53 protein-coding genes and 1 riboswitch are annotated in these 56,236 nt (G+C 61.7%); of the genes, 36 read left to right on the top strand and 17 right to left on the bottom strand.

The genetic code is table 11. The features are described 5' to 3' along the window. A partial coding sequence (locus FHP89_RS12545; protein ID WP_186300821.1) for a DUF3426 domain-containing protein occupies positions 1 to 1,195 on the top strand: 1,195 nt, incomplete at its 5' end. A 1-nt stretch (position 1,196) separates the two neighbouring features. Continuing rightward, a complete protein-coding gene (locus tag FHP89_RS12540) occupies positions 1,197 to 1,589 on the top strand; it encodes a diacylglycerol kinase (protein WP_144179593.1) in 393 nt (130 codons plus the stop codon). Between the two features lie 22 nt (positions 1,590 to 1,611). On the opposite strand, the gene FHP89_RS12535 is transcribed toward FHP89_RS12540, so the two are convergent. From FHP89_RS12535 to FHP89_RS12525, 3 genes are all read right to left on the bottom strand, one after another. Continuing rightward, positions 1,612 to 2,082, bottom strand: a complete 471-nt coding sequence (locus FHP89_RS12535; RefSeq protein WP_391525662.1) for an outer membrane lipoprotein — start codon at positions 2,080 to 2,082, stop codon at positions 1,612 to 1,614. Further along, positions 2,082 to 3,017, bottom strand: coding sequence for a carbohydrate kinase family protein (locus FHP89_RS12530; protein ID WP_144179595.1), 936 nt, complete (start codon positions 3,015 to 3,017; stop codon positions 2,082 to 2,084). Before FHP89_RS12530 ends, FHP89_RS12535 begins: the two co-directional genes overlap by 1 nt. An 81-nt stretch (positions 3,018 to 3,098) precedes the next feature. After that, positions 3,099 to 4,313, bottom strand: a complete 1,215-nt coding sequence (locus FHP89_RS12525) for a glycosyltransferase family 4 protein (RefSeq protein ID WP_144179596.1) — start codon at positions 4,311 to 4,313, stop codon at positions 3,099 to 3,101. A gap of 162 nt (positions 4,314 to 4,475) precedes the next feature. Here FHP89_RS12525 and FHP89_RS12520 point away from each other — a divergent pair, with 162 nt between their 5' ends. Together FHP89_RS12520 and FHP89_RS12515 are read left to right on the top strand one after the other, a co-directional pair. Beyond that, positions 4,476 to 5,234 (top strand): GNAT family N-acetyltransferase, encoded by a 759-nt coding sequence (locus FHP89_RS12520; protein WP_144179597.1) that lies wholly within the window; start codon positions 4,476 to 4,478, stop codon positions 5,232 to 5,234. Further along, entirely contained in the window at positions 5,120 to 6,013 is an 894-nt protein-coding gene (locus FHP89_RS12515; protein ID WP_260851588.1) for a lysophospholipid acyltransferase family protein, read from the top strand. Before FHP89_RS12520 ends, FHP89_RS12515 begins: the two co-directional genes overlap by 115 nt. A 2-nt stretch (positions 6,014 to 6,015) precedes the next feature. On the opposite strand, the gene FHP89_RS12510 is transcribed toward FHP89_RS12515, so the two are convergent. The 4 genes from FHP89_RS12510 to FHP89_RS12495 all read right to left on the bottom strand — a co-directional run bounded on the left by FHP89_RS12510 (position 6,016) and on the right by FHP89_RS12495 (position 10,814). Beyond that, the gene (locus FHP89_RS12510; protein WP_144179598.1) at positions 6,016 to 6,828 is read right to left on the bottom strand and encodes a symmetrical bis(5'-nucleosyl)-tetraphosphatase; all 813 of its coding nucleotides are present in this window, start codon (positions 6,826 to 6,828) and stop codon (positions 6,016 to 6,018) included. A 5-nt stretch (positions 6,829 to 6,833) separates the two neighbouring features. Beyond that, complete coding sequence (locus FHP89_RS12505) at positions 6,834 to 8,714, bottom strand: polysaccharide biosynthesis protein (protein ID WP_144179599.1); 1,881 nt, start codon at positions 8,712 to 8,714, stop codon at positions 6,834 to 6,836. A gap of 62 nt (positions 8,715 to 8,776) precedes the next feature. Then, positions 8,777 to 9,829 (bottom strand): MraY family glycosyltransferase, encoded by a 1,053-nt coding sequence (locus FHP89_RS12500; RefSeq protein WP_144179600.1) that lies wholly within the window; start codon positions 9,827 to 9,829, stop codon positions 8,777 to 8,779. Next, on the bottom strand, positions 9,822 to 10,814 hold the full coding sequence (locus tag FHP89_RS12495; RefSeq protein ID WP_144179601.1) for a UDP-glucose 4-epimerase family protein: 993 nt from the start codon (positions 10,812 to 10,814) through the stop codon (positions 9,822 to 9,824). The genes FHP89_RS12500 and FHP89_RS12495 overlap by 8 nt, the downstream gene beginning before the upstream one ends. Positions 10,815 to 11,089: 275 nt before the next feature. Between FHP89_RS12495 and FHP89_RS12490 the strand changes: the two genes are divergently transcribed. The 28 genes from FHP89_RS12490 (at position 11,090) to FHP89_RS12355 (ending at position 38,439) form a co-directional block, all read left to right on the top strand. After that, complete coding sequence (locus FHP89_RS12490) at positions 11,090 to 12,898, top strand: ABC transporter ATP-binding protein (protein WP_222105385.1); 1,809 nt, start codon at positions 11,090 to 11,092, stop codon at positions 12,896 to 12,898. 198 nt (positions 12,899 to 13,096) lie between these two features. Beyond that, positions 13,097 to 14,095 (top strand): UDP-N-acetylglucosamine 4,6-dehydratase (inverting), encoded by a 999-nt coding sequence (gene pseB / locus FHP89_RS12485; protein WP_144179602.1) that lies wholly within the window; start codon positions 13,097 to 13,099, stop codon positions 14,093 to 14,095. Then, complete coding sequence (gene pseC / locus FHP89_RS12480) at positions 14,092 to 15,252, top strand: UDP-4-amino-4,6-dideoxy-N-acetyl-beta-L-altrosamine transaminase (protein WP_144179603.1); 1,161 nt, start codon at positions 14,092 to 14,094, stop codon at positions 15,250 to 15,252. The genes pseB and pseC overlap by 4 nt, the downstream gene beginning before the upstream one ends. Beyond that, complete coding sequence (locus FHP89_RS12475; protein WP_186300403.1) at positions 15,249 to 16,136, top strand: aldo/keto reductase; 888 nt, start codon at positions 15,249 to 15,251, stop codon at positions 16,134 to 16,136. Before pseC ends, FHP89_RS12475 begins: the two co-directional genes overlap by 4 nt. Then, positions 16,133 to 17,032 (top strand): Gfo/Idh/MocA family protein, encoded by a 900-nt coding sequence (locus FHP89_RS12470; protein WP_144179605.1) that lies wholly within the window; start codon positions 16,133 to 16,135, stop codon positions 17,030 to 17,032. The genes FHP89_RS12475 and FHP89_RS12470 overlap by 4 nt, the downstream gene beginning before the upstream one ends. Beyond that, the gene (locus tag FHP89_RS12465; RefSeq protein WP_186300404.1) at positions 17,029 to 17,784 is read left to right on the top strand and encodes an SDR family oxidoreductase; all 756 of its coding nucleotides are present in this window, start codon (positions 17,029 to 17,031) and stop codon (positions 17,782 to 17,784) included. The genes FHP89_RS12470 and FHP89_RS12465 overlap by 4 nt, the downstream gene beginning before the upstream one ends. Next, positions 17,781 to 18,491, top strand: coding sequence for an acylneuraminate cytidylyltransferase family protein (locus FHP89_RS12460; RefSeq protein ID WP_222105384.1), 711 nt, complete (start codon positions 17,781 to 17,783; stop codon positions 18,489 to 18,491). The genes FHP89_RS12465 and FHP89_RS12460 overlap by 4 nt, the downstream gene beginning before the upstream one ends. After that, positions 18,488 to 19,990 carry a UDP-2,4-diacetamido-2,4,6-trideoxy-beta-L-altropyranose hydrolase gene (gene pseG / locus FHP89_RS12455; RefSeq protein WP_144179608.1) on the top strand — a complete coding sequence of 501 codons (1,503 nt, stop codon included), beginning with the start codon at positions 18,488 to 18,490 and terminating at the stop codon, positions 19,988 to 19,990. Before FHP89_RS12460 ends, pseG begins: the two co-directional genes overlap by 4 nt. Next, positions 19,983 to 21,038 (top strand): pseudaminic acid synthase, encoded by a 1,056-nt coding sequence (gene pseI, locus FHP89_RS12450; protein WP_144179609.1) that lies wholly within the window; start codon positions 19,983 to 19,985, stop codon positions 21,036 to 21,038. The genes pseG and pseI overlap by 8 nt, the downstream gene beginning before the upstream one ends. A 27-nt stretch (positions 21,039 to 21,065) precedes the next feature. Continuing rightward, positions 21,066 to 22,019 carry a class I SAM-dependent methyltransferase gene (locus FHP89_RS12445; RefSeq protein ID WP_222105383.1) on the top strand — a complete coding sequence of 318 codons (954 nt, stop codon included), beginning with the start codon at positions 21,066 to 21,068 and terminating at the stop codon, positions 22,017 to 22,019. Then, on the top strand, positions 22,016 to 23,143 hold the full coding sequence (locus tag FHP89_RS12440; protein WP_144179610.1) for an N-acetyl sugar amidotransferase: 1,128 nt from the start codon (positions 22,016 to 22,018) through the stop codon (positions 23,141 to 23,143). The genes FHP89_RS12445 and FHP89_RS12440 overlap by 4 nt, the downstream gene beginning before the upstream one ends. Beyond that, positions 23,140 to 23,751: an imidazole glycerol phosphate synthase subunit HisH gene (gene hisH, locus FHP89_RS12435; RefSeq protein WP_144179611.1), complete on the top strand. Its 612-nt coding sequence runs from the start codon at positions 23,140 to 23,142 to the stop codon at positions 23,749 to 23,751. The genes FHP89_RS12440 and hisH overlap by 4 nt, the downstream gene beginning before the upstream one ends. Next, positions 23,744 to 24,523 (top strand): HisA/HisF-related TIM barrel protein, encoded by a 780-nt coding sequence (locus FHP89_RS12430; RefSeq protein ID WP_144179612.1) that lies wholly within the window; start codon positions 23,744 to 23,746, stop codon positions 24,521 to 24,523. The genes hisH and FHP89_RS12430 overlap by 8 nt, the downstream gene beginning before the upstream one ends. A 3-nt stretch (positions 24,524 to 24,526) precedes the next feature. Next, complete coding sequence (locus tag FHP89_RS12425) at positions 24,527 to 25,771, top strand: N-acetyl sugar amidotransferase (protein WP_144179613.1); 1,245 nt, start codon at positions 24,527 to 24,529, stop codon at positions 25,769 to 25,771. Between the two features lie 404 nt (positions 25,772 to 26,175). Next, on the top strand, positions 26,176 to 26,811 hold the full coding sequence (locus FHP89_RS12420) for a hypothetical protein (RefSeq protein WP_144179614.1): 636 nt from the start codon (positions 26,176 to 26,178) through the stop codon (positions 26,809 to 26,811). A gap of 107 nt (positions 26,812 to 26,918) precedes the next feature. Further along, positions 26,919 to 29,288, top strand: a complete 2,370-nt coding sequence (locus tag FHP89_RS12415) for a PEP-utilizing enzyme (RefSeq protein WP_144179615.1) — start codon at positions 26,919 to 26,921, stop codon at positions 29,286 to 29,288. Between the two features lie 11 nt (positions 29,289 to 29,299). Continuing rightward, entirely contained in the window at positions 29,300 to 29,812 is a 513-nt protein-coding gene (locus FHP89_RS12410; protein WP_144179616.1) for an adenylyl-sulfate kinase, read from the top strand. Beyond that, positions 29,809 to 30,498, top strand: coding sequence for a hypothetical protein (locus FHP89_RS12405; protein WP_144179617.1), 690 nt, complete (start codon positions 29,809 to 29,811; stop codon positions 30,496 to 30,498). The genes FHP89_RS12410 and FHP89_RS12405 overlap by 4 nt, the downstream gene beginning before the upstream one ends. A gap of 7 nt (positions 30,499 to 30,505) precedes the next feature. Beyond that, positions 30,506 to 31,228, top strand: a complete 723-nt coding sequence (locus FHP89_RS12400; protein ID WP_186300406.1) for a formyltransferase family protein — start codon at positions 30,506 to 30,508, stop codon at positions 31,226 to 31,228. A gap of 10 nt (positions 31,229 to 31,238) precedes the next feature. After that, complete coding sequence (locus FHP89_RS12395) at positions 31,239 to 32,027, top strand: class I SAM-dependent methyltransferase (RefSeq protein ID WP_144179619.1); 789 nt, start codon at positions 31,239 to 31,241, stop codon at positions 32,025 to 32,027. Then, entirely contained in the window at positions 32,024 to 32,662 is a 639-nt protein-coding gene (locus FHP89_RS12390; RefSeq protein ID WP_144179620.1) for a gamma-glutamyl-gamma-aminobutyrate hydrolase family protein, read from the top strand. The genes FHP89_RS12395 and FHP89_RS12390 overlap by 4 nt, the downstream gene beginning before the upstream one ends. Continuing rightward, positions 32,659 to 33,420 carry a phosphocholine cytidylyltransferase family protein gene (locus FHP89_RS12385; protein WP_144179621.1) on the top strand — a complete coding sequence of 254 codons (762 nt, stop codon included), beginning with the start codon at positions 32,659 to 32,661 and terminating at the stop codon, positions 33,418 to 33,420. Before FHP89_RS12390 ends, FHP89_RS12385 begins: the two co-directional genes overlap by 4 nt. A 2-nt stretch (positions 33,421 to 33,422) precedes the next feature. Then, on the top strand, positions 33,423 to 34,139 hold the full coding sequence (locus tag FHP89_RS12380) for a CDP-alcohol phosphatidyltransferase family protein (RefSeq protein WP_144179622.1): 717 nt from the start codon (positions 33,423 to 33,425) through the stop codon (positions 34,137 to 34,139). A gap of 3 nt (positions 34,140 to 34,142) precedes the next feature. Further along, positions 34,143 to 35,144, top strand: a complete 1,002-nt coding sequence (locus FHP89_RS12375; RefSeq protein ID WP_144179623.1) for a glycosyltransferase family 2 protein — start codon at positions 34,143 to 34,145, stop codon at positions 35,142 to 35,144. Then, a complete protein-coding gene (locus tag FHP89_RS12370; RefSeq protein ID WP_144179624.1) occupies positions 35,141 to 36,100 on the top strand; it encodes a glycosyltransferase family 2 protein in 960 nt (319 codons plus the stop codon). The genes FHP89_RS12375 and FHP89_RS12370 overlap by 4 nt, the downstream gene beginning before the upstream one ends. Continuing rightward, positions 36,090 to 36,935 carry a class I SAM-dependent methyltransferase gene (locus FHP89_RS12365; protein WP_144179625.1) on the top strand — a complete coding sequence of 282 codons (846 nt, stop codon included), beginning with the start codon at positions 36,090 to 36,092 and terminating at the stop codon, positions 36,933 to 36,935. The genes FHP89_RS12370 and FHP89_RS12365 overlap by 11 nt, the downstream gene beginning before the upstream one ends. Further along, a complete protein-coding gene (locus tag FHP89_RS12360; protein WP_144179626.1) occupies positions 36,932 to 37,660 on the top strand; it encodes a glycosyltransferase family 2 protein in 729 nt (242 codons plus the stop codon). The genes FHP89_RS12365 and FHP89_RS12360 overlap by 4 nt, the downstream gene beginning before the upstream one ends. Continuing rightward, positions 37,657 to 38,439 carry a glycosyltransferase family 2 protein gene (locus FHP89_RS12355; RefSeq protein ID WP_144179627.1) on the top strand — a complete coding sequence of 261 codons (783 nt, stop codon included), beginning with the start codon at positions 37,657 to 37,659 and terminating at the stop codon, positions 38,437 to 38,439. Before FHP89_RS12360 ends, FHP89_RS12355 begins: the two co-directional genes overlap by 4 nt. Here the strand turns inward: FHP89_RS12355 and fcl are convergent. Genes fcl through FHP89_RS12340 form a run of 3 tightly spaced genes read right to left on the bottom strand, consistent with a single transcriptional unit; the run spans position 38,403 to position 41,580 of the window. Continuing rightward, complete coding sequence (gene fcl, locus FHP89_RS12350) at positions 38,403 to 39,365, bottom strand: GDP-L-fucose synthase (RefSeq protein WP_144179628.1); 963 nt, start codon at positions 39,363 to 39,365, stop codon at positions 38,403 to 38,405. The genes FHP89_RS12355 and fcl overlap by 37 nt on opposite strands. Before the next feature lie 44 nt (positions 39,366 to 39,409). Further along, positions 39,410 to 40,537 (bottom strand): GDP-mannose 4,6-dehydratase, encoded by a 1,128-nt coding sequence (gene gmd, locus FHP89_RS12345; protein ID WP_144179629.1) that lies wholly within the window; start codon positions 40,535 to 40,537, stop codon positions 39,410 to 39,412. A gap of 35 nt (positions 40,538 to 40,572) precedes the next feature. Continuing rightward, a complete protein-coding gene (locus FHP89_RS12340; protein WP_144179630.1) occupies positions 40,573 to 41,580 on the bottom strand; it encodes an NAD-dependent epimerase in 1,008 nt (335 codons plus the stop codon). Between the two features lie 135 nt (positions 41,581 to 41,715). Between FHP89_RS12340 and waaA the strand changes: the two genes are divergently transcribed. Beyond that, on the top strand, positions 41,716 to 42,981 hold the full coding sequence (gene waaA, locus FHP89_RS12335) for a lipid IV(A) 3-deoxy-D-manno-octulosonic acid transferase (protein WP_144179631.1): 1,266 nt from the start codon (positions 41,716 to 41,718) through the stop codon (positions 42,979 to 42,981). A gap of 126 nt (positions 42,982 to 43,107) precedes the next feature. Here the strand turns inward: waaA and FHP89_RS12330 are convergent, their stop codons facing one another. The 6 genes from FHP89_RS12330 to FHP89_RS12305 all read right to left on the bottom strand — a co-directional run bounded on the left by FHP89_RS12330 (position 43,108) and on the right by FHP89_RS12305 (position 50,432). Continuing rightward, positions 43,108 to 44,415: a TolC family outer membrane protein gene (locus FHP89_RS12330; protein WP_144179632.1), complete on the bottom strand. Its 1,308-nt coding sequence runs from the start codon at positions 44,413 to 44,415 to the stop codon at positions 43,108 to 43,110. 24 nt (positions 44,416 to 44,439) lie between these two features. Beyond that, complete coding sequence (locus FHP89_RS12325; RefSeq protein ID WP_144179633.1) at positions 44,440 to 44,763, bottom strand: rhodanese-like domain-containing protein; 324 nt, start codon at positions 44,761 to 44,763, stop codon at positions 44,440 to 44,442. A gap of 9 nt (positions 44,764 to 44,772) precedes the next feature. Continuing rightward, complete coding sequence (locus FHP89_RS12320) at positions 44,773 to 45,426, bottom strand: protein-L-isoaspartate O-methyltransferase family protein (protein ID WP_144179634.1); 654 nt, start codon at positions 45,424 to 45,426, stop codon at positions 44,773 to 44,775. Between the two features lie 109 nt (positions 45,427 to 45,535). Further along, positions 45,536 to 48,688, bottom strand: coding sequence for an efflux RND transporter permease subunit (locus tag FHP89_RS12315; RefSeq protein ID WP_144179635.1), 3,153 nt, complete (start codon positions 48,686 to 48,688; stop codon positions 45,536 to 45,538). Further along, the gene (locus FHP89_RS12310; RefSeq protein ID WP_144179636.1) at positions 48,685 to 49,779 is read right to left on the bottom strand and encodes an efflux RND transporter periplasmic adaptor subunit; all 1,095 of its coding nucleotides are present in this window, start codon (positions 49,777 to 49,779) and stop codon (positions 48,685 to 48,687) included. The genes FHP89_RS12315 and FHP89_RS12310 overlap by 4 nt, the downstream gene beginning before the upstream one ends. Continuing rightward, positions 49,779 to 50,432, bottom strand: coding sequence for a TetR/AcrR family transcriptional regulator (locus tag FHP89_RS12305; protein ID WP_260851586.1), 654 nt, complete (start codon positions 50,430 to 50,432; stop codon positions 49,779 to 49,781). The genes FHP89_RS12310 and FHP89_RS12305 overlap by 1 nt, the downstream gene beginning before the upstream one ends. Before the next feature lie 489 nt (positions 50,433 to 50,921). On the opposite strand from FHP89_RS12305, the gene FHP89_RS12300 reads away from it, so the two are divergent. Next, positions 50,922 to 52,325: an aminotransferase-like domain-containing protein gene (locus FHP89_RS12300; protein ID WP_144179638.1), complete on the top strand. Its 1,404-nt coding sequence runs from the start codon at positions 50,922 to 50,924 to the stop codon at positions 52,323 to 52,325. Positions 52,326 to 52,610: 285 nt separating this feature from the next. Here the strand turns inward: FHP89_RS12300 and FHP89_RS12295 are convergent, their stop codons facing one another. Next, positions 52,611 to 54,239: a carbonic anhydrase gene (locus FHP89_RS12295; RefSeq protein WP_144179639.1), complete on the bottom strand. Its 1,629-nt coding sequence runs from the start codon at positions 54,237 to 54,239 to the stop codon at positions 52,611 to 52,613. A gap of 95 nt (positions 54,240 to 54,334) precedes the next feature. Between FHP89_RS12295 and thiD the strand changes: the two genes are divergently transcribed. Both thiD and FHP89_RS12285 read left to right on the top strand, forming a co-directional pair. Further along, the gene (gene thiD, locus FHP89_RS12290; protein ID WP_144179640.1) at positions 54,335 to 55,189 is read left to right on the top strand and encodes a bifunctional hydroxymethylpyrimidine kinase/phosphomethylpyrimidine kinase; all 855 of its coding nucleotides are present in this window, start codon (positions 54,335 to 54,337) and stop codon (positions 55,187 to 55,189) included. Between the two features lie 103 nt (positions 55,190 to 55,292). Continuing rightward, positions 55,293 to 55,386: riboswitch (TPP riboswitch) on the top strand. A gap of 55 nt (positions 55,387 to 55,441) precedes the next feature. Beyond that, positions 55,442 to 56,236 (top strand): phosphomethylpyrimidine synthase ThiC (locus FHP89_RS12285; RefSeq protein WP_186300407.1); only part of this gene is annotated, 795 nt, incomplete at its 3' end.

Below are 56,236 nucleotides of genomic sequence, written 5' to 3'. Positions count from 1 at the left end.
TGCGCCCGAACCTGCGCCCGAACCTGCGCCCGAACCTGCGCCCGAACCTGCGCCCGAACCTGCGCCCGAACCTGCGCCCGAACCTGCGCCCGAACCTGCGCCCGAACCTGCGCCCGAACCTGCGCCCGAAAACCCCGGTTTCCATGCACCCGCCGACACGCCTAACCGGCTGTTCCAGGATCTGGATACGTGGATGCCGGAAGACGACGACACGACCTCGGACCTTGAATCGGACCTTGAATCGGACCTTGAATCGGACCTTGAGTCAGATATTGAGTCGGATATTGAATCCGAGCTTGAGTCGGAGCCTGAAACAAGTTCGGACTCGGATACCCGGATTGCATCCGACCTTGAGACCGGCATTGCCTCAGAAACCGACAGAGACTCGGGCGCGGGCCCCGAGACCATCTGGGATTTTGACGACCTGCCGAGCGCCCCCGCGCCCGGACACTGGCAGTCCGGCAGCAATGCGGCATCCGCAACCCGCGCTGAACAAGACGACGTCATCACCTTCGAGCCGCTCGAGCCCGACGACGGTTTCGACGACCCGAAATCTCACGACGCGTCATCCACTGACGCCGATGCCGATGCCGATGCCGATGCCGATATCGAACCGGCAGAAGACGATGCCAGCACGCCCCTCGCGGACACGGCGGACACGCCCCAGGCCCCCGAACCAGCTGCGCCGGCCCTCGCCGCGCTGCCAATCGCCCGCAAACGCAATCCGTGGCTGATGAGCTTGCTGGTGGGTGTGCTACTGGCCGCCTTGGCGGCACAGATTGCACTGATCTACCGCCAGCAACTGATCAGCATCCTGCCGGCCACCCGCCCGTTCATTGAAACCTTGTGCGCCAACGTCGGTTGCGACATGGCCTTGCCGCAGGACGCGACCCAGATCGGCATTGAAGCCTCGGACCTCAACCGGCTCCCCGATGCTGACGCCTTGTTTGAGCTCACCGCCACACTTCGCAACCGCTCGAACACCGCCATGGCGTTTCCGCACCTGGAACTGACGCTGACCGACCTGCGCGACAAGGCCTTGGTGCGCCGCGTGTTCTCACCCAAAGAATGGCTGGGCGCCGCGGCCGACGACGCCGCCGGTTTTGCGGGGCAAAGCGATCGCATGGCGCGGGTCGCCTTTTCGGCCGACAACGTGAACGCGTCGGGTTACCGCCTCTACGCCTTCTATCCGTAACATGACGTCCAGCGGCGGTCCGCCGGACACCTCTCCTCAAAAAAGCAAGGCAGGCTTCGCGCGCCTGGCGAACGCGTTTCGCTACTCATGCGCGGGCCTGGTCGCCGCCTTCCGGCACGAAGCGGCTTTTCGCCAGGAATGCGCGCTGGCTGCGGCGTTGATTCCGGTGGCGTTATTGAGCGGGGCCAGCGGCGTTGGCAAAGCGCTGCTGGTGGGCAGCGTGATGCTGGTCTTGTTGATGGAATTGATCAATTCCGCGATCGAAGCGGAAGTGGATCGGGTGTCGCTGGCGCGACACCCCTTGGCCAAGCGCGCCAAGGACATCGGCAGCGCCGCGGTGCTGGTGGCGCTGATCAATCTGGTGGCGATCTGGGCGCTGGTGCTGCTCGGCTGAGCGGCACCGAGCGCCCAAGCGCTTAACGCGTCACCCGCATGGTGCCGCCGTCCTGGACGATGCGCACACGCTCGCCAGCACGGAAACCTTCACCCGCATCTTCCTGCACCACCGCCATGTAGCGGCCGTCATCCATGCGCACGGTCACTTCGACGCCTTGCGAGCGTGTCACGCCCTCTTCGACCGCCGAGCCGGCCAGACCGCCGGCCACTGCGCCCAGCACCGCACCGACTGCCGCGCCCTTGCCGCGACCGATGCTACTGCCGGCGATACCACCGATCGCGCCACCAGCGATCGTCCCGACCGGGCTCTTGGTGCCCTCGAGTTTGACCAGGCGAACTGACTGCACCGTGCCGAACTTGACCACCATCGCCCGGCGCGCTTCGCCGCGCGAATAGGTGTCGCCCGTCAAACTGCCCGCGCAGCCCGACACGCCAATCAGCGCCACCGAGGCCAGCAGCAGCGCCCGTCCGTTGCGTTGAATCCAGTCCATCACCATGGTTTCTCTCCAAAAGCTGCCGCATAACGTTCGGCAATTTCATTCCGGCTCGGGCGGTGATTCTGGCCGCCGCGCTGCGCAATCTTGAGACTGCCCATCACCGACGCCAGCCGCCCGGTCGATTCCCAATCCATCCCGTTGGCGATGCCGTACAACAAGCCACTGCGGAAGGCGTCGCCACACCCGGTCGGATCGACCAGTGCTTCTGCTTTAACGCACGGGATGTCGATTCGTTGTCCTTCGACGTAAATCTGCGAACCCTCGGCGCCCAGCGTGACCACCAGGGCATCCACGTCATTGGCCAGATCTTCGATACTCCGACCGGTCTTTTCACTCAACATGCGCGCTTCGTAATCGTTGAGCGCGCAATAACTGGCCATCTCCAGGCAGGCTTCAAGCTCCGGCCCCGAGAACATCGGCAAGCCCTGGCCCGGATCAAACACGAAGGGAATCCCCGCTTCGGCGAACTGCTGGGCATGCCCCAGCATGCCGTCCCGGCCATCCGGCGCGACGATGCCAAGCTTGACGCCTTTGGCATCTGAGACCCGGTTCTGGTGCGAATGGTTCATCGCGCCGGGGTGGAAGGCGGTGATCTGGTTGTCGTCCACATCGGTGGTGATGAAGGCCTGGGCGGTAAAGCTGCCCGGCACCTGGCGCACATAGTCGGCGCGCAGCCCCAGCTGATCGAGTCGGGCCTGATACGGCGCCGCGTCATCGCCCACGGTGGCCATGATCAACGGATCGGCACCGAGCAGCTTGAGGTTGTAGGCGATGTTGCCGGCACAACCACCGAACTCGCGTCGCATGTCGGGCACCAGGAAGGCGACATTCAGGATGTGGATCTGGTCCGGCAGGATGTGATTCTTGAACCGATCATGAAACACCATGATGGTGTCGTAGGCTACCGAGCCGCAAACAAGGATAGACATGGGCGCTTCCGCTCAAAGGGCAAACCGTGATTATAGTCTGCCCGGCCCATGCGACGTCCGCCGGGGCGCCGCCCGGGGGCATCAGCCCGCCACCCACACTCCGTTTCGGACTTCATGCTGCTTGATGATGCCGGTCATGAGTTGCACCATCTGAGCGGCCACCGCGGGCCAACCGAGGTTCTGAACGCTCTGTCGCGCGGCCTTTGCCATCGCCAGCCGTCCGCAGCGATCGCCCGCGACGCGCAATGCCGCATCGACAAAGGCGTTCTCGTCCGCCACCGGAGCCAGTGCGCCGTTATGGCCCTCGCGCACGCGCTCCGCGCCAGCAGCATAGTCGAAACACACCACCGGCAAGCCGCTGGCCAGCGCTTCGGTGGTGACATTGCCGAAGGTTTCGGTGAGGCTGGGAAAGAGGAACATGTCGGCCGAGGCGTAATGCGCAGCGAGATCATCACCGGTGCGCATGCCGGCGTAGCTGTGCTCCGGATAGCGCCGCGCCAGCGACTCGCGCGATGGGCCGTCGCCAACGAAAAGGAGCCGCGCTTCGGGCACGCGCTGCTGAATCGCCTCAAAGGCGCGAATGGCCAGCGCGAGATTTTTCTCTGGCGCCAGACGACCAATCACGGCCACCACGAGTGTGTGAGGCTCGGCCCCCCAACTCGCGCGCAAGGCTTCGTCACGCCGCGCAGGCGTGAACAAGTCCGTGTCGACGCCGCGCGGCACGACTTCGATCTGGCGCACGCCATCCCTTTGCAAGGACGCAGCAAGCGCGCGCGTCGGCACCAGGCACACGTCGCCCTTGTTATGAAACCGCCGCAGGTAGGCCTTGACCGGCGTCTTTAACCAGCCCACGCCATAGTAGGTGCTGTAGCTATGGAAGTTGGTATGGAACTCGGTAATCGTCGGCAATCGCAGCTTGCGCGCCGCCGCCAGCGCCGACCAGCCCAAGGGCCCCTCGGTGACCACCAGCACCACATCGGGTCGCTTGACCGACCACAGCCGGATCAGCGCGCTGCGCGCCGGCAAGCCCATTTTGAGGTGCGGGTAGCGCGGTATCGGCAGCCCGCGCGAGAGCATCTCTTCGTAGTGCGCCTCTTGCGCAGCCACGTCGCCGGCATTTTGCCGCGGTCGCACCAGCATGACGCTGTTGCCGTGTTTTACGAGGCCGTCGACCACCCGCGCGGTGGTCAGCGACACCCCGTTGATTTCCGGCGGATAGGTTTCCGTCACCACCGCCACACGCAGCCGGCCGGCGTCGGCGGGCAGTTCGACATAGGAAAGTAAGCTCGCGTCCATGGCGGCGACTGTCGCGCGACCGGGCGACATCCGAATGACGATTTCGTGACATTCGCATGACAGACCAGCCGCACTACCATGTCACACACCGGTAAAACCCGTGTCACGCGAGCGCAACCTGCCCTTTCTACAGTGGCGACCATTGTCACTGCGGAGCACACCATGCTCGATAAACGCCAGGAATCATCCCAACGCCGCCGCCGCAATCTCCACGTGGGGCTGGCCACCTGCGACACCGAAGTGGTCGAGGCGCAGAAGCTTCGTTACCGCGTCTTCGCCGATGAAATGGGCGCTCGCCTGAACACCCGCACGCCGGGCGTCGACCGCGACATCTACGACCCCTTCTGCGAGCACCTCATCGTCCGCGATGAAGACCAGGGCAAGATCGTCGGCACCTACCGCATCCTGCCGCCCGACGCAGCGCGCCGTGTGGGTGGCTACTACTCTGAAAACGAATTCGACATCACCCGCCTGCTCCATCTGCGTGATCGCATGGTCGAGATCGGCCGCTCCTGCATCGACGCCGACTACCGCTCCGGCGCGGTCATTGCGCTGCTGTGGTCAGGTCTGGCGCGTTACATGCAAGAGAACGGCTACGACTACCTGATCGGTTGCGCCTCGGTCAGCATGGCCGACGGCGGCCACCATGCTGCCAGTTTGTATAGTCAGCTACGCGACAAACACATGGCGCCGCTGGAATACCGGGTCTTCCCACGGGCGGCACTGCCGCTCGACAAGCTGCGCAGCGATCTGGAGACTGAAGCGCCGCCGCTGATCAAGGGCTATCTGCGCGCCGGCGCGTGGATCTGCGGCGATCCGGCCTGGGATCCGGACTTCAACGTGGCCGATCTGCCCATCCTGATGCCGATGGGCCGGCTGGACGCCAAATACGCAAAACACTTCATGGGACGCGAAGACTGAAACCCACCACCTCTTCCCTGCAACAAGGCTGGCGCTATACACGCCTTGTCCTGCACCTGCTGCAAGGTGTGCTGACCGCGGCGCTGGTCTTTCCCTGGGTATCGCTCGATCGCCGGGGTCGTCTTCGCCAGCGCTGGTCGACGGGCCTGCTGGCGCTGCTGGGCATCGTGCCGCGCGTCAGCGGGGCCGAGCTGGCCCGCCCGGCGCTGCTGATCGCCAATCATGTGTCGTGGGTGGATATTTTCGCGATCAACACGCTGAGTCCGAGCGCTTTCGTGTCAAAAGCCGACGTGCGCCAATGGCCGATCATCGGCTGGCTGGCCGCCATGAACGAAACGGTGTTCCTGCAGCGCGGCAGCCGCGGGCACGCGCGCATCATCAATGCGGAGATCGCCACGCGCATGGCGGCGGGGCGCCATGTGGCAGTGTTTCCGGAAGGCACCACGACAGACGGCTCGCATGTGCAGCACTTTCACGCCGCCCTGCTCCAGCCCGCCATCGCCGCCGGCCAACCGGTGCAGGCGCTGGCAGTATGCTATCGCACCCCGGACGGCGAATTCACCCGCGCCGCCGCCTACGATGGCGACCTGTCAGTGCTCGACAGCCTGAAAGCCATCATCGCCACACCGCGTATCGAGGTGCATCTGACGGTGCTGCCGGCCATCGCCACGACGGATGCGAAGCGCCGCGACATCGCCGCCCAGGCTCACGCCGCCATTTCCGCCGTCGTCAATCCACCGGACGCCGCCGATATTGCACCCGTGCGCGAAGCGGCCTGAGACTACTTGGTTGATTCCGCCGCGTTGACCTGAAAGACCTCGCCGTCCTCCAGCCGATAGGCGGTGAGCTTGCCGCCCCACAGGCAACCGGTATCGAGGCCGACAAAGCCCGGCTCGATACACAGGCCCAGCGCCGACCAATGACCGGCCAGAATGGTGTAGCCCGCGTGCCGCCGCTTGGGCACGCTGAACCACGGCACCGCGCCGTCGGGGGCGTTTGACGGCGGCCCCTTGTGCTTGAACTCCATGAGCCCCTCGGGCGAGCAGAAGCGCATCCGCGTCATGGCATTCACAATGCAGCGCAGACGGTCCTGCCCCTTGAGCTTGTCCGACCATTTCGCTGGCGCATTGCCAGCAAGATCGGCCAGGAAGGCCTGTCGCGACGGCCCCTGCAGCACCGACTCGACCTCCGCGGCCAGTTCGCGCGCCTGCGGGATGGTCCATTGCGCCAGCAGCCCCGCATGCACCATGGCGAACTTGCCTTCCACATGCATTAGCGGACGACTCGCCAGCCAGCCAAGGAGCTGGTCCACATCCGGCGCGTCGAGGATAGGTTGAACGGTGTCGTCCTTGCCTCGTTTGGGCCAGCCTGCGGCGACCATCAGCAGATACAAATCGTGATTGCCGAGCACCACCGTGGCCGCCGCCCCCAAACCGCGGATGGCGCGTAGCGTCTCGAGCGACTTTGGCCCGCGATTGACGATATCGCCAACGAACCACAGGCGGTCACGACTGGGACGAAAGCCGATTTTCTGGACCAGCGCGAGAAGCGAATCATGGCAACCCTGAACGTCGCCAATCACATAGGTGCCCACTGGTGTCAGGCCCGACGGACGTCGCTATCGGCCAGCGCGCCTGCCACCACCTTCAAGGCCGGCCGCCCTTGCATCGGCACATACTCCGGCACCCAGCGCAGCAAGCCCTGACGCACCGCTTCATCTGCGACCGGCCCACAGGTGTCCAGCCAGGCGCCAAGTACGCTCAGAAAATCCTTTGCCACCGGCCGAGAGCGCGCGATGCGCAGCTTCGGATGCGGCGTTTCGCGCGTTTCCTCGGCGTCGGCCAGCAGCTCTTCGTACAGTTTTTCGCCCGGACGCAAACCGCTGAACTCGATGCGGATCTCATCCTCGGCATAGCCCGACAAGCGAATCATGTTGCGCGCCAGATCGACGATGCGCACCGGGTCGCCCATGTCGAGCACGAAAATCTCGCCGCCCCGCCCCATGCTCGCCGCCTGCAGCACCAGTTGCGCCGCCTCGGGGATCGACATGAAGTAGCGGGTGATCTCAGGGTGGGTGACCGTCACCGGCCCGCCGCGGGCGATCTGCTCCTGGAACTTCGGAATCACGCTGCCCGTGCTGCCCAGCACATTCCCGAAACGCACCATCCCGAACTGCGTCTGGCCGCCCTGCGAATGCAGCGCCTCGCACACCATCTCGGCCAGCCGCTTGGTCGCGCCCATCACATTGGTCGGATTCACCGCCTTGTCGGTCGACACCAGCACGAAGCGCTCGGCGCCGTGGCGCTGGGCACATTGCGCCACCTGCAAGGTGCCAAACACATTATTGCGCACCGCCTGCCAGGCATTGCCCACCTCCATCAGCGGCACATGCTTGTAGGCCGCCGCATGAAACACCAGGGCCGGTTGCCACCGGGCAAAAATCTCGTCGAGACGCTGCGCATCCTTGACGTCACCGGCCAGCGGGACGATGGCGATGTCGGGCTGATGATTCGCAAACCATTGCTCGATGGTGTAGAGCACAAACTCGCTGGCTTCGACCAGCACCAGCCGCGCCGGCGCAAACTTGGCCAGCTGCCGGCACAGCTCGCTGCCGATCGAACCGCCCGCGCCGGTCACCAGCACCGTCTTGCCACCCACCATGGTGTGCACATGCGCGGAGTCAATCGACACCGCCTCGCGGCCAAGCAAGTCTTCGATCTCGACCGGACGCATGGCATTGATCGCCACCTTGCCGCTCATCAGATCTTCAAGACCCGGCACCGTAAAGGTGTGCGCACCCGCGCGCACCGCCAGATCGGCCGCACGACGAAGGGCATCACCCGCCGCCGAGGGCATGGCCAGAATCACATGCTGGGCCTTGAAGTCCTGCAGCACCTGCGACAACTCGTCGACGGTGCCCGCCACCGGGCAGCCATACAACTCAAGGCCGCGCTTGGCGGGGTTGTCGTCGACCAGCGCCACCACCCGCCAGTCCGGGCTGCGCTCCAGCTCACGCACCAGCATCGCACCACCGGTGCCGGCGCCAACCACCACGACCGGCTTGCCGGCCGCACGCAAATCACCATACAACCGATGCTCTTTCCACATCCGCCAGATCACACGACCGCCGCCCATGATGGTGATCAACAGCAAGGGGTAGAGCACAACCATCGAGCGCGGGATACCCGGCAGCGTGCGGTCAACCGCCAACATCACCAGCAAGGCCACCGATGACACCCCGACGGCCTTCAGCACCCGCTTCAGATCCGGCAGGCTGGCAAACACCCACATGCCGCGATACAGCCCGGCCCAGCGGCAGGCCAACGCATGAACGCCCATAAGTGCTGTCAAGCTGGCCGCGAACTTGACCTCATAACCTGCGGGCCATTCGAAATTGAAGCGCAAGAGAAACCCTAGACTCCATGCTGCGGCAGCAGAGAGCAGATCAAACAGCACCACGAGGACAGATCTCTTGAGCATTCAGTTCGGGCGCGAGCCCACCTTTGTTTGCGACATTTGGCGGCCATTATATCCGCTTGGATTCAAAGGACTTTTACGATACCGCGGACTGGCACATCATCTGGCAGCCCCGCCCCGAGTCGCCACGCCGACGCTGCGAGCGGTGCGTACGCCATACAAAGCCCCGCCCAGATCGGCACATAGCCCAAGCCCGTCAGCACGCTCAGCGGCCCCAGCCAGAAAACGTTGACAGCTATGTAGAGAAACGTCACCCGAACGTGCGACCCGATGTGGCGGGACAGGCGCTGATAGGCGTGCGAACGATGCGCTTCCCACACGCGCTGACCACGCAGCAGCCGTCGCATCAATGTGACCGAGGCGTCGGTAACGAAGGTGGCAATCAGTACCAGCCACGCAGCGGCGATTTTGCCTCCAAACTGCGACAACCAGAGCATGATGCCGGCGAGCATCAATCCAATGAAGCCACTGCCCGCGTCCCCCATGAAAATCCTAGCGCGAGGAAAATTCCAGACCAGGAAACCCGCCGAAGCCGCCGCGAGCGCCAAGGGCAACAGGGTTGACTCCGTGTGTCCAGTAGCCCAGAGCATCATGCTACCGAGCAGGCAGACGCTGACCGCCTCGGCGCCAGCGAGGCCATCGATACCATCCATGAAATTGTAGAGGTTCAACAACCAGACCGAACCGAACAGCATGAAGCTGGTGACGAGCACCTTAGGCAGCTCTCCCCACACTTCCAGCAAACCGAACGAGACGGACAACAACCCAACCATACAGGCTGCCCCGCCAAAGTGCGCCAGCAATCTCCAGCGAGCAGAAACATGGCCATGATCATCGACAAATCCAATGCCGGCGCAAAGCGCACCACCGAACAGCAACGCCATCGCCTCGCTCCCCTGCATGACGCCGAGCCCCGGCAGCAGGCATAACACCGCCATAAAGCAGATCACGATCGCAAGGCCACCCCCACGCGGCGTGGGTACCGAGTGGGAACTGCGTGCATTGGGATGATCGAGCACATCCCGATTCAACGCGTACCGACGCAAAACCCCGGTCAGCGCCCACGAGGCAAACGCGAGCACCAACAGCCCGAGTCCGAAGGCAAGCAGTTCAGTCATGCCCACCAAACTCGGCATCTTGTGTTGCAAATCGACGCAAGCCTTCGTCGAGCGTCAGCGGTGGTCGCCAGTTCAGCACCTCTTGCGTCGGTGAAATGTCCACCTGAAGATTGCCACACAGCCTGTCTGCAAGCGCCGACTTCCCCACCATGCGGGCGACCCATACCAACACCCCGGCAGGAACGGGGAGCAATCGTATCCTGCAACTCAGCGCATGAGCCGTTTTACGCAACAGTTCAGAAGTCGAGACATCCTGTCCGTCGCTAACGAGGAACACGTGTCCCGGAGCCATGGGGTGATCGAGGCACGTCACGATCAAGTGCACGAGGTTCTCTATATTCACCAAAGAGCGCTGGTTATGAATACGGCCCAGCGGCAAGGGCCATCCGCGGCACGCCATGTGAGCCATGCGCCTGAAATTGGCTTTCACTCCGGGGCCATAGACCAGCGGCGGGCGAATGATCACCACTTCAAGACCCGTTTCGTGGGCCAGCGCAAGCAGCCCCTGCTCGGCCATGAGCTTGGAGCGTCCATAGGCATCCACTGGCCGGGGTGGGTCGTTCGGGGAGAAGGGGCAACCCGGAACGGTCCGCTCACCGTTGACCTTGATCGAACTCAGGTAGATAAAGCGGCGGCACCCATTTGACCTTGCGGTGCGCGCCAGTCTCAGCGTGCCATCCACGTTGATGCGCCTGTAAAGCGCCTCATCATCCCTCCCCGCGGACATCATGTGTACGCGGGCCGCGCAGTGGACCACGACGTCGACACCATCGAGCGCCTCCGCCCAGTCGGTTTCCGGCCCCAGATCACCCACGCTCACCGACGACACGCCATCGGGCAGCGCCAGACCAATTGAACGGGAGGCTGCACACACCTCGACCGAATCGTTCGCGGCCAGGGATCTGATGAGCGCTTGCGCGACGAATCCGCTCGCACCGGTCACAACAACCCGTGCTTGCCTGTTCGCTGCGGTGAGATACTCCAAAGTCGTTTCCCCTCAACGTCAAATCGATGCCACATGCTGGCTTAGCGCCGCTGCGCAAGTGTGCGCCTGCATTGTATGACAGACCTCCCTGCCGTAGTGAGGACCGAACAGTCATCACCCAAGGTTTGGCTGATGAATCACATACACGGTCCAGCACAGGATTCGCGGTACAATCCCCGGTCTGATTCGTTGGTGTCCGCCCGCTCGGACAGGGCGGCAGGACTGTCATGGCGCGCTGCGCCCCACGCTCACGAGACCGACAAACACAATGAAATTTGCCGCAGTTCGATAACGCCCAGCCCATCAACCAATTCATGATTCGATTCTCAAAGCTACTGAAGCTGGTTTCTCCAGAGCAGCGGCGCAACGCGAGTGTCCTGTTTGGCCTCATGACAATTGGCACAGCACTGGAGCTGCTCGGCGTCGGCCTAGTCATTCCCGTCATGGGCATTCTCGTCGGCAGTCAGTCCGATACACCGCACCCCATGGTCGAGCGTCTTTTCGTTATGGTCGGCAACCCGACACAGCCGCAGCTGATCGTAGCCGCTATGCTGACGCTGGTCGCCATCTACGCGGTCAAGAATATCTATCTTGCGTTTCTCTACCGCTTTCAGGCGCGCTTCGCCTTCGGTATCCAGGCCGACGTTTCGCGCCGGTTGTTTCACCGTTATCTGATGCAACCTTACATCTTTCATCTGGGGAGAAATTCGGCGCAATTGGTCAGAAACGTGACGACCGAGGCCAACCTCTTTGCAAGCCACGCCATCATGCCCTCGCTCATGCTGGTGGCCGAGGGGTCTGTTTCGATCGCGCTGACCGTGCTTCTGCTGTTCGTCGAGCCTATCGGGACGGCCGTCGTCGGTGTCGCGCTGGTCGCCGCCGCCGTCGCCTTCTTCCGGTTCACGCGGAAACGCACCGCTGCGTGGGGCAAAGCGCGCCAGGCCAATGAAGGCGCGCGTCTGCAGCACCTCCAGCAGGGCCTCGGCGGCATCAAGGAAGCCCAGTTGCTCGGGCGGGAACACGCGTTCCTGGCTCGATACGAGACGCCCAACGACGCATGCGCCGATGCGGCCCGCAACCAGGAGACGCTCAAGCAAATGCCGCGTCTGGCCATGGAGTTGCTCTCGATAGCCGGTCTAGCCCTGCTGGTCGTGACGATGATCCTTCGCGGTACGCCGATGGAAGCCATCCTGCCCGTGATCGGCGTGTTTGCCGCTGCCGCATTCCGGTTGATGCCGTCCGTCAATCGAATGCTGGGGGCCATGCAGACATTGCGCTACGTCACGCCGGTCGTCGACACAATGGAGGCTGAACTGGCATTGGACTGGCCTCAGACAGAGGCCGGGCACACCACATACGGTGCTCCGGGTCGCCCCATGGGGCGCATTGAACTGCGGGATATCGAGTTTGCCTACCCCGATTCCGAAACAACCGCGTTGTCCGGGGTATCGCTACATATCGACCCGGGCGAGACGATCGGTATCGTCGGCACCAGCGGCTCGGGCAAAAGCACCCTGATCGACGTAATCCTCGGGCTTCTCGAGCCCCGGAAGGGCGTCGTCACCGAAAACACCGTTGATATCCGTCAAGCCCTCCGGCCGTGGCAAGACCGGATCGGCTATGTTGCCCAGTCCATCTTCCTGACCGACGACAGCCTGCGCCGGAACATTGCATTCGGAGTGCCGGACGAACGGATCGACGAAGATGCCGTGCGCAGCGCCATCCATGCGGCACAACTAGACGGCTTCGTCTCCAGCCTTCCTCAAGGGCTCGACACCAGCGTCGGCGAGCGCGGTGTGCGCCTGTCCGGCGGACAGCGTCAGCGGATCGGCATCGCTCGCGCGCTCTATCACAACCCCGATGTGCTCGTCTTGGATGAGGCCACCAGTGCTCTAGACAATGACACGGAGGCCGATTTCATGAACGTGGTCTCGGCCATGCGTGGGGAACGGACCATCATCATCGTCGCGCACCGACTGTCGACAGTGCAGCGCGCCGATCGCATCTTCCGACTCGAAAGCGGTCAGCTGGTTGCCGAAGGGACGCCGGATCAGGTGATCTCGTCGCAGGAGCGTGCGAGTTGACCCTTTGCCGCGGACATCGAGTCTGTTGCAAACCGCCTCAGGCGAAGCGCATTGTATAAAATGTAACCTTGGAATCCGACGCCCTTATTAATTTTCGCGCTCGCCCTTCAAGTCACGGGGCGGACCTCCAGTCATCAGCACAGAGCAATCGAAAATCGCGATCTTTCGATCGGACACAAACGAACCAATGGCGAAAACATGCTGAATGAATCCTCAATCCTCGTGACAGGCGGTACCGGGTCGTTCGCCCATACGTTCGTCCCCATGACGCTTCAACGATATAACCCCAGACGACTGGTCATTTTTTCCAGGGACGAAATGAAGCAGTGGGAAATGGCCAAGATTTACGGTGACGACCCGCGCGTGCGCTTCTTCATCGGTGATGTTCGTGACAAGGACCGCCTGGCGCGCGCCCTGCATGGCGTGGACTACGTTGTTCACGCCGCGGCCACCAAGATTGTTCCGACCGCCGAGTACAATCCCTTCGAATGCGTCAAGACGAACATCAATGGCGCCATGAATCTCATCGACGCCTGTATCGACCAGGGCGTCAAGCGGGTCGTTGCGCTGTCGACAGACAAGGCCAGCAGTCCCGCCAACCTGTATGGCGCCACAAAACTGGCTTCGGACAAGCTGTTCGTTGCTGGCAACTCCTACACCGGAAGCAATGACACACGCTTTGCCGTTGTCCGCTATGGCAACGTGATGGGCTCGAGGGGTTCGGTCATTCCGTACTTCCTGTCGATCGCCAAGAGCGGCGAGTTGCCAATCACGGACACCCGCATGACGCGCTTCATGATCACGCTCGAGCAGGGGGTGGAACTAGTCTGGCACGCCTTCGACGACATGGTTGGCGGCGAGATCTACGTCAAGAAGATTCCGTCCATGGGCATCACCGACATCGCACACGCAGTGGCGCCAGAGGCGCGCCACAAGATCGTCGGCATCCGCCCGGGAGAAAAACTCCATGAACAGATGATCGGCCCGGAAGATGCGCCGCATACCTACGAGTACAAGGATCACTACAAGATCCTGCCGGCCATCCACAAGTGGAGCGAAGATCCGATTCGCATCAACGACGGCGTCAAGGTCGCGGATGACTTCACCTATTGCTCAGACAACAACGCCGAGTGGATGGATGTCGAATCACTGCGCGCCTGGATTTCAGCCAACCGTGGGAAGGTGGGCAAAATATGAGCGGCTTTGTCCCATACGGTCGCCAGCAGATTCGCGCGGAGGATGTAGAAGCGGTCGTCCGCGTGCTTCGATCCGACTTCCTGACCCAGGGGCCGGTGGTGCCGGCGTTTGAAGCGGCGATCGCCACACACTGCAGTGTGGCACACGCCGTGGCCGTTAACAGCGCCACCTCGGCGCTACACATCGCCTGTCTGGCGCTGGGGGTGGGGCCGGGTGATCGCGTATGGACCAGCCCGATCACTTTCGTTGCCAGCGCCAATTGCGCCCTGTACTGCGGCGCCACGGTCGATTTCGTGGATGTAGCGCCGGATACCGGCAATCTGTGTATTGAGCAGTTGGAGCAACGCCTCGTTCAGGCGCAACGCGGTGGCCAGTTACCCAAGGTCGTAATTCCGGTGCATTTGTGCGGCCGCTCATGCGACATGAAAGCCATTCGAGCACTTAGCCAGCGCTTCGGCTTTTCGGTCATCGAGGACGCCTCTCACGCCATCGGCGCACACTATGACGATCAGCCCGTGGGCAGCTGCCGCTACAGCGACGTCACGGTTTTCAGCTTTCATCCGGTCAAGATCATCACGACGGCCGAAGGTGGTGTCGCCGTCACGGCCGACCCGGCCATTGCCGAGCGCATGGCCCGCCTTCGCAGTCATGGCATCACGCGCGATCCTGCGCTGATGACGGGGGAACCGGACGGCCCCTGGTACTACCAGCAGATCGAGCTCGGGTTCAACTACCGCATGACGGAAATGCAGGCGGCCCTAGGCCTCAGCCAGATGGACCGCCTCGAAACATTTATCGCGGCAAGACACAGGATTGCCCGACGCTATGACGAGCTGCTTGCTGGCCTGCCGCTTGAACGTCCGCCCAGCGATGCATCGGGATCGCGCTCTGCCCTCCACCTGTATCCGATCCGTCTGAATCCGGATCTGGACCGACGCCGCGTTTTCGAAACGCTGCGATCCCACCAGATTGGCGTCAACGTTCACTACATTCCGGTGTATCTGCAACCCTTTTATGCCAAGCATGGCTTCAGGCCCGGACACTGTCCGTCGGCAGAAGCGTACTACCTCCGGATCATCAGTCTCCCCATGTTTCCCGACCTGTCGGACAACGATCAGACACGTGTGGTCGACATCCTCAAGGACGCTGTGACGTGATCGCACGCACCCAACGCATCGGTTTGGGCACCGTCCAGTGGGGACTGGATTATGGTGTAACGAATTCAAACGGGCGGACACCGGCCGACGAAGTCGGCCGTATCCTGAGTCGAGCACGAGAGCGAAGCATCGACACGCTCGATACCGCAGCACTGTATGGTGAAGCAGAGGCGATTCTGGGCGCGCATGACCTCGACGGATTCAACGTCATCACCAAGACCCCGCGATTCGGTCACACTCCGATCACCCAGCAGGATGCAGAAGCACTGTGCTCCACGCTTGAACGTTCGCTTGAAAGACTCCGCGTCGAATCGGTCTCGGGCCTTCTGGTCCACCATGCGGACAATCTGATTTCAACGGGCGGCGAACATCTACTCGACGCACTCAGCACCCTCAAGGCGGGTGGCAAGGTTCGCCGAATCGGCGTGTCCGTGTATACCGCGGCCCAGGTTGACAGCATCCTGGCCCGCTTTACGCCAGATCTGGTGCAACTGCCCGTCAATGTTTTCGACCAACGGCTCATTACCGATGGCACCCTTTCACGCCTCGCGAGGCTTGGCGTCGAGATACATGCCCGTTCGGCGTATCTCCAGGGACTGCTGCTCACGCCGGCGAGTCAGACCCCTGACTACTTCAGCCCTTGGCGGTCGAAGCTCGATGCCTGGCAAAAAGCGTGTGCGGACATGGGTACACCACCTCAGCTCGCAGCCCTTGCGTTCGTATGTGACCACCCTGAGGTGAGTCGCTGCCTCATCGGCGTCCAGAATCTGGCGCAGTTCGAATCCTGTCTTTGCGGACTCGACGACGTACGCTCTTTCGACGCATCCGCCTTCGCCTCGAATGATCCTGCATTCCTGGACCCCAGCCGTTGGAAGCTGGCATGAGCAAGGCGCTTCGACTTGGCATCATGGGCATGTCGCCCGGCAACGGCCACCCCTATTCCTGGTCCGCAATATTCAATGGCTATGATGCGACCGCAATGGAAACCTGCGGATTTCCCGTGATTCCCCGCTATCTGGAGCAACAGCGTTTTCCCGATGACTGCATCGATAACGCTCGGGTCACTCATGTCTGGACTCATGACCCCGATCTGTCGCGCCAGATCGCCAAGGCAGCATGCATCGACTCTGTCTGCGATCACCCTGACGACCTGATCGGTCAGGTCGATGCCGTGTTGCTGGCCCGGGATGACGCAGAAACGCATCTGCAGTATGCAACGCCATTTCTCAAGGCCGGCCTGCCAATCTATGTGGACAAGCCGCTGGCACTGAGTCTGGATGAGGCCAAAGCACTCATCGATCTGCAAACCTACCCCGGCCAGCTCTTTTCCTGCACAGCCCTGCGCTATGCGCCCGAGCTGCAACTCGACGCCGGGCAACGGGCGCGTATCGGTGAAATTCGCTGCGTCGCTGCCACGGTTCCAAAGGACTGGGACAAATACGCAGTACATGTGATCGAGCCCATGCTTCGCCTAGCGCCAGAGCGAGGTCGACTACGCAAGCACTGCCGCTGGCAAAGCGCCGACCGGATCGTTGTTCACACCGAGTTCGAATCCGGCATTGAGTGCCAGGTGTCCACATACGGCGCACTTCCAGTGCCCATCAGCTTCAGAGTCATGGGTACGACCGGTTATTGTGACCTGCAGTTTTCCGATACTTTCCGTGCCTTTCGCGCCGCCCTTCAGGACTTCGTCGACGGCACCCGGGCCCGCGACGTGCGCACAGCCCCGCAAGAGATGCTCGACGTCGTTGAAATCATCGAACTCGGGAGATCATCGTGAATCGCTCCATCCTCATCACGGGAGCCACCGGCAAGGTCGGCTCGACGCTGACGGCGCATTTTCTCGCACAGGCCGATAAGGTGATCGCCGTCTCCCGTTCGCAAGAAGCGCTTGATGCGCTGGCTTCAAAACAACAGCGCGCAGGGCGCCTTTACACCATCGCCGCAGACCTCATGGCGAGCGACGCCTGCCAGACCATCACCGACGCCCTGTCCACTATGGAGCTCACGCCGGATGGTCTCGTGAACAATGCGCGCAGCATTTCATTCTTGGGCATCGAATCCTCCGGCCAAGTGCGTCGCGAGAATTTCATGAATGAATTCCAGCTCGATGTGATTGCGCCCTACGAACTGACGATGGCACTGGCCCGGATGCAAGGGTCTCGCCTGACTTCGGTCGTCAACATCGGGTCGCAGTACGGGATCGTGGCGCCCAACCTGAAACTTTATGAAGATCCGGCCCGGCAATCGCCCATTCATTATGGTGTGGCCAAGGCCGCGCTCGCGCATCTGACCAAGGAGCTGGCGGTTCGCCTTGCCGAGCAACACATCCGCGTCAATTGCGTGGCTTTTGGCGGGGTGGAGGGCCGGGTCAATCCGGCATTCAAGGCCAGATACGCCGAACTGTGCCCCTCCGGCCGAATGCTCCGTGAGGATGAATTGCCCGGTCCGGTGGACCTGCTGCTGTCGGAGGCCGCCTCCGCCATCACGGGGCATGTCATGATGGCTGACGGCGGCTGGAGTCTGTGGTGACACAACGCATCGCAATCATCCTTGCCCGCGGCGGATCAAAACGCCTGCCGCGCAAGAATGTCATGCCCTTTGGCGGCCGCCCGATGCTAGCCTGGTCGGTCGGTGCTGCCCTCGACTCGGGCTGCTTCCAGCGCGTTCTGGTTTCAACTGATGACGAAGAAATCGCCCAGGCAGCGATCGCAGCGGGCGCGGAAGTGCCCTTTCTCCGCGACCGGGCAGCGGACGACCAGTCACCGTCGAGTGCGGCGACCCGGATTGCGCTCGAGCAGGCCGAAACATACTGGAACGAACGCTACGATGTGGTGGCGCAACTGATGGCCAACTGCCCACTGCGCAACGCCGACGACGTCAGGGCCGGCGTCACGCATTTCCATGACAGTGGCGCTCCATCACAGATCAGCGCCTTCAAGTTCGGCTGGATGAACCCCTGGTGGGCCGTCAAGCTGGCGCCGGACGGGCAACCGGACTGGGTATTCCCGGAGGCGCGTCAGTCACGCTCGCAAGATCTGCCGTCTCTGTATTGCCCGACAGGTGCGCTGTGGCTTGCTCAGCGAGACGCGTTCGTTGGCGGCGAGAACTTCTACCTGCCCGGCCACATCTTCTTTCCCATGGACTGGACGTCCGCAGTCGACATCGATGACGCGGCAGACCTGGCCATGGCCGAGGCCTGCTTCGCCCTGCGACAGCGCCACCAGGACGCCGCATGAAAATCGCCGTCCGTACCGACGCATCGGCCCAGATCGGCACCGGCCATGTGGCCCGATGCCAGACGCTGGCCGATGCACTCAAGGCACGCGGCGCCGACGTCACGTTTTACTGCAGGCATTTGACGGATGGCATGGAAACCCGGCTCACCGAGGCGGGGCACGGAGTGAAACGGTTCAAAGGCGGCGGGACGCCCGACGATCTGCCCCACGCCGCCTGGCTCGACGGCGATCAGGAGACCGATGCGAGCGAGTTCGTCGAGCACGTCTCCAACGCGTCGCCCGACTGGCTGATCGTCGACCATTACGCGCTGGACGCGCGATGGGAAAAACGCGTGCGTCGCCGGGTCGGCAACCTGCTGGTGATCGACGATCTGGCCGACCGGGACCATGACTGCGACCTTCTCCTGGACCAAAACCTTTGGCCCGATACCGCCACGCGCTACGACAGCCGGCTCCCGGCCCGGACCCGGCGCTTGCTGGGCCCGCGCTACTGCCTGCTACGGCCCGAATTCTCCCGCACCCCGCGCCACGAGAGGGACGGTCGCGTTCGCCGAATTCTCGTGTTTTTTGGTGGTGTTGATGCGCACAACCAGACCGGGCGCGTCCTGGCATTGTTGCCACGGGCCTTTCCCCTGGGCATCGCGGTCGACGTGGTCATCGGCGCCGCCCACCCGGCTCGCGATTCTATCGTCGCCCAGTGCGCCGAATCAGGCCACACACTCCACATCCAGGCGGATCGCATGGCCGAGCTCATCGCCTCGGCGGACCTGAGCCTTGGCACCGGCGGCACGGCGCTGTGGGAGCGCTGCTGCGGCGGACTGCCCACACTGGCTTGGCCCACCGCCTTCAACCAGCGCGCCCAACTCGAATGCGCGGCCGCGGCCGGCCTGCTCCACGCCCCCGAAGGCGCAACGCATAGTGATGAAATCATCCTTCGCCACCTCCTTGCCCTACAGGAGAGTCCTCACTGGCTCATCGGACTCTCCAAAGCCGGACTGGATCTGGTCGATGGCCGCGGCACCGAGCGCGTGTGTCGCGAAATGGGCTGCACTCGTATTAGAATCCGCCCCGCGGCAAAGGCAGACAGCGCCATGCTTTTCGAATGGCGAAACTCGGAGACGGTTCGCCGCGTCTCCAGAGACAAGCAGCCAATTGCTTTTGAAACGCACACGACCTGGCTTGAAAGCACGCTCGCCCGGAACGACCGAAAACTCACGATCGGAGAACTCGACGGCGCTCCCGTGGGTGTCGTTCGATTCGACATCAAAGGCGACGAAGCCGAAGTCTCCATCTATCTTGGCCCCGACGAGACTCGAGCCGGACTGGGCGGAGAACTCCTTGTCGCCGCCGAGCACTGGCTCATGGCACAGGCCGAAGGGACTCGACGATTCCGTGCCGAAGTTCTGGACGATAATTCGAAATCCCGCCAGATGTTCCTGGCAAACGGCTACCGCTTCGAGCGCACAATCCTGACGAAAGGAGTGATCACTGATGACTGACGAATTCCATATCGCAGGCCGCAGAATCGGGGCCGATGCCCCGCCTTTCGTCATCGCCGAGATGTCGGGCAATCACAACCAGTCGCTGGAAAGGGCTCTTGCAATTGTCGATGCCGCAGCCCGGAGTGGAGTTCACGCACTCAAGATCCAGACCTACACGCCGGACACGATGACGCTCAATTTGAATGAGCGGGAATTTCATATCGACGACCCCGACAGCCTCTGGGCCGGGACGTCACTATATGCGCTTTATGCAGAGGCATACACCCCTTGGGAGTGGCACCAACCTATCTTCGAGCGTGCGCGGTCGCATGGCATGATCCCGTTCAGCACGCCTTTCGATGACACCTCGGTCGATTTTCTCGAATCCCTTCAGGTGCCCTGCTACAAGATAGCGTCCTTCGAAAATACGGATATGCCGCTGATCCGGCGGGTAGCGGCCACCGGCAAGCCCCTCATCATCTCGACCGGCATGGCCACACTGGCAGAGATGGATGAAACTGTCCGCACAGCACGCGCGGCGGGTTGCAAGCACCTCGTCCTGCTCAAATGCACGAGCACCTATCCGGCCACCCCGGCCAACACGAACATCCGCACCATTGCACACATGAGAGACATGTTCGGCTGCGAAGTCGGTCTGTCCGATCACACCATGGGCGTCGGCGTCGCGGTCGCCAGTGTGGCCATGGGTGCCACCGTCATCGAAAAGCATTTCACCCTCGATCGAGCCGAAGGCGGCGTGGATAGCGCTTTCTCCCTTGAGCCTGCCGAAATGAGCGCGCTGGTGACCGAGACAGGGCGCGCCTGGGAGGCGCTCGGCCAAGTGCGCTACGGGCCGACCGAGGCCGAGCGCAAGTCACTTCAGTTCAGGCGCTCGCTCTACATCACTAGGGACTTGAAGCCCGGAGACGTACTGAGCCTGGAAAACGTCCGCGCCATCCGCCCCGGCCTGGGTCTTGCTCCCGGTATGCTCTCCGCGGTGCTCGGACGTCGCGTCAGCAACGCTATATCGCGGGGCACACCTGTCTCGTGGGATATTCTCAAGTAAAATGGCATCCCTTACTTTCGTTGAATCATGAAATCAATGAATTCGCTCACGCAACATGACGACGATCTGTCTGCGGAAGACTTGCGGCGACTGCTCGTTGGCATGCGTTCGGCTTTCGAGCAAGGCAACAATGCCATGGAATTTGCTCGCGCGGCGCTCGGAAAAACCAGCAACCTCACGATTGCGACACTCATCGCATACGATTTGCAAGCTGGCGCCTATGTCAATCAAGCGCTGTCGAACCCCGCTGAAAAGCAACTGTGGTGCGAGCAACTCGCATCGCTGGTTTCGCGACATCTTTCGCCTGGAGGTTCCTTGCTTGAAGTTGGCTCAGGGGAGGCAACAACGCTCGCCGGCGTGCTCGAAGCGCTGCCCGCGCCACCAACGGTTGCCCTAGGCTTTGACATCAGTTGGTCACGGTGCGCGCACGGCAATGGATGGCTCAAGCATAAGCATCAACAGGCAGAGCTGTTTGTAGCCGACTTGTTCAACATTCCGCTCGCGGACGAGAGCGTAGATGTGGTGTACTCATCACACTCACTTGAGCCAAACGGAGGGCGTGAAACCGCAGCACTGAGCGAGCTCCTTAGGGTGGCTAAGCGCGCGGTTGTTCTTGTGGAACCGATCTACGAGTTAGCCGATGCGGACGCCCGCGCCCGAATGTCGCATCATGGCTACGTTCGCGACCTTAAGGCAACGGCAGAACGACTTGGCTGTAACGTCACCGACTACCGGTTGCTGGACTTCTACGTGAATCCCCTGAACCCAAGTGGGGTCGTCTGTCTGGAAAAAAGCCAGGCTCGAAGTGTAACAACGCCGGCATGGCGGTGCCCACTGACCCAAACGCCACTGACTCGCACCACCGACGCGTTTTCGTCAGCCGAAACGGGCTTGGTATATCCCGTGTTATCGGGCATCCCGCTGCTGTGCCGCGATCACGCAGTGTTGGCATCGTCTTTCGGCAAGCCAATCACCTCATGAAATACTGCACGACCTGTTTGCAGCCCGACACGCGCCCCAACTCCGTCTTTACACCCGATGGTCAGTGTCCTGCGTGTGCCTACTTCGAGACGGCGCGCGACATTGACTGGCAGGAGCGCCACGAGATTATCGAAGACCTCGTCGCACCCTATCGCGGTACAGGCCCCGACGGTTTCGACTGCATCATCGGGGTCAGCGGGGGCAAAGACAGCACAAGACAAGCATTGTGGGTGCGTGACAAGCTGGATATGACCCCCTTGCTTGTTTCATTAAGTCACCCACCGCAACAGGTCTCGGATCTTGGCGTCGACAACGTATCCAACCTGATCAATCTCGGCTTCGATGTGGTCTTGTCGTCCCCCGCCCCAGAGACGTGGCGGAGACTAATGCATGACAGTTTCATGAAGTTCTCCAATTGGGCGCGTTCGTCAGAGCTTGCCCTGTTCAGCTCAGTACCCCAATTGGCGATTCGATATGGAATCCCCTTGATCTTCTGGGGAGAAAACCCGGCACTTCAAGTTGGGGACTTGAAGACCATGGGGCGAAACGGATATGACGGAAACAATCTGCGCAACTCCAACACCTTGAGTTCTGGCCACGATTGGATGCTGAGCGGGGGCTACGCGGCTCAAGACATTATTCCGTACATTTACCCGGGTGAATCGGAGTTTGATTCAGCCAACATCCAGATCGTGTTCCTGGGTTGGTTTCTCGGCGACTGGAGCCTTGTCAACAACGCCGGCTACGCATGCTCACATGGGCTCGGTATTCGTAACGAACATCCAGGTGAGACCGGGGACCTTCTCGGCTTGAGCAATCTTGACGAGGACTGGCACAACATGAATCAGATGGTGAAATATCTGAAATTCGGTTTCGGCAAAACCACTGAGTATGTCAATGAAGCCATGCGCGCCGGCACAGTGGATCGAGCCACGGCTGTGGATCTGGTCGAGCGCTACGATGGTCGGTGCTCGCCGCGCTACATTAAGAGCTTCTGTGATTTCATAGGCATTTCCACCGATCAGTTCTGGTTGCACGTTCATGCCTCGACCAACCGCGACTTGTTTGACATTGGCAGCGATGGAAGCATAAAGCGCCGATTCCGCGTGGGCGTGGGACTATGAACCGCCTCACTGTCGGCCTTGTGGACTACGGCGTCGGAAACCTGACGTCGGTCACCCACGCGCTCCATGACGCAGGATTTCGCGTGCGCCTCGCCGGCGATTCGACGGTGCTTGATGCATGTGATGTCCTGTTGCTGCCCGGCGTCGGAGCATTTCCATCGGCGATGAAAAAATTGCGGGACACTGGCCTTGACGTCTATTTGCGTAACGCGGCAAAGACCAATCGGCCGCTCCTCGGCATCTGTCTTGGCATGCAGCTTCTGGCGGAAGAGTCTTTTGAAATGGGGCATTCGAAAGGCCTGGGCATCCTTGCCGGAAAAGTCATCCCCTTACGTGACACACCCTGGCATATCGGATGGAACAGCCTCAAATGCACCATGTCTGACTCAGCGCTTCACAGCAGCCACGGCGAATTCTTCTACTTCAATCACTCGTTTGCACTCGATGGGGCATCCGAGCATGTCTCGGCCGTGACCCATGTTCCGGGCCCCGTCACCGCCGCAGTTCGTCACGGACGTATCGCTGGCCTCCAGTTCCACCCAGAGAAAAGCCAGCGCGCAGGTACGTCTCTCCTGCGAACCTTGATCCAGGATATTGCCCATGCTTAAAAAGCGGCTCGTGGGTGTCGTCACCGTACGCCACGGCTGGGCGGTGCAGTCGTTTGGATACAACCGTCATTTGCCCATTGGCCGCCCGGAGTGTCTCGTCGAAAACCTCGACCGATGGGGCGCCGACGAGATTCTTGTGCAAGCCATTGACCGGAGCAAAGGCGAAATGGGGCCTGATTTCGACATGCTCGCCCGCGTCGGGAAACTCGGTCTTGAAACGCCGTTGATTTATGCTGGCGGCATTGCAACGGAAGAGCACGCCACTCGAGCGATCCAGCTGGGAGCCGACAGGATCTGTGTCGACTACGCGCTTCACCACGCGACTGACGAGGTGCGGAAAATGTCTGCAAGGCTCGGTGCGCAGGCGATCATCGGAGCCGTCCCAATAAACTTCAGCCAAGGCCTCCGGCGGCTGGACTATGTCACCCAGCAGGAAAGGCCCTTTGGTGATGTGATCCCTGGACTTATCTCACAGCGAGTCATTTCCGAACTCGTACTCATCGATTGGAAGCACGATGGTGGGGAAACCCACCTGACGCCCGAACAACTTGACCCATTGCCGATCCCTCAGGTACCACTTATTCTCTTTGGCGGCTTTTCAGATCCCACGACAACTCGCCGGTTTTACCAACACCCGGCCGTCGCTGCGGTCGCTGTGGGCAACCTGTTTACCTATCGGGAACATGCGTATCAAATGTACAAGCGTGAAGTAGAAAGCGATTTGATTCGACCCGCAGCCTACGTCGGCGCCAGCACAAGCAAGGAATTCTGAGGCATGGAGTTTTGCAAGCGCTGCCTGTATACGACAGCTCACCCCCTCGGCCTGACCATAGACCAAGACGGAATCTGCTCGGGCTGCCGGGTACATCAAGAAAAGGATCAGCTGGACTGGCAAGAACGGTGGTCACGACTGGAGAAACTGGTCGAACCCTACCGCAATCCAAACGGCAGCAATTACGATTGCGTGGTCCCGGTGACTGGAGCCAACGACTCCTATTACATAGTACATCTCGTCAAGAAACGCTTGGGACTCAATCCCTTGCTCGTTACATACAACCGTTACTTCAATACCCCGCTGGGCATTCGCAATCTTGCCAATCTGCGCATCCGACTCAACTGCGACATTCTTTATCAGAACGTCAATCCGGAATCCGTGCGTCGTATCGTCAGGAGCACCCTGCGCCGTTTTGGCAGCATGTTCTGGCCCATTCTGGCCGGTCAAAGCGTATTTCCTGTACAAACGGCTGTTCGCTACCGAATCCCCTTGATCATCTGGGGCGCGCACCAGGGTCTTGAGCAGGTCGGCATGTTCTCCCACCTGCACGAAGTCGAGATGACACGGAGATATCGAAAGGACCACGATCTTATGGGCTATGAGGCGGACGATTTGCCCTCGGTGTTCGATACGCTAAAACAGCGCGATATTAGTCAGTTTCGCTATCCCAATGATCAAGCACTCAGTTCTGTGGGTGTGCGAGGTATCTATATTGGCAATTTCGTTCGTTGGGATCCGAAGGCTCAGCATGAAGACATGATCTCGCTCTACAACTATGCGTCAGCCCGTTTCGAGAGAACATTTGACACCTATGACCATGTGGAGTGTTTCAGCTACATGGACCTGCATGATCAGCTCAAATTATTCAAACACGGGTATTCCAAGGTTACGGATCATGCCACGCGAGAAATTCGGCACGGGCGGCTCACGCGAGCACAGGGCCTTGATTTGGTCAGACATCACGAACAGAAGGCGCCTGAACATGTGGACCTGTTTTGCGAATGGCTGGGTTTGCAACCGACCGCCCTGCGCTTCATACTGGATCAACACCGCAACCCGGACTACTGGCATGAAGAATCGTCAGGACATTGGGTTTTCAACGGCTGGAGTGCGCGACAACACATTCCCCATGACAATGGCGCACCGCGCACTCCGTCTTCCTCTGCAGCATTCATCGCGACGCACACACGCGGACTCGATGCGGGCGACAAGTTCATCACGATTGGCAAAGGCTGGCCGTGCTGACAAAGGTAAACGAACAAACATTGGCTCAGGCAGCGCTCCAGGGGTTTAGCGACACTACGCTCCAAACATTGACTACTCTGACGCGAAAGTCCGAGGCGGGCCACGCGCCATGGGCCTCATGGGAAAGCGAAAATTCGAGCTTTGGAAAGACACTCCGTTGGTGGCTCAATTACCCGTCTTGGCTGCCAATCTGTGCAAGCTCAGATCACGGCGTTCATTGGGAATCGCGCTGCTGGCCTAACGAGATCGAGTCTCAGTTCCAGTTATTTCTGAGCTGGAACGAGAAAAAGGCACGCCTGATGCGCGAGCGCCATGGGCGAAACGCGATATTTATCCCTCACCCGTGGGTCGCGTATCGCAGAGCATATTTCCCATCTCTTCCCGAAAACAGGGCGGGGACGATCGTGTTCTTCACCCATTCGAATGCAAAAACGACGCCCGTATTCGAATCGCTCGACGCTTACATGGATGAACTTCGCGCACTGCCCCGACAGTTTCATCCCATTGTTATCTGCCTGTCGTTTCATGACATTCGAAAGGGCACACACAAACAGCTTCGCCAGTATTGTTTTCCACTTGTCACTGCGGGTGCATCAAACTCGACTCGCTTCGTGGACCGGTTTTACACCATAAGCAGGCAGTTCCGGTACGCCTGCTCCCCTACCATCGGCTCGCACACCTACTATCTGATGGAAGCTGGCATCCCCTTCTTCCTTTACGGGCAGCCTCCTACATACATGATCAAGGGATCGGATGCGGTATGCGACGGTGCGCAGGATCTGCGGGACTACGGCGATGAAGAGGACATCGACCGCTATATGTGTCTGCATCGCTTGCTCGCCAATCCCGCTGATTCAGTCACGACGGAACAGCGCGCGATGATCGAGAACTACCTTGGCCTGAACGCAAGTTCGACGTCTGGGTTCGTGCGCAAGGCACTGTTTGCTTCGCTGGGGCAGAACATGGACGTAGCCAGCGGCTTATACTTGCGTTTGGCGACCAAAGCATTGCAGCGGCTCGTCAAGCCGGGTTCTGGCTGATCGCAACCGAGTGAAAAATCAAGGCCCTGCCGTAATCGAACCGCTGATCGCACAGGTGGCTTTTACGGAAGACAGACACAACGAGTGAAGTCCCCGATCAAACCGTGATGAAAAAAACCTCCAAGGCGCAAACGCTGATATCTCTGAAGGGCGGAATTTCGAAGTTCGACATACCCGATTTTCTCAGCGTCACCGTCAAGGAATACCAGAGTTCGTCATCGTCGGTGCTGGCCCTGATTCAGAAGCAGTTCGGCGAGGTCATGCTGGTGATTCGCTCATCAGCCTCTGACGAGGATGGCGCAGAGCAATCCAACGCCGGCGCTTATGACTCGGTGCTCAACGTCGATTCAACAGACGCCGAGCAAATCCGTCGTGCACTCGATACGGTCGTCGCCAGTTACAAGCCCAACAAGCGCAACGCCACCGAGGACGAAATCATCGTCCAGATCATGTTGTGCGACACCACCATGAGTGGCGTCATTTTCACCCACGACCTGAACACCGGCGCGCCCTACTTTGTCATCAACTACGACGACGTCTCGGGACTGACGAACACGGTGACCGGCGGAGATGGTGAATACGCTAACCGCACACTCTACATCCACCGCGGGGCGACCGGATCGCTCAGATCAGAACGCTTCAACACCTTACTCGATGCTGTCCAGGAACTCGAGCAGGTCATGAATAGCCAGTTCCTCGACATCGAGTTCGCCCTCGGCGCGGGCCTCAAGCCGTTCCTGCTCCAGGTCAGGGCAATCACGACCCAGCCGAACTGGAACCGCGCCGTTACCCGACGCATCGACCAGGCCCTCGCGGGCATCACCCGCTTCGTACGAGAGCGCTTCAGGCCCTGCGCTGGCGTCTTTGGTGAACGCTCGGTCCTCGGACAGATGCCCGACTGGAATCCCGCCGAGATGATCGGCCGCGCACCCCGTGCGCTCTCCTTCTCGCTCTACCGACGCCTGATTACCGACAGTGCGTGGCGGCAAGCGAGACAACTGATGGGATATGCGATCCCCGACGGCCAGCCCCTGATGGTCTCTCTGGCCGGACAGCCTTTCATAGACACCCGCCTGAGTTTTCATTCGTACCTGCCGGCGGACCTTCCGGACGTGATCGCCATGTCACTGGTCAACGCATGGACGGACAAACTTCGAGCGCATCCCGAGTTACACGACAAGATCGAATTCGACGTCGCCATCACCACTTTCAGCTTTGATCTGGACGACAAGCTGGACCGACTCGTGGCCGATGCGCTGACGCCCCAACAACGTGTGCAGTTTCGCGAGAGCGTCAAAGCGATGACGCTACCCCTTCTGCGGGGAGAAGGCCCCGGAAGCATTCCATCCGCTCTGGCCAGCATCCAACGCCTTTCCGAACGCACGATGCCGGAGGTGGACGGAAGTGCCATGGGCCTGAACAAGCTGATTGAGGACTGCATTCAATTCGGCACAGTGCCTTTCGCTGTCCTCGCCCGACACGGGTTCATCGCCCGCACCATACTTCTCTCGCTGGCCGAACGCGGCATTTTCTCCGAGTGCGATGTGGCGCGTTTTCAATCAAGCGTAAAGACCATTGCTGGCGACCTGGTGGACGACATGCGCAAGCTGCAGGCGGGCGAAGGCGATTACTCGTGGTTCATGGAACGCTACGGCCACCTGCGCCCGGGCACCTACGACGTTCTGTCGCCAAGGTACGACCAGATGCAGGATTTCTCCGTTGGTCAGACGACCCCGCCCCCCAAGATGGACGCGGCGCCCGCGCCCTTTCAACTCGGTCCCTCACAACGAGACGCTCTTGAAGGACTCCTCCGATCCGAGCAACTCGATGGCGTATCGGCCAACACGTTGCTCGATTACTGTGCCGACGCCATCGCCGGCCGAGAATACGGCAAATTCGTCTTTACCCGCTCGGTTAGCGCCATTCTTGAGATCATCGCCGGCTTCGGTGAACAGCACGGCTTGAGTCGCGAGGAAATGTCGCACATCCCCATTGAGTACATCCTGGAATCGACCATCTGCAGCGCGGAACAATCGATCGAAGAACGGCTACGGACGATCTCAGAGGCCGAAGCCGAACGTCACGTGCTTACCACCGCCATCCGGCTACCTCAGGTCCTTTTTGACGAGGCCGGGGTGCACGTGATCCCGTTCCAGGTCAGCCAGCCGAACTTCATTACTGCCAAACAGACATCGGCCGAAGTGGTGCTGCTCGGCACCCACGATGCCATGGTTTCACTGGACGGCAAGATTGTTCTCATCGAAAATGCTGACCCCGGCTTCGACTGGATCTTTTCGCAGCGTATCGCGGGGCTCATGACCAAGTACGGCGGCGCAAACTCGCATATGGCGATTCGCTGCGCCGAGTTCGGCATTCCCGCTGCCATCGGATGCGGCGAGCAACGCTTCGAAGCCTTCAGCCATGCTTCGCGAATTACCCTCGATTGCGCGGCCGGACTGATCCGCCCCCTACACTGAACGGGAGAAACATGGTTGTCTGGTTGATTGGCCTCTCCGGTGCCGGCAAGACCACCCTTGCCGAGAGAATCGCTCAGGACGTGCGCGAGCGAGGCCGTCCAATCGTCATCCTAGATGGCGACCGAATCCGTGAGTTGTATGGCAACGACCTGGGACACAGCCTGGCCGATCGCAAGACAAATGCCGACCGTATCTGCCGCCTGTGCGATTTTCTCGACGCTCAGGGCATCGACGTGGTTTGCGCCATTCTTTCGCTATTCCCGGAATCCCGCCGCTGGTGTCGGGACCATCTGAGCAACTACTTCGAAGTGTTCATCGACACCCCGATCAAGACACTCGCCGATCGGGACTCGAAAGGACTCTACGCGCGCTATATGCGCGGTGAGATCAAGGAGGTCGCAGGCCTGGACCTGGAATTCCCTGCCCCTGAAAACCCTGACCTCTACATCGACAACTCGGGAACGCTGGCGCAGCTGCTGGCGCATGCCCCCAGCATCGCGGACCGATTCGAGCCGCAGCCATGAATTACGACTACACCGCCGAGGACCGCCTCGAGCAGCCTCACAAATACATGTACGCCCGGTTCGGCGGAAAAGCCTTTCTCACCGCGTACATGGCCGATCGCCGCGCGCGCTGCGATGCTCTGCCCGGATCCGCCCCAGGCGGGGACGACGCCGCTCGCGTGACAGGGGCATTGCAAGACCCTGCACTATCGAACCTCGGCATCCGGATTGCGCCGGACGCGGCGGGCCAAGACAAACCATCCGCAGACCTCCGGCCACTCGACTCGTTTTCGGTTGACGCCACGATCGAGACATCCGAACTGCTCGAAGCTCTTTTTGATGCCCAGTTTGCCCAGCGCGACGAGGCCGCCCGGGCGTTCTGGCTACGACGGCTCACGCAGCGATTCGAAGTCAGCAAAAAGCTGTACCAGCGCTATCCGCCCGGTTTCAGAAAGGGCGATGGTCCGAACGACGACATCCGTCTCTACGCCCTGTTTTCGCTCACCCTGGCGCTGGCCTGGCACGTGCAGCCGCAGCTTCAGCATCTGAGCACGCTGCTCAAGCTCAACGATCTGCTTCTTTCACTGCCGCCAGAGCGCCTGACCAACGCCTTTCCGGCCGACGGTGTGCGCCTCTCGGTCGCCACTGAGCTGAATGCCATCACACGCCTAGCCAATGAACAGGGGATTCGCCTTGGGCACGACTGAATTCGGCATGATTGCCGCTGACACGTCGCGCACGCGAGCCTATCTCAGTGCGCTCGAACGCAACGACCTGCTCCCGACGTGGGTGCTACTGCTCGAAACCCACCAGGACGAATCCCGACCGGGCCAGGCCGCCTCTGTAAGCAACGCGGTCGCCTGCGATCCGGCATGGCCCGAAAGCGCATTCGATCCGACCGCGCCTTTGCGCCCTTGGCTAGATCGGCTCGGCATCCGATACGACGTGAGTCCGGTTGCGGACATCAATGCGCCGGAAACCATCGGGTTAATCGCGGCATGCACGCCGGAGGTTCTGGTTTTCTCCGGGTTTGGTGGCGCGCTGCTGCGTGACGCCGTCCTGCGCACAGGCAAGCAGTTTCTCCATGTGCATGGCGGGTACCTGCCCGATTTCAAAGGCAGTACGACGAATTACTACAGTCTGTTGGCGGAAGGTCAGATGGGCGCATCATCGCTGTTCTTGACCGCCGAGATCGACAGTGGCCCGGTCATCACCCGGCGCCGCTTCCCGGCGCCGGGTGACCGAACACGCATCGACCATGTGTATGATGCAGCCACCCGCGCCAGCGTACTGGTTGACACCCTCAAGGCCTGGCGCAAATGCGGCCACTGGACCGTCGAACTACCGGCCAGTACCGGGGGAGAGACGTACTACATCATTCATCCGGTGCTCAAGCATCTGGCCATCCTCGGCCAATCGGAACGGCATCGGGACTGAATCACCAACCATGCGCATAACCTACAGAAATCAGGACGTCAAAGACTATTGGGAGCGCCGCTGGAGCGAAATTCCGGCGGACGAGGCGATGACCAATACCTCAGTCTATCCGCTCAAGTACGCGCAGGCAGCGATTACCGATCGCGACGCACCCATTCTCGAGGCAGGTTGCGGGGCTGGCCGAATCCTCAGGTACTACCACCAGCTCGGCTATGACATTACCGGCATCGATTACATTCAAGTTGCCATCGACAAATTGCGCGATGTGGATGCCACCCTCAAGGTCGACACCGGCAACATTACGGCACTCGAATTTGCAGACGCACAATTCGGCTATGTGCTGGCCTTCGGTCTGTTTCACAATCTCCAGGACGGGCTTGAGCGGGCAGTCGAGGAAACTTATCGCGTCCTGAGGCCGGGCGGCCGGGTCTGCGCCTCGTTTCGTGCCGACAATATCCAGACTCGCCTCGTCGACTGGCTGGCGAATCGCAAGTCACGGCAAACCGGTTCCTCGAGCGGCAAGGCTTTCCACAAGATGAATCTCACCAAACGGGAGTTTCGGGCCTTGTTCGAGCGGGTCGGCTTCATGGTGGACTCGATCGACCCGGTCGAGAATATGCCGATCCTGTATAAGTTCGCGTTCTTCAGGGCCCGCCATCACAAGCGCTTCGATGAAAACCTGGCGCGCAAGGAAGGCTACCGTCTGTCCCCACTGGGCAGCCTGTTGCAGCGTTTCATGATGCGCTATTTTCCCGATCAGTTCTGCAACATCTATGTCCTGATCGCCACGAAACCATGACGGACGGACCCACCGACATCGCGCCAGTCATCCTGGTCAGCCAGCGAATCGACGTCATTCATGATCGCGGCGAGCGGCGCGACGCGCTCGACCAGCGCATGGTGGCGTGGATCGCTTCGCTCGGTGCTCTCCCCGTGCCCGTCCCGAACAATCTGTGTGCCAGTGGCATCCTGCGCGCTTGGGTTGAACGCCATGATCCTGTCGGGATTGTGCTCTCCGGCGGTAATGACATCGGTGCCATGGCCGACCGGGATCAGACCGAAACGATGCTACTGACCATGGCGCAAGGGCGACGCCTGCCCCTGCTCGGCATTTGCCGCGGCATGCAAATGATGGGCGTCTTTGCTGGCGCCGAACTCGAACCTGTCAAGAACCACGCCGGTACGCGGCACCTCGTCAAGTTCACGTGCGAGCGACAATCCCGCGAGGTCAACAGTTACCACGACTGGCGCTTGCGATCATGCCCGGCACAATTTAAGGTCTCGGCCTGCTCGGAGGACGAAGGGATCGAAGCCATTCGTCACGCCTCACTGCCATGGAAAGGGTGGATGTGGCATCCGGAGCGCGAAACCGAGTTTTCTCAACAGGACCACGCTGAGGCGCGTCGCCTATTCGGTCTGGATGGAACGTCATGAAGGTCATCATTCTTGCTGCCGGTGAAGGCACCCGGCTTCGCCCCTACACGCTTGAGCGCCCTAAATGCATGGTTACCGTCGACGGTACTTCCCTGCTGGAGCGGCAACTGGCAGTGCTCCACGCCTGCGGTCTCGACGACATCACACTCATCGGCGGCTATCGAGCGGACATGCTCCCATCGAAAGGGATCACTATCCGGACAAACCCGCGATATTTCGAAACCAACATGGTCTGGACCCTGTTCTGCGCCGAGGCGGATCTGGAAGGCGACATCATCATCGCCTATGGGGACATAGTCTATTCTGCAGACATCCTTCGTGCATTGCTGGCGGACGATCACGATATTGCCGTGACCATCGACCACGACTGGGAAGCCTACTGGCGCGCACGTGCAGAAAATCCGCTGGACGATGCAGAAACGCTCAAGATCGACGCCGATGGCAATCTGACAGAGATCGGGCAACCGCCTAGGTCGCTGGCCGAGATCCAGGGGCAATACATGGGTCTGATGAAATTCAACGCGAAAGGAATCGAACAGCTCAAGTCCGAGTTTCATCGTGCCAGGGATGGGGGCAGTATTCGTGGCAAACCCGCCGAATCAGCTTATATGACGGATCTGCTTCAATTGCTCATCGACAGCGGCCACGCCCTGAAGGCCGTCGGCATCCATGGTGGCTGGGTCGAGGTTGACACGGTGTCCGACCTGGAATCGACCGTCACGCATAAACGCCTGCGACAAATTGCCAGAGCGCTGTAGGCATGACCAGTTCCTGGTTCAGCCGGGTCTTTTCCGATGCCCACGCCAACCACAAGACGATCGGGAACAACCTGCTGCTGCTCGGCATGTATCGGGCTGCCTACCCCGCCGCGGCCGCATTCAACCGTCTGGGATTCAGCCCAAACCTGCTGACCGGCCTTTCGTGCCTGACCACTCTCGCCGCGGCTATCGCGCTGGCCACGCGCGAAGGCGCCGTGCTGTTCTGTCTTCTCTGGGCGCTCTCCGTCCTGCTTGATTTCTGCGACGGCACCGTCGCACGCATGGCGTCGAAGGTCTCCAGGAACGCCTTCCGGTTTGATCACATGAGCGATCTGGCCAAAATCTCCGCGATTCTGATCGCGGCCGGCATTCGTCACGATTCGATCACACTGTGGAGCCTGTGCAGTATCGCCCTCTTTTCGTTTCTGTACTACGCTGTGCTAAGCCAGGAACTGAAATACGCACAAACCCAATTCGATCGGAAGTCAGAAGCGAATGCAGCGACAGCCGCTGCCGCCGGCCTCCAGTCCCGCATGCCAAGTGCCGTGCGCATCATTTACGCAATCTTCGGAACCCTCAACGGACACACGCTACTGATTTTTTTTGCACTGCCGTTTGCCCCGGTTCCCATTGCAGTCGCGCTGATCTACCTGACCCTTATCAGTCTGAGCGGGTCTGCCGCGCGTATCCGGCGCCTCATGAGCCTTCCCAAGCCCTGACCGATGTCTCAACCTCGATTGTCCATCTGCATTCCCTCCTACAACGGCGAGCAGTCCATCCGGTCGCTCATCGACCATCTGCTTGCCTCGAAGCGGGAAGACCTTGAGGTCGTTATTTCGGACGACAACTCAAGCGACGACACTTGGCAGATCGTCTCCCGACGCGCGGTGGAGGACCCGCGGCTCAGGGTCGAACGCAATGCCCAGAACGTCGGCATGGACCGCAACTTTGCGCGCACCGTGCAGTTGGCCAAGGGAGACTATGTCTGGCTGTGCGGTCAGGATGACATGATCGAACCTGAAGGCATCGAGCGCGTCATGGCCGCCCTCGACTCGGACCCCGGTATCGATTTCGTCTTCATGAATCACGCCAAACGCGAGCTAACCGCGGAAGGGGAGACTCTGACTCCAGGGCCAGCCACAGAAGAGGGTGTTGAAGGCTTCGGAGTAGAGTCGTTTCTCCAGCATACCGGCAACCTTCTGCCTACCTTTCTGCCCACCTACCTGATCAAGCGATCGCGGTGGAACGCAGTGAGCATCGAGAACTACCTCGGGACCTGCTATTGCCAGGTGGGTGTGTTTCTCGAACAGCCCGAGGCGCTGCACTGGTATCACTTTCCCGGGACCCATGTCACTGGGCTTCAGCCGCTCGATGGCTGGCAAAGCAACGCGGCCGCATACACCCGCATTGCCTTGGGTCACTTTGCCATGTTGTGGCGTGCACGTGCACGCGCGATTGGCGTGGCCGATGCTCGCTGGGCAGGTCTTTGCCTGAAACAGGGCCGGCGGCTGATCTACGCACTCATTCTCTGGCGTCACAAGGGTTTTTCGCTCGACACCGGTCTCGTGGAGGACACTCAGGCGCTGCTCAAGGCGGTCAGCCCGACACTGGCACGCCTGTTCAGCGCTCTCGTCCACAGCCCACGATTCGTGAGCAGTGCGCTCTACACCCTTGTCGGGCTCAAGCGACGCCTGCGAACATTCATGACCAGGAGCGCTTCGTGACCTCGGTTCCGCACCATGCACCGGTCGCCCTGTTTGTGTTCAATCGCCCAGAACACACCCGGCGTACGCTGGAGGCGCTTCGGCTCAACGCGCTCGCCGAAGCAACCCCACTGCACATTTTCTCGGATGCGCCGCGAGATGACTGGGACGGCACCGCTGTCCAACAGGTGCGCGAAGCAATCCGGGCGGCCGAGGGTTTCGCCTCGGTGACGATCGTCGAACGCGAATGCAACATGGGGCTGGCAGCATCCATCATCGACGGCGCGACGCAATTGTGCCGCCAATATGGACAGGTGATCGTCCTTGAAGACGACCTGCTGACAGCGCCGACATTCCTGACCTATATGAATGATGCGCTCGATCGCTACCGGGACACACCGCAGGTCGGCTCCATCTCCGCCTACATGTACCCGATCGATAGTTCTGGCGCCGGTTCGGACACGGTCATGCTGGAACATCCGATGAGCTGGGGTTGGGCGACATGGGCGGATCGCTGGGCCCTGTTCGACGTGAGCGGGGAACACCTGCTTCAGCGTCTGAAGGAAACCGGGCAACTCCATCGATTCGATTCGCTCGGCCCCGGCGGCTTTGAGCGCATGCTGCGCGGCCAGATTGCAGGCCAGAACAACTCGTGGTTTATCCGCTGGCACGCATCCCTCTTCTTGGCCGAACGCAGGTCGCTGGCGCCCGCCCGCTCTCTGATCAGCAACATCGGTCTCGACGGTACCGGCGTGCATTGCAATGAGTGGCTGATCGATCCGTTTGCGGTGCAGCTCTCCGACGCGCCGATTGAAGTGACGTCGATCCCGATGGACATTGCGCCAGCATTCCATCATGCGCTGAACCGCTTCTTTTGCCGCAGCCGTCGGCTAAGATACATCAACGCCCTTTATCGCTTGCTGCCCACGACACTCAAGCGCTTGATCCGTCGAAACAGGAACTCGAATGGCCGCTGACCAGCCTTCAAACTACGCCTACACCAAACTCAAGGGACAGGGCGAGCACGCTTCGGATTTCATTGTGGCGATGGCTCAGGGCCACCAGAATGTGCTGGAATTGGGCGCAGGCCCCGGTTCAGTGACGCGGCGACTGAGCACGGAAGCCGGGTGCAAAGTGACGGCGGTTGAACTCATGGACGAGTTCCTGCCTCACCTGTCGCCTCACTGCACCCGGGTCGTCCAAGCCAATCTGGATGATCCATCCTGGTCGGACGCCGTAGGCAGCGACATCCAATACGACTTGATTATCGCGGGCGACGTACTCGAGCATCTGAGAGACCCACAGGCCACCCTGGATGCCGCCAGCCAACACCTGAGCACGGACGGTGCCGTAGTGGTCTCCCTCCCCCATATCGGCCACTGCGTCATCCATGCATGTCTGATGAACGAGGATTTCGCCTACCAGAGCTGGGGACTGCTTGACCGGACTCATATCCGCTTCTTCGGTATCCGCAACATGCAAGCATTGATGAATAGTGCTGGCCTCAAGATCATCGATGTGATGCATGTTTGCCGCGAACCGGAAGACACGGAATACGCCGCAGTCTGGCGCGCTGCGCCGTCCGACCTGAAAGCCGCCATTGAGCAGAATCCGTTCGCCAAGGTGTATCAGACGGTCATCAAGGCCGTGCCTTTTGCAACGCAGGGGGCGGAGATATCCTTGATCGATCATTCGCCGGATGCCCCCCGGGTCACGCCGATGATGCGGCTGAACCGGGCCGCCAAGCGCCTGCTACCTTCATCACTCTATCGTCTTGCGCGGCGGGTTTACGGACGCGTTCTGTCCCGATGATTTCGGTTTGCCTGGCCGCATACAACGGCGCTGCTCACATTCGTCAGCAAATCGACAGCATCCTGTCGCAACTGAGCGCGGCTGACGAACTCATCATTTCGGACGACGGTTCGACCGACGCCACGCGCGATCTCGTGGCGGCGATCGCCGACACCCGGATCCGTCTGATCGACGGCCCCCGGAAAGGCCTGATCCGGAATTTCGAGCATGCGCTGGGGAATGCCCGTGGCGACTTGGTGTTTCTCTGCGACCAGGACGATCTCTGGCTGCCAGACAAAGTCGAGCGCATGGCGATTGAGCTCGACATAGCCATGCTTGCAGTCAGCGACTGCCGGGTGGTCGACGACTCGCTGAACCTCGTTCATCCCTCGTTCTTTGCGCTCAATGGCTCGCGCCCCGGGTTTATCAGAAATCTGCTGAAGAACGGTTATCTCGGCTGCTGCATGGCGTTTCGTCGTGAGCTGCTCTCCACTGCCCTGCCATTTCCGTCGCACCTGCCCATGCACGATTGGTGGCTGGGGCTTGTCGGACAGATGACGGGCGGTGTTCGCTTTATCGATACCCCTCTGAGCCTTTATCGACGCCACGGTGGCAACGCGAGCATCAGCGGCGAGAAGTCGACATTCCCCCTTCACGTCCGTCTGCGCTGGCGCCTTTATCTGCTCGTTCAACTGGCCAAACGCAGGCTGCGAGCCCCTTCGATCATCCGGAATACTCCTCCATGAAGATTTCGATCATCACGGTCGCTTACAACGCCGCACAGACCATTGGCGCGGCACTTCAGTCCGTCGCTAACCAGCGCCACCCCAATATCGAACACATCGTCATCGACGGCGCGTCGAAAGACGCGACCCTGGAGATCATTCGCGAACACGCAGACCGCGTGAACACCCTTGTCTCCGAACCCGACAAGGGCATTTACGATGCCATGAACAAGGGGCTGGCCCGCGCAACAGGCGATGTCATCGCCTTTCTGAATTCGGACGATCGATACGCATCGGCCGACGCGATTTCGAGTGTCGTCGATACCTTCGAACGCCATCACGTGGATGCTGTGCTTGGCGATGTCGCTTTCTTTGACCCGAAGTCGCCGGAACGCATCATCCGGCGCTACCGCTCTGATCGCTTCACGCCCGCCCGACTGGCCTATGGCTGGATGCCAGCGCATCCGGGGCTGTTCGTTCGTCGGGCGGAGTATGTTCGAACCGGTCGTTTCGCGACCGACTACCGGATTGCCGGAGACTACGAAATGATCATTCGTCTTTTCTCCCGCCCCGAGCTGCGCTATCGGCATCTGCCCGAGATTCTCGTCCACATGCAGACGGGGGGGGCCAGTACCGCGGGCATCAAGGCCAAACTTCAGCTCAATCGCGAAGTTCTGCGCGCCTGCCGCGAGAACGGCATTGACACCAACATGCTCAAGATTCTGTCGAAATACCCGGCCAAGCTGCTCGAATATCTTTCTCGTTATATATTGTCGTCCGATGCGCAGAAATCCCGATAGGCCTGCGCCAGCCCATCCGCGAGAGAGACTTGTGCCTGCCAGCCGAGACGAATGAGGCGGCTGCTGTCCATCAGCTTTCGTGGCGTGCCGTCGGGCCTGGAAGTGTCAAACACGATCTTGCCTTGATAGCCCACCGTGCGGGCAATCATCTCCGCCACGTCGCGAATCGAAATGTCCGCCCCAAACCCAACGTTGATATGGCTGAGCATGGGTTCGGTGTTCTGCGCGTACACGGAACGATCGAGCGACATGACATGTACGGAGGCACTGGCCATGTCGTCGACATAGAGAAACTCCCGCCTTGGCGTTCCTGTCCCCCAGATCGACACCTCATGTAGCCCTGCATGTCTGGCCTCATGAAACCGGCGGATCAGGGCAGGAATGACATGAGAATTCTCAGTGTGATAGTTATCGCCCGGTCCGTACAGGTTCGTCGGCATCACGCTGCGGAAGTCGGTGCCGTACTGCCGGTTGTAGCTTTCGCACAACTTGATGCCAGCGATTTTGGCGATGGCGTAGGGCTCGTTGGTCGGCTCCAGCGCACCAGTCAGCAATGCCCCCTCCACCATGGGCTGGGCTGCCAACTTGGGATAGATGCAACTCGAACCGAGAAACAGCAACCGGCTTACCCCGGCGCGGTACGCAGAATCGATCACGTTGGCCTCGATCATGAGGTTTTCGTAGATGAACTGCCCAGGATACGTGTTGTTGGCGTGGATTCCGCCGACTTTGGCTGCGGCCAGATACACTTGGCTGGGACGTTGCTCATCGAAAAAGCGACGCACCGCCGATTGATCGGTCAGATCCAGTTCAGCATGCGTGCGCGTCACGACGTCGGACTCACCGCGCGCCTCCAGCGCCCTGACAATAGCCGCACCGACCATGCCGCGGTGGCCCGCAACGAAAATGCGTTGCGCTTCAGCCATCAAAGTTCACTTCCATCGTGTCGTCGAGATCAGCCTTTTCAGCCTCACTCGTGATAGTCATACACTTGGAACCCGGCATTCTTGACCAGCGCATCCCGCTTGGCTGCCGTGTAGTCGCACAACACCATTTCCTTCACGAGTTCCGCGAGGCTGGTGGTGGGTGACCAGCCAAGGCGCTCTCGCGCCTTGCTCGGGTCACCGAGCAAGGTTTCGACCTCGGTAGGCCGATAGTATCGGGGATCAACCCTCACGATCACATCGCCGACCTTGCAATTGGGAGCATTGCCTGAAACCGACTCGACGACGCCAACCTCCTGCTCACCATCGCCATCGAAACGCACACCGATGCCCAGTTCGGCCGCAGCGAGTCGCACGAAGTCGCGCACGCTGTGCTGAACGCCTGTCGCAATGACGTAATCTTCCGCCACATTCTGCTGCAGCATCAGCCACTGCATCTCGACATAGTCTCGCGCATGCCCCCAGTCGCGTAGCGCGCTCATGTTGCCGAGGTAGAGGCAGTCTTGCAGGCCGAGGGCAATGCGCGAGATGGCGCGGGTGATCTTGCGGGTGACGAAGGTTTCGCCACGCACCGGAGATTCGTGGTTGAACAGGATGCCGTTGCAGGCGTACATGCCGTAGGCCTCACGGTAGTTGACCGTAATCCAGTAGGCGTAGAGCTTGGCCACTGCGTAGGGGCTGCGCGGGTAGAAGGGGGTGGTTTCCTTCTGCGGGATTTCCTGCACAAGTCCGTAGAGTTCGGAGGTGGACGCCTGATAGAAGCGTGTTTTCTTCTCGAGCCCGAGAATGCGGATGGCTTCGAGAATGCGCAGCGCGCCAATGCCGTCGGCGTTGGCGGTGTATTCAGGCTCTTCAAAGCTGACGGCCACGTGCGACTGGGCGGCGAGGTTGTAGATTTCGTCAGGCTGCACTTTCTGGATGACACGCACCAGGCTGGTGGAATCGGTCAGGTCGCCGTAGTGCAGGATGAAGTTGCGGTTGTCGACGTGCGGATCCTGGTACAGGTGGTCGATCCGGTCGGTGTTGAAGAGCGAGGTGCGCCGCTTGATGCCGTGCACTTCGTAGCCCTTCTTGAGCAGAAACTCCGCCAGATACGCGCCGTCCTGCCCGGTCACGCCGGTGATGAGTGCGACTTTGGGCTTGTGACTCGACATTCAATTTCCCCGACCGGCCATCCGGCCCTTTTTCATCAAACCGAAAAATACCCGCGATACCACGCAACAAACCGCGCCACACCATCCTTGACCGATGTATCCGGCTGAAAGCCCGTCCAGGCATTGAGCTCGGACGTATCGGCGTAGGTGGCCGGCACATCGCCGTCCTGCATCGGCAGGAAGTTCTTCTTGGCTTCCATGCCCAGCGCGGATTCGATGGCGCCGATGTAGTCCATCAGCTGAACCGGGCTGTGGTTGCCGATATTGAAGACGCGGAACGGGGCCTTGCTGCGGCCGGGGTTCGGCTGATCGGCGTTGAATTCGGGGTCGGACTCGGCGGTGTGGTCGAGCACGCGGATGACGCCTTCGACGATGTCGTCCACATAGGTGAAGTCGCGCTGCATCTTGCCGTGGTTGAACACGTCGATCGGGCGGCCTTCGAGGGTGGCTTTGGTGAACAGGAACAGTGCCATGTCCGGGCGCCCCCAGGGGCCATACACCGTAAAGAAGCGCAGGCCGGTGGTCGGCACGCCGAACAGGTGACTGTAGGTGTGCGCCATCAGCTCGTTGGCTTTCTTGGTGGCCGCGTACATGCTGATGGGGTGGTCCACCGAGTCGTGCTCGGAGAACGGCATTTTGGTGTTGCCGCCATACACGCTGGAGCTGCTGGCGTAGGCCAGGTGCTGCACCTTGTTGTGGCGGCAGCCTTCCAGGATGTTCATGAAACCGACGACGTTGCTGTCGATGTAGGCGTGCGGGTTTTCGATGGAGTAGCGCACGCCGGCCTGGGCGGCCAGGTGGATGACGCGGTCGAATTTTTCTTCGGCGAAGAGCTTTTCGATGCCTTCGCGATCAGCGACGTCCATCTTCACAAAGCGGAAGTTCGGGTGCGGTTCGATGCGCGCCAGACGGTCGCGCTTGAGCTGCGGGTCGTAGTAATCGTTGAGATTGTCCAAGCCAACAACTTCGTCGCCCCGCGCCAGCAAACGCTCTGAGGCGTGCATGCCGATAAAGCCGGCTGCGCCCGTTACCAATACCTTCATCGCCCACATCCCAGATCCGAAATTCAGGCCGGTATTGTCTCACAGCCTCGCGTCATGAGGCATCGCCCGGACGCATTTCGGCATCGGTGGCCGGCGCGTTGCATCGTATAATTTTTCGTTTGCCCGGCAACGCCCATGCCCCGCCTGCTCTACACCCTGCTGTGGATCATCGCCCTGCCCGCCGTGATGCTCCGGCTGCTGTGGCGCGGCCGCCTGCAACCGGGCTATCGATCGGGCATCGCGGAGCGCTTTGGTCGCTATACCCAAACCGCCGAAGGGCCGATTCTGTGGGTGCATGCCGTGTCGGTGGGCGAAACCCGCGCCGCGCAACCGCTGATCGACGCACTCGCCGAGCGCTTTCCGGCGCACCGTTTTGTCCTCACCCACATGACGCCCACCGGACGAGAAACCGCGCAAGCCGTGTTCAGCCGTTATGGCGATCGCCTGCTGTCGGTGTATCTGCCCTATGACCTGCCCTGGCTGCAGCGTCGCTTTCTGCGCCACTTTCAGCCGCAGCTCGGCATCGTCATGGAAACCGAGGTGTGGCCCAATCTGATGGCGGCCTGCGCGTCACTCGACGTGCCCTGCGCGCTGGTCAATGCCCGCCTCTCGGCCCGGTCAGAACGGCGCTACCTGCAGCTGATCACGCTGGCGCGCGAAACCTTCTCCCGATTTTCGATCATTGCCGCGCAAAGCGAAGCCGACGGCGCCCGCCTGAAATCGATCGGCGCCACACACCCCATCGTCACCGGCAACATCAAGTTCGACATGACACTGCCAGCGGCGGCGCTGGCGTTGGGCGCGTCTTGGCGCGAGACGATGGGCGCGCGGCCGGTCATCCTGGCCGCCAGCACACGCGAGGGGGAAGAGGCGCTGATTCTCGACGCCTTCAACACCCATCCGGATCGCGACACCGCCCTGCTGGTCATCGTGCCGCGCCATCCGCAGCGCTTTGACGCCGTCGCCACCCAGGCGCGCGCGCTTGGGCTAAGCGTGGCGAAACGCAGCGAGACTGCACCGGCCACGCCGGATACCCAAGTCTGGCTGGGCGATTCAATGGGGGAAATGGCGGCCTATTACACCCTGGCCGATGTGGTGCTGATGGGCGGCACCTGGCTGCCCTTTGGTGGGCAGAACCTGATTGAATGCTGCGCTACCGGCCGGGCCGTGCTGCTCGGGCCGCACACCTACAACTTCAGCGACGCCAGCGACGCCGCGCTGGACGCCGGAGCGGGTCTGCGTTTCGGCACCGTGCCCGACGCCATGCGCGAGGCCTTCGAGTTGGTCGGCGACACGCTGCGGCGCAAGGCCATGGGCGAGGCCGGAAGCCGGTTTGCCCGGCAACACGGCGGCGCGACGGCGCGCACCGTTGCCCTGCTCACGCCGCTGCTAGACGACTGAGCCGGCGAACGCTAGTGCAGTGCTTGCGAACTCTCGATACCGCGTAGGGTCGGCTTTAGCCGACCATGGCGGGTTGAAGCCCGCCCTACAGGGGCGCGACAATTGCAAAGCAGACCACTAACAGCTTCAAGGGGCCGAGGTCAGCAGCGTATTCAGGCGCGCCACTTCTTCTTCACCCAAGGTGCCGGCCGCAGCCGACAGACGCAACTGGGCGATCAGCGTGTCGTAGCGCGCCTTGGCCAGCTGCTGCTGAGTGTCGGCCAACTGGCTTTGCGCGTTCAACACATCGATGTTGATCCGCACGCCCACTTCATAGCCCAGTCGGTTGGCCTCCAGCGCCGAACGGGATGACACTTCCGCCGCCTCCAGCGCCTTCACCTGCGCCAGACCACTGGTCACGCCAAGATAGGCCTGGCGGGCCGCCAGTGCCGCGCTGCGGCGCGCATCATCCAGATCGGCTTCGGACTTGGTCAGCAGTGCCGCCGCCTCACGGGTGCGCGATGACACGCCGCCGCCCTGATAGATCGGCACGTTCAACTCCAGGCCAATCGTACGAATGGTGTTTTCGCTGCGGCCACTCCCGAAGCTGCTGCCGCCGGAATCGGACTGGTTGTAGCGCGCAACTACATCCAGCGTCGGCAGGTGGCCAGAAGCATTGCGCGTCACTTCGCGATCGGCGATACGGGTGGCGATCTGCTGAATCTGTACGCTGTAACTGTCCTGCTCGGCGGCACTCACCCACTGACGCATGTCGTCCGGCTGCGGCCGACCGAGCTCGGCGCCCGCGCGCAAACCCGCCACGCCTTCCGGTTCTTTGCCGACAATCTGGGCCAGACTCTGGCGCGCCACTTCAAGCGCGTTCTCGGCCGCAATCAAACGTGCCGAGGCGAGGTCAAACCGCGACTGCGCTTCGTGCACATCAGTCACGGTCACCGTGCCCACTTCGAAACTCTTCTTGGCCAGCTCAAGTTGCTGCGTGGCCGCCGTGCGCAAGGCGCGCAGCGCCTCCGCCGCGTCCTGCGCGTTGAGCACCGCAAAATAGGCTTCCGACACCCGCAGGATCAGATCCTGGCGCGCCAGCTCAAACTGCGTATCCGACAGCGTCGTCTGCAGTTTTCCCTGCTCGTATTGCGTCCAGGCCGCACGATTGAACAGCGGCTGACGCAATTCAGCACCATAGCTATTGCTGTTGAAGCTGCGATCGACGCCGGTGTAAGTGTTGTCGTTCCAGGTCGTGCTGGCCGACATGCCAATCCCAGGCAACACGCCCGCACGCCCCTGTACGGTTTTCTCCAGCCCCGCCTCGCGTTGCGCTTTGGCGGCGGCGAAACGAGCATCGTATTCCAGCGCGTCGCGATACACCGACATCAGATCCGCGCCCCAGGCCGAGGCAGATGCGAGACTGACCAACAGAACACTCAGGGTGCGCTTCATGCAATTCTCCGTGATGAGGCTTGTTCAGTACTGAGGCATGGCCGGATCGATCTGCGCCGCCCAGCCAGCAACCCCGCCAGCCAGGTTGATGACCTGACCAAAGCCGCGTTGCGCCAGAAACATGGCCACCTGCATGCTGCGGCCGCCGTGATGACAGATCACCACGATGTCAGCGGTGGCGTCGAGCTCGTCGATACGGGCCGGCACGGACGACATCGGCATCAGCTGCGAACCCGCCAGATGACACAGCTCAAACTCCCAGGGCTCGCGCACGTCCAGCAACACCGGCGCCACTCGCGCCGGATCGTCGAGCCAGTCCTTGAGTTCGGTCGGGAGCATCTGGCGCATGGCGTGTCCTCAGAAGCGGAAGGCATCGGCCCGGCGCGCATTGCGCAACGCGGGCACCACGTTTTCAAACACATCGACCGTCTCGTACTGACCTTCGCCAATACAGGTCACCAGGCGGCCAACCATCATCTGTCCCTCACCAATGAAGGCAAACAGGCGACCACCGACTTTCAATTGCGATTTGAGCGCGGCGGGCATTTCCGGCATGGCACCTGACACCACGATCACATCGTAGGGCGCACGTGCGGGCCAGCCTTCGGCGCCGTCACCTTCTTCAACCACCGCGTTCTCAACGCCAGCGGCCTTGAGATTGGCCGCGGCCAGCGCGGCGAGTTCGGGTTCGATCTCGATGCTGCGCACCCAGTCGGCACGCGACGCCAGCAAGGCGGCGAAGTAGCCCGAGCCGGCGCCGATTTCCAGCACATTGTCTGTCGGCTTCAGCGAAAGCGCCTGAAGCACCTTGCCTTCGATGACCGGCGACAACATGGCCTGACCGCAACCGATGGGGATCAGCGCCTCGGAAAACGCCAAGGCCTTGTGCGAGGCAGGCACGAACTCCTCGCGCTTGACGGTCATCATCGATTCAAGCACGTCCTGATCCAGCACGTCCCATGGACGTACCTGCTGCTCAACCATATTGAAGCGCGCGCGTTCAAAATCCATCATCGGCTCCCTGTGCGTATATTAGCACATACTAATTTATGAGATAGGCGCAAACGCTGGCATTTTAGCGCAGTTGCTGCGCTGCCGCGCGGCTTCAGCTGGGCAAACTTCATGCGGCCGGCTCCGGCTTGACGCGGTACCACGCGGCATACAGCGCAGGCAGGAAGATCAGCGTCAGCGCGGTCGCCACGGTCAGCCCGCCCATGATCGCCACCGCCATCGGGCCAAAGAAGGCGCTGCGGGTGAGCGGAATCATGGCCAGAATGGCCGCCGCGGCGGTCAGCATGATCGGTCGGAAGCGGCGCACGGTGGATTCAACGATGGCATCCCAGGGCGTGCGCCCCTCCTCCATGTCCTGACGAATCTGATCCACCAGAATCACCGAGTTGCGCATGATCATGCCCGACAGCGCGATGGTGCCGAGCATGGCCACGAAGCCGAAGGGCTTGTTGAACAGCAATAGCGACGCGGTCACACCGATCAGGCCCAGCGGCGCGGTCAGCAGCACCATCGCCACCCGCGAGAAGCTCTGCAGCTGAATCATCAGCACGGTGATCACCACCACCAGAAACAGCGGCATGCCGGCGGCCACCGAGGCGCCGCCCTTGGCGCTTTCCTCGACTGCGCCGCCCACCGCAATCCGGTAGCCCAGCGGCAGCGTGGCTTCAATCTCGGCCATCGCGGGCGCCAGGGCCGCCACAAGCTGCGCCGGCTGACGCGTACCATACAAGGTCGAGCGCACGGTCACGGTCGGCACCCGGTCGCGACGCCAGATCACGCCATCTTCAAATCCGTACTCCGGCGTCACCACCTGCGCCAAGGGCACCGAGCGCCCGCCGGTCACGGGAATGGCCAGATCGGGCAGCGACGACAGATGCGTGCGCTCCGCCGCTGCACCACGCAAGCGCACCTGGATGGTTTCGGTCGCCTCGCGGTACTCGGTGACGGTCATGCCATGCAGCGAGGTGCTCAGAAAACTGGCGATCTGCGCCGACGACAGGCCCAGCAGGCGCGCCTTATCCTGATCAATGCGCAGACGCACGACCTTGGACGGCGCCTCCCAGTCCAGATGCACATTCGACAAGGCGCTTTGCTCACGCAGGCGATCGGCCACCTGATGGCTGATCTCACGCAGCTTGGCAAAGTCCGGCCCGCTCACCCGGTATTGCACCGGGAAGCCCACGGGCGGACCGTTCTCCAGTCGTTTGACCACCGCCACCATGCCCGAGGGGTCCTTGGCAAAATGGTCGATCAACTGGCTGCGCAGCGCCTCTCGCGCCTCCGGCCCGGTCGTCAGAATCACGAATTGCGCGAAGTTGGTCTGGGCGAGCTTCTGGTCCAGCGGCAGGTAAAAGCGCGGGCTGCCGGCGCCCACGTAGGCGACATAGTTTTCGATGCCGTCGGACGTGTCGAGCAGGGCTTCGAGATCGCGCACCACGGCATCCGTCGCCGTATGCGACACGCCCTCGCGCAACTCCAGATCGACCAGCAGCTCGGGCCGCGTGGAGTCGGGGAAGAATTGCTGTGGCACATGGCGGAACACGCCGATTGAGCCGACAAAGATCACCAAGGTGGCAATGATCACCCACCAGCGGCGGCGCACGCAGGCGTCCACCAGCTTGCGAAATCGGTTGTAGAAGGCGGTGTGGTAGATCGCGTACTCGTCATGATGCGCCGGCGCAGCGGTCGCTCGCGCTGCCAACCGGCGCCCGGCTGCCGGCCACACACGGCCAATGGCACGCGCGAAGCGCCCTTCCTTCGCCTGCTTTTTCTTCGAAAAATCGGGCAGCAGATGAAAGCCCAGATACGGCACGAACACCACCGCCGCCACCCAAGAAATCAGCAGTGCGATCACCGTCACCTGAAAGATCGAGCGGGTGTACTCGCCCGTACTCGACGCGGCCGTGGCGATCGGCAAAAAGCCGGCCGCCGTCACCAGCGTGCCCGACAGCATCGGCTTGGCCGTAGACGTATAGGCATAGCTCGCCGCGCGCACCCGATCCCAGCCCTGCTCCATCTTAGTCGCCATCATTTCGACCGCGATGATCGCGTCGTCCACCAGCAAACCAAGCGACAGGATTAGCGCGCCGAGCGAAATCTTGTGCAGCCCGATATCAAACTCGCGCATGCACAAAAAGGTGATCGCCAGCACCACGGGGATGGTCACCACCACCACGATGCCGGTGCGCAGCCCGAGGCTGACCAGACTCACCACCAGCACAATGATCACCGCCTCGGCCAGCGCCTTGACGAACTCATTGACCGAGCGCTGCACCGCGCGCGGCTGGTCAGCCACCCGCGCCAGCTCGACGCCCACCGGCAGTTGCGACTCGATCCGCGCCACCGCCTCATCCAGATGCCGGCCCAGCGCGATGATGTCGCCGCCTGCGCGCATCGACACCCCGATACCGAAGGCCTGCTTGCCCATGAAGCGCATGCGGTCGCCCGGCGGATCCTGAAATCCACGACTCACCTCGGCCACGTCGCCAAGGCGGAAGCTCCGCCCCCCGGCGCGAATCAGCGTCGCGCGGATTGCGTCCAGATCGGCGTAGTCGCCGTCAGGGCGCAAATAGATGCGCTCCTCATCCGTCTCGAAAAAGCCAGCGCTGGTTTTGGCGTTTTGCTGCGCCAGCGCACCGGTCACATCGTTCAAGCTCAGCCCGAAAGTCGCCAGCTTGGTGTTCGACAATTCGATGAACACCCGCTCCGACTGCTCGCCGATGAAGCTCACCTTGGCCACATCGGGCACCTGCAACAACTCCGCCCGCACGGCTTCCGCATAGCGCTTGAGTTCGCCGTAGCCGAGGCCCTCGCCATGCAGCGCGAACACATTGCCAAAGGTGTCGCCAAACTCATCATTGAAACTCGGTCCGATCACGCCACTCGGCAGCGTGTGGCGCATATCACCGATTTTCTTGCGCACCTGATACCAGATGCCGTCCATCTCATCCGGCGGCGTCGAATCCTGGGCGGCGAAGAAAATCAGCGCCTCACCCGGCTTGGAGTAGCTGCGGATGTAGTGCACCTGGGTGACTTCCTGCAGCTTCTTCTCGATGCGGTCGGTCACCTGCTCGGCCATTTCCGCCGCCGTTGCGCCCGGCCATTCGGCGCGCACCACCATCACCTTGAAAGTAAACGGCGGATCCTCTGATTGGCCCAGACCTTTGTAGGCCAGCAAACCAATCAGGGTCAGCATCAACATGAAATAGAGCACCATCGTCTGATGGCGCAGGCCCCATTCGGAGAGATTGAAGTGCCTCATCGCTTGGCATCCAGCGTCACGGCGTCGGTCACCGCTTTGGATTTGACGGTCTGCCCCGGACGCAGCAGATGCACCCCGGCCACCACCACCTGCGCACCCGGCGCCACGCCAGCGGCCACATGCGCGCCGCGTTCATCGAAACGCGTCACGGTCACGGGCACGGGCGACACGGACTCGGTCGCCACATCAAACACCCACACCACCGGCTGGCCCTCACGCTCGCCCACTGCCCGCAACGGCAGCACCACGCCCGGCGCCGCGTCGCCGGCCAGCGCTACGGTGGCCGTCGCGCCCAGCGGCAGATTCGCCGCCTCGGCCTTGACCTCGACCTTGACCATATACGTCCGCGTCTGCGGGTCCGCCGCCGGTGACACCTCGCGCACCACGGCCGGCAGCGCGGTCTTCTGATCGGCCCACAGCGCGACCCGTGCCGGCGTGCCCACCGGCATCTGCGCCACATGGCCCTCCGGCACCGCGATCTTCACTTCGCGCGCGCCATCCTGCGCCAGCGTCAGCACCGGCTGACCGGCCGCCAGCACCTGGCCGAGTTCGCCACGCACTGCGGTCACCACGCCGTCTACATCCGCCACCAGGGTGGTGTACTCATTTTGATTTGCCGCCAGCACCGCCTGCGCACTGGCCTGTTTCACCCGTGCCGCAGCCGCCGCCTGAGTGGTTCGCCGGGTATCGACGGCCGAGTCACTCACAAAATTCTGTGCGCGCAAGGCCTTCACCCGTGCCAGTTCCGCCTGAGCAAGCGACAGCTCCGACTGCGCCGCCGCGAGCTGCGCCTGTGCAGCACTGGCACCGAGGCGCGTGTCTTCGGCATCCAGCCGGGCCAGGACCTGTCCTTTCTTAACAACGCTGCCCACATCCACCGCGCGGGCAATCAGCTTGCCGCCCACCCGAAAGCCCAGGTCGGTCGCATGGCGTGGCACGATTTCACCGGTAAAATATCGCCCGGCCTGCACCGCCTCGGGCGCCACCGTCTGAACAAGCACCGTGGCCGGGGGCAGCGGCTCGGACTCGGGAGCAGAGCATCCGGCCAGCGCCACGCCGACCAACAAGGAAACCACCACAGCACGCTGCATTACTTGCCCCCTTCCGGCGTCACGGCCAGACCTTTCAATACCAGATCAAAAAAACTCTCGAGATAGGCTGCCGGATCCATATCCGGCACCTGACAGCACACCGCAAACGAGTGCCGCCACAGCGCCAGATGCAGCAGCGGCGCCATCAATATGTGAGTCACCAACTCGCTGTTGGTCTGACGGAACACGCCCTTGGCCACCCCGCGATCGAGCACTTCGCGCATCAACGCCTTGCCCGGCTGGATGACTTCGCGCACGTAGTACTGCGCAACTTCGGGAAAATTTTGCGCCTCCGAGGTCATCAACTTCGGCACGCCACCGAGTTCGGTGTCGCCAAACAAGGCCCACCAGCCAAACAGGTATTCACGCAGCATGCGCACCGGGTCGTCGGCATGCGCCACCAGCAACTTGCGACCCTCTTCAATGATCGGCACGATGCCCTCACGAATCACCGCCAGAAACAAGGCCTCCTTGCTGTCGAAGTACAGATACAGCGTGCCCTTCGACACCCCCGCCCTCGCCGCCACCTCATCCAGACGCGTAGCGGAAAAGCCCTTTTCGACAAACAGCGACAAGGCCGCCGCCGTCAATTCCTGCGGACGCGCCTCCTTGCGACGGCGCACCGGCGCTTTCTTCTCTACGTGATCGGTCAAAACCCAGTCCTCTGTGCCATCCCGGCGGTTCGGCGCGTCAGCGCCGCGCCCCGTGTCGGATTCAGAAACCCATGCGTGGGCGAAAAACATTTCAGCGCCACGGTTAATAACTGACTGGTCAGTAATTTACAAAAACACCCTTCGCCTGGCAAGAGAAAAGCGCGCGCGCCGACCAACGGCCTCGGCATCAAGCCGATCCGCGACAGCCCACCCACCGACCCGTGGCATGTCTCGTCGGCCGCAGTTTGGCAAACGGGCTGCCGCCTCCGCTGCACCCTTTTCTCTGGCCGGCCATGCAAGCCCCGCAGCCTGGTCAAGCCGCGCTGGCGAACGCCGCCGGGGCGACAGCTCGGCACAACAGGCATGACAATTACAGACACTTCAGCAATACTTCATGGACACTCGATCAAACCCGGGCCGAGACCCACCCGGATTCAGGCATTCAAGCGCCCGTCGCCGCAATGCGCGCCCCGCCCCAGGAGAACCCCGATGCTTCAGCTCAGTATCGACCCCGACCAATCCACGCCACTGGTCGAGCAGATCGTTGACGCGATCCGCCACCAGGTGGACGACCGCATCCTGCGCCCCGGCATGCGCCTGCCGCCGATTCGCCGCCTGGCCCAGATGCAGCAGGTCAGCCGCTTCACGGTGGTCGAGGCTTACGACCGACTGGTCGCCATGGGCTATCTGCATTCGCGTCGCGGCTCGGGTTTCTATGTCGCGCCACGCGCCGCCGCGCCCAGCGAAAAGCGCCCGGTCGTCCCAGACCGCGCGGTCGACGTGGCCTGGCTGATGCGTCGGGCGCTTGATGACTCACCCGACATCCTCAAGGCCAGCGCGGGCTGGCTACCCTCGATCTGGCTCGACCAGGAAGGCCTGCGCCGCCACCTGCGTGCGCTGGGGCGCCGTGCGGATGCGCGCGTCACGGGTTACGGCACGGCGCAGGGCTATTTGCCGCTGCGCCAGCAGTTACAGATCCGGCTGGCCGAATTCGGCATCGGCGCACCGCCCGAACAGATCGTGCTGACGCATGGCGCCACGCAGGCACTCGACACCGTCGCGCGGCACCTGATCAAGCCCGGCGACACGGTGTTTGTGGACGACCCGGGCTACTTCAATTTCTTCGGCAATCTGCGCCTGCTTGGCGCCAAGCTGGTGGGCGTGCCGCGCAACGCCGACGGCCCCGACACCGAGGCGCTTGAAGCGCTGCTGGTCGATCACAAGCCGCGGGTGTTCTTCACCCACTCCGTGCTGCACAACCCGACCGGTGCCAACCTGTCGCCACCGAATGCCTTCCGCGTGCTGCAGCTGGCGGCCAAGCACGATTTTCTGGTCATCGAGGACGATACCTACGCCGACCTGCACCCACGCGCGACGACCCGTCTGGCCAATCTCGACCAGCTCGACCGGGTGATCTACGTGGGCAGCTTCAGCAAGACGCTGTCGGGCAGTTTGCGGGTCGGCTTCATTGCCGCCCGGCCCGACCTGGCAGCCGAGTTCACCGATGTGAAGACGCTCACCTGCGTGAGCAGCTCCGAATTCAACGAGCAACTGGTCTACCAGATGCTCACCGACGGCCACTACCGCAAGTATGTCGAGCGCCTTCAGGGGCGCATCCAGCAGGCCACGTCACGGACGCTGCGCATGCTCGATCGGCTGGACATGGCGGTGTATCACGAGCCGCGCGGCGGCATCTTCGTGTGGGCGCGCCAGCCGGCGCTCGAAGACACGGCGCCGCTGGCCACCCGTGCCGCGAACGTCGGCATCATGCTGGCGCCGGGCAAGGTGTTTCGGCCGCAGATGCAGGCGAGCCCATGGATACGCTTCAATGTGGCGTTTTCAGACGACCCGCGGCTGGAGCGGTTTCTGGGAGAGCAGTTTTCGGCGATTTAGCGCCGTCGCGGCCGCCTCCGACCTCGCTTCAAATCGGCGCACTCACCCCGTAGGGTGGTCAGCTTTGCTGCCCACCACGCAGCGTCTGTCGTGATTCTCGATGGTGGGCAGCGAAGCTGACCACCCTACGACACCCCGGCTTTGAGGCGTTTGGAGCGAGAGGCCTGCCAAGCGAGGTTTGTCTTGATTCACGATGGTGGGCGGCGAGTTGCCCACCCGACAACCGACGACGTTACGCGACAGCCTGTTGTGAGGGCGACGGCAAAGCCGCCCCCCCCCCTCCGATTACCGCGAGCCCTTGATCAGGCGATCGTTGGCGGCTTGCACCGGCCGCGCGTTCATCGGGTACAGGCGCTGGAAGATCGCGATCTGTTCGGACGACAGCTTGATCGGCTCTTTCATCACCATCCACAGCACATCCTCCGAGCACGGCGGCGTGGTCAGCGACCCCATGTAGGTGTAGTACTCGGGCGCTTGCGGCAGCAGTTCGGCGGCATTGACGGACACCGCCGGCGCATAGTCGTGGTGCTTCTCCAGCGGCAGGTTGTTCCAGAGCGTCTGCACCAGCGGGTGCGATTCACCGCGCTCGATCAGCACCGCCACCACGGCCAGGCGGCCATCCAGATCCTTGTGCACCAGATGCGCCACCATATCGAAGCCGCGGCCGTTGATGCGCTCTTCGGACGGCCGATGGAAGTGAAACTGGACCAGATCGAAGGTCCGCCCCATCACCGACATGGTGTTGCCCGGCCCAACACTGACCTGCACCGTATGCCCGTTGTTGAGGATGCGGAAGTAAGTCGGCACGTAGTCGAACTTGATCGGCTCGAGATCGACCCGGATGCCATCGCGGATATCGATCGGCGATTGCCGCTTGCCGGTGTCGCAGGTCTTCCACGCCGGATTGAGCTGCCCCCAACGGGCCGGACCGCCCACCCCTTCGTAATCCCAGTGAATCGATTTGTGAACATCCACCGTGCTCGGTTCATGCTTTTCTTCAAGCATGGCGACCTTGATCGCGGCCGGCTTGGGCCGCGGCGCGCGCACCACTCTCGGTGCGGGTTTTGGCGCCGCGCGCATCACCGGCGGCGCTGGCTTCACCACGGGTGCCGCAACCACCACCGGCGCAGGCTTGGGTGCCGGCGTGGGTGCGGCCACCACTTCAGGCATCGCCGGCTTGGCCTCTGGCGACTCGGCCACGGGTGCGGCCGGCGTTTTGGGACCAAAACTGGGAATGGGGGGAAGCAGGGACTGGCCCTTGCCGAGCGTTTGCACTTCCACTTGGTCGGCCGGCAGTGCGGTTGTCTGCGGGGCTTTGGCCGCCGGCGCCGCGTGCTCGACGGCAGGGGCCGGAGTCTGAGGCGCGGCGGCATGCGAATCTGCCACCTGCGTCTTGGTCGGCTGCTGATCGGCCGCGCGCGTCTGATCGGCGTGCCGCACGGACGCCGCTTCCGGGGCGTTCTTTTCTGGCCTTGTCTTTTGTGCGGCCTTGCTCGCCGCCTCGGCCAGCGAGGCTACGTCCATCGCGGCGGGTGGTTTGCACACTTCTCGCCACAGGCCTTCATCCACGCTGCGCGGATTGACCTCAATGACGCGCTCTTCGGTCACCCGCTCTTCACGGATCACATGGTTGGCGGCATCCAGATAAACCCGCTTGATGGTCGAAAAATTGCGGCGCTTGCAGTCGTAGCGGTTCAGCGCCTTGACCGTCGCATAACCCGCCTCATCAGCATCCTGGGCGGACAGCACGATGCGCCCCCACGCCACCTTGGTGCCGGGGTCCGACTGCAGCACGCTGTCGCGGTCAATCTCGATCCGCCGCGTCTTGTCCTTGACGATCATCGCCCAATCGGCGGCGGCGGCCGGCAATGCAACTGCCAGCGCCATCACGGTAAAGAGGATGCGATGCTTCATGACCTGATCTCCGAACAACTCGCCCTTGCATAAAGGGGATAATCCGGTTTTCGGCAAATGCGCCGAATTCTTGAACCCGTGACCGAGGACACCGCATGACATCGCGTATCCCCAATGTAGTGAGCATCGCCGGCATCGACCCCTCGGGCGGCGCCGGTGTCTTCGCCGATCTGAAAACCTTCTCGGCGCTTGGCGCCTACGGCTGCGGCGTGGTGGCCGCGCTCACCGCGCAAAACACCACCGCCGTCACCGGCATCCACACCCCACCAACCGACTTCCTCAAACTGCAGATCGACACGCTGTTCGACGATGTGGCGATTCACGCCGTCAAGATCGGCATGCTCGGCACCGCAGGCATCGTGCGCACCGTGGCCGAAGGCCTCGCGCGCTACCAGCCCGACAACGTCGTGCTCGACCCGGTGATGGTCGCCAAGAGCGGCGACCACCTGCTCGCCCGCGAGGCCGTGTCCATGCTCAAGGAGGCCTTGCTGCCGCAAGTGTTCATGCTCACCCCCAACCTGCCCGAAGCCGGCGTGCTGCTCGATGCCCGCGCGCCCGAGTCGGTCAAGGAAATGACCCGCGCCGCCGAGCGCCTGCGCGAGATGCTGCCGCACAGCGGCGAGCGCTGGGTGCTGCTCAAGGGCGGCCACCTGCCCGGCAACGAACTGGTCGACCTGCTCTTCAATGGTGACCGCATGGTCAAACTGCCCACGCCGCGCATCGACACCCCCAACACCCACGGCACCGGCTGCACCCTCTCATCTGCCATCGCCGCTCTGCTGCCGCAGCGCACGCGAGAGTTCCGCCCGGTCGACGCAGCGGTGCTTGACGCCCGCCGCTACCTGCTCGGCGCCATCGCCCAGTCCGGCCAACTCGGCGTCGGCAAAGGCCATGGGCCAGTGCATCACTTTCATGCCTTGTGGCAGCACGGCACGCCGCACCAGAGCTAGCGATTGACAGGCGCGCGAATCGTTCGCGCCCGCACGCCCGACATGAAAGCCAAGGATGCCCTGAGCCACAGTTGCCGGACACGCACTTTTCCTTTACCTTGGCGGGGTTCGTTGGGGGTGCCGCGATACGTGGCTGAGAGAGTCCCTTGGAACCTGATCCGGGTCATGCCGGCGAAGGGAAACGACGTGCCGGCCGCCCTGCCGGCGCCCGTTCCGACTCTCCCCCAGCGCCTCAACCCGGAGAGCCTCAGAATGAATGCCAACGAAAAATTTCTCGCCTCAAGCGCCCACGTGGACGAAGCGGCGATTGCCCCGCTGCCCAACTCGCGCAAGATCTATGTCGAAGGCTCGCGTCCCGACATCCGCGTGCCGATGCGCGAGATCTCGCAAGACGACACGCCGCTGATGTTTGCCGCGCCCGGCACCGCCTCCGACGCGCCGGCCGAGCCGAATCCGCCGATCTTTGTGTATGACTGTTCGGGCCCTTACTCTGACCCGGCGGCAAAGATCGACATCCGCTCGGGCCTGCCGGCGGTGCGCCAGGGCTGGATCGAGGAGCGGGACGACACCGAGGTGCTCTCTGACCTCTCCTCCGAGTTCGGTCGGGTGCGTGCGGCCGACGCCAAGCTCGACGAGCTGCGCTTTCCCGGTCTGCATCGCAAGCCGCGTCGTGCCAAAGCCGGTGCCAACGTCACGCAGATGCACTACGCGCGTCGCGGCATCATCACGCCGGAGATGGAATACATCGCGATCCGCGAGAACATGAATCGCGCCGCCTATGTCGAGTCGCTGAAGAACTCGGGCCCGACCGGCGAGAAAATGGCCGCGCTGCTGACCCGTCAGCATCCGGGCCAGAATTTCGGGGCGTCGATCCCCGAGACGATCACCCCGGAATTCGTGCGCGATGAAGTGGCGCGTGGCCGGGCGATCATCCCGAACAACATCAACCACCCCGAGTCCGAGCCGATGATCATCGGCCGTAACTTCCTGGTGAAGATCAACGCCAACATCGGCAACTCGGCGCTCGGCTCGTCCATCTCGGAAGAG

The organism is Denitromonas ohlonensis, assembly GCF_007625205.1.
GTDB lineage: Bacteria > Pseudomonadota > Gammaproteobacteria > Burkholderiales > Rhodocyclaceae > Nitrogeniibacter > Nitrogeniibacter ohlonensis.
Note: the sequence above shows the minus strand (reverse complement) of the source record. Positions and strands in the feature narration are given on the sequence as shown.

Excerpts from the sequence above, each read along its gene's own strand:
- FHP89_RS12395 (WP_144179619.1), top strand. The coding sequence starts at position 31,239 with ATGCGCATAACCTACAGAAATCAGGACGTCAAAGACTATTGGGAGCGC.
- FHP89_RS12440 (WP_144179610.1), top strand. The coding sequence starts at position 22,016 with ATGAAATACTGCACGACCTGTTTGCAGCCCGACACGCGCCCCAACTCC.
- FHP89_RS12365 (WP_144179625.1), top strand. The coding sequence starts at position 36,090 with ATGGCCGCTGACCAGCCTTCAAACTACGCCTACACCAAACTCAAGGGA.
- FHP89_RS12505 (WP_144179599.1), bottom strand. The coding sequence starts at position 8,714 with ATGCTCAAGAGATCTGTCCTCGTGGTGCTGTTTGATCTGCTCTCTGCT.
- waaA (WP_144179631.1), top strand. The coding sequence starts at position 41,716 with ATGCCCCGCCTGCTCTACACCCTGCTGTGGATCATCGCCCTGCCCGCC.
- FHP89_RS12470 (WP_144179605.1), top strand. The coding sequence starts at position 16,133 with ATGAGCAAGGCGCTTCGACTTGGCATCATGGGCATGTCGCCCGGCAAC.
- pseB (WP_144179602.1), top strand. The coding sequence starts at position 13,097 with ATGCTGAATGAATCCTCAATCCTCGTGACAGGCGGTACCGGGTCGTTC.
- FHP89_RS12535 (WP_391525662.1), bottom strand. The coding sequence starts at position 2,082 with ATGGACTGGATTCAACGCAACGGACGGGCGCTGCTGCTGGCCTCGGTG.
- FHP89_RS12520 (WP_144179597.1), top strand. The coding sequence starts at position 4,476 with ATGCTCGATAAACGCCAGGAATCATCCCAACGCCGCCGCCGCAATCTC.
- FHP89_RS12315 (WP_144179635.1), bottom strand. The coding sequence starts at position 48,688 with ATGAGGCACTTCAATCTCTCCGAATGGGGCCTGCGCCATCAGACGATG.
- FHP89_RS12340 (WP_144179630.1), bottom strand. The coding sequence starts at position 41,580 with ATGAAGGTATTGGTAACGGGCGCAGCCGGCTTTATCGGCATGCACGCC.
- FHP89_RS12430 (WP_144179612.1), top strand. The coding sequence starts at position 23,744 with ATGCTTAAAAAGCGGCTCGTGGGTGTCGTCACCGTACGCCACGGCTGG.
- FHP89_RS12355 (WP_144179627.1), top strand. The coding sequence starts at position 37,657 with ATGAAGATTTCGATCATCACGGTCGCTTACAACGCCGCACAGACCATT.
- FHP89_RS12385 (WP_144179621.1), top strand. The coding sequence starts at position 32,659 with ATGAAGGTCATCATTCTTGCTGCCGGTGAAGGCACCCGGCTTCGCCCC.
- FHP89_RS12325 (WP_144179633.1), bottom strand. The coding sequence starts at position 44,763 with ATGCGCCAGATGCTCCCGACCGAACTCAAGGACTGGCTCGACGATCCG.
- FHP89_RS12525 (WP_144179596.1), bottom strand. The coding sequence starts at position 4,313 with ATGGACGCGAGCTTACTTTCCTATGTCGAACTGCCCGCCGACGCCGGC.
- FHP89_RS12540 (WP_144179593.1), top strand. The coding sequence starts at position 1,197 with ATGACGTCCAGCGGCGGTCCGCCGGACACCTCTCCTCAAAAAAGCAAG.
- FHP89_RS12530 (WP_144179595.1), bottom strand. The coding sequence starts at position 3,017 with ATGTCTATCCTTGTTTGCGGCTCGGTAGCCTACGACACCATCATGGTG.
- FHP89_RS12410 (WP_144179616.1), top strand. The coding sequence starts at position 29,300 with ATGGTTGTCTGGTTGATTGGCCTCTCCGGTGCCGGCAAGACCACCCTT.
- FHP89_RS12330 (WP_144179632.1), bottom strand. The coding sequence starts at position 44,415 with ATGAAGCGCACCCTGAGTGTTCTGTTGGTCAGTCTCGCATCTGCCTCG.
- FHP89_RS12415 (WP_144179615.1), top strand. The coding sequence starts at position 26,919 with ATGAAAAAAACCTCCAAGGCGCAAACGCTGATATCTCTGAAGGGCGGA.
- FHP89_RS12500 (WP_144179600.1), bottom strand. The coding sequence starts at position 9,829 with ATGACTGAACTGCTTGCCTTCGGACTCGGGCTGTTGGTGCTCGCGTTT.
- gmd (WP_144179629.1), bottom strand. The coding sequence starts at position 40,537 with ATGTCGAGTCACAAGCCCAAAGTCGCACTCATCACCGGCGTGACCGGG.
- FHP89_RS12390 (WP_144179620.1), top strand. The coding sequence starts at position 32,024 with ATGACGGACGGACCCACCGACATCGCGCCAGTCATCCTGGTCAGCCAG.
- thiD (WP_144179640.1), top strand. The coding sequence starts at position 54,335 with ATGACATCGCGTATCCCCAATGTAGTGAGCATCGCCGGCATCGACCCC.
- pseG (WP_144179608.1), top strand. The coding sequence starts at position 18,488 with ATGAAAATCGCCGTCCGTACCGACGCATCGGCCCAGATCGGCACCGGC.
- FHP89_RS12360 (WP_144179626.1), top strand. The coding sequence starts at position 36,932 with ATGATTTCGGTTTGCCTGGCCGCATACAACGGCGCTGCTCACATTCGT.
- FHP89_RS12445 (WP_222105383.1), top strand. The coding sequence starts at position 21,066 with ATGAAATCAATGAATTCGCTCACGCAACATGACGACGATCTGTCTGCG.
- FHP89_RS12295 (WP_144179639.1), bottom strand. The coding sequence starts at position 54,239 with ATGAAGCATCGCATCCTCTTTACCGTGATGGCGCTGGCAGTTGCATTG.
- FHP89_RS12320 (WP_144179634.1), bottom strand. The coding sequence starts at position 45,426 with ATGGATTTTGAACGCGCGCGCTTCAATATGGTTGAGCAGCAGGTACGT.
- hisH (WP_144179611.1), top strand. The coding sequence starts at position 23,140 with ATGAACCGCCTCACTGTCGGCCTTGTGGACTACGGCGTCGGAAACCTG.
- fcl (WP_144179628.1), bottom strand. The coding sequence starts at position 39,365 with ATGGCTGAAGCGCAACGCATTTTCGTTGCGGGCCACCGCGGCATGGTC.
- FHP89_RS12405 (WP_144179617.1), top strand. The coding sequence starts at position 29,809 with ATGAATTACGACTACACCGCCGAGGACCGCCTCGAGCAGCCTCACAAA.
- pseI (WP_144179609.1), top strand. The coding sequence starts at position 19,983 with ATGACTGACGAATTCCATATCGCAGGCCGCAGAATCGGGGCCGATGCC.
- FHP89_RS12425 (WP_144179613.1), top strand. The coding sequence starts at position 24,527 with ATGGAGTTTTGCAAGCGCTGCCTGTATACGACAGCTCACCCCCTCGGC.
- FHP89_RS12375 (WP_144179623.1), top strand. The coding sequence starts at position 34,143 with ATGTCTCAACCTCGATTGTCCATCTGCATTCCCTCCTACAACGGCGAG.
- FHP89_RS12300 (WP_144179638.1), top strand. The coding sequence starts at position 50,922 with ATGCTTCAGCTCAGTATCGACCCCGACCAATCCACGCCACTGGTCGAG.
- pseC (WP_144179603.1), top strand. The coding sequence starts at position 14,092 with ATGAGCGGCTTTGTCCCATACGGTCGCCAGCAGATTCGCGCGGAGGAT.
- FHP89_RS12310 (WP_144179636.1), bottom strand. The coding sequence starts at position 49,779 with ATGCAGCGTGCTGTGGTGGTTTCCTTGTTGGTCGGCGTGGCGCTGGCC.
- FHP89_RS12400 (WP_186300406.1), top strand. The coding sequence starts at position 30,506 with ATGATTGCCGCTGACACGTCGCGCACGCGAGCCTATCTCAGTGCGCTC.
- FHP89_RS12380 (WP_144179622.1), top strand. The coding sequence starts at position 33,423 with ATGACCAGTTCCTGGTTCAGCCGGGTCTTTTCCGATGCCCACGCCAAC.